This is a genomic window from Rhizobium sp. 007 (genome assembly GCF_015353075.1).
In the GTDB taxonomy this organism is placed as follows: Bacteria; Pseudomonadota; Alphaproteobacteria; order Rhizobiales; family Rhizobiaceae; genus Rhizobium.
In genome coordinates, this window is sequence record NZ_CP064187.1 from 2,933,262 (window position 1) to 2,990,932 (window position 57,671).

A 57,671-nucleotide genomic window follows, 5' to 3' on the forward strand; every position below is an offset into this window, starting at 1 on the left:
GTGCTCATGCCGTGCTGATCGTTGATCAGGCTGGATGGCACGTCACGCCGAAACTCAAAGTACCCCGACAACATCACGCTGCTGTTCCTGCCACCGCGGTCGCCCGAATTGAACCCTGTCGAGAACCTGTGGCAATTTATGAGGGAGAACTGGTTGTCCAACCGGATATTCAAAGACTACGAGGACATCGTTTCCCGTTGCTGTGACGCATGGAACAAGCTGGTCGCACAGCCGTCGAAGATCATGTCGATTGGAATGCGTGATTGGGCGCACCGGTTTTGATTAGCGCTCGTTGGTAATAACGCTAGAATGACGGCATTATTACCCTCTCTTGAAAATAATCTGGTTAACCAGGTCAAAAGTTTTGACGTTACCGAAGTACAGAAAGAAATAAAATTTGTGCCGCTTGAATTGACCCATATCGCTGGTTTCGAGCTTCAAAACGCACTTGTACTATTAATGCACTCAATGTGGTGCTTAGCCCTAACAATTGTTCGAAGGACTTGTTGTTTTGAGCTGCAGGATCTAAGCAAGCCATTAATTGGACTGGGAGGGCGGCAATGGAGCCACTGTCGACATGGGCCTGCGATGGATGCGGCGAAAAAAGAGTAGATGTATTAGCAGATCTATGGAAGATGCTGCGCGTCTCTATAACCAGACACAATGGGAAGTCTTTGTTTGACGGCACGGTAAACCTTTGCCCTACTTGCCAACGCCAGCTTCTTCATCAGATCAAATCGCATAAGTTGTTCAGCCGTTAATGATCTGGACTGTCGGGCGCACCATCTGCGAGCTCTTCGCCACGTCTCGCAGCCGGCTGGAATGTTCCATCGCGCTTTGCAAAGGAGGAGGCGAAGAACATAGGCGCTGTTGACGGTGTGAAAGACATCGGCGCCTCCAAACGAACATTCCGCCACCAGCAAAGAATATATGCCGATTACTCAAGTCCGGAACTATGGTGGCTTTTGCTACCGAAGAGCGGACAACCGCCATACGACCAGTCGCCTTGACGTCGACATCTCTTCAATATTGCGCGATGTCGCCCGTTTCAGATTGCGCGAGCGTCAGGGGATAGCGCTCCGGATGATGCACAAGGGCCGTGAGGTTCACCGGCCGGTTGCGGTTGTCGAAGGCAATCTGATCGACGGTCAAGACAGCGGCCGGCGAATGCAAGCCAAGCATGTCGGCCTCGTCAGCAGACGCCAGACGCGCGCTCAAGGTTGTTTGCCCGCGCGACGGATGGATGTGATGGTGCTGGCGCAGTTCCGCATAGAGCGAGCGGTTGCCCACCGTCCAATCCAGGTCCACAAGGCCAGGAACGCGCGCGGCCGGCAGCCAATCCGTCTGAATGACAACCGGGATCTCATCGAGCAAGCGCAATCGGGAGAGCACGACGACATCGGCGCCGGGCGGCAGGAAAAGCGGCCGGCTGATCTCCAGCGGTGCACGAAGGACACGTGCCTCGATCAGGCGATGTCCAGGAACGCGGCCGTTCGAAATGGCTGTGGCGGTGAAGCTCTTGAGAACCTGCAGCTCGAAGCCGCCGCTATGCTCTGCCACATAAAGCCCTTTGCCCGGCTGGCTCGTCACCACGCCTTGCTGGACCAACTCGCGTATTGCGTGCCGAATGGTGATCCGACTGACATCGAAAAGATCAACTAATTCGCGTTCCGAGGGCAATTTTCCCCGCAACGGCAGCTTGCCGTTCCGAATCGACGTCAAAAGCGCTTCATAGACTTGCTTGTGGAGCGGCCGGGGATCTTCGCGATCCACCAGACTCTGAGGCATAATGGAAAGCGGGCGCTCCTGACGCTTGTTCAAACCTTTTCCCCTTTCCTTTGCTGTCATTTTGCAACCACTCTCCACGTAATTCTCGACAAAGTCCATATTGACATGACTGGATATAACCAGTCCTAATGTGTGCCCAGGAGCCATAGAGTTCCATAGATACCGAAGCGCTATCACAAAAAGGGAACAGTTCATGTTGAAGAGAAGTCTTGCTGCTTTAGCCATCTCCGTCGGCATCTGGACCGGGAACGCCCATGCGGAAACCATTTCCGTATTCTGCTCGCCGACCGAGTTCGAGCTTTGTACGACGGTCGCCAATGCCTGGAAGGAAAAGACCGGCAACGAGGCGAAGATCAACAAGATGCCGGCTTTGCTGGATGATGCCATCCCGCTTTATCAGCAGCTGCTGGCGTCGAAATCCAAGGACATCGACGTCCTGTTCCTGGACGTCATTTGGCTCGGCATGTTCAAAAACAACCTGCTCGACCTGAAGACCCTGGTGCCGCAGGCAGACCAGGACAAGCATTTCGCCTCGACGCTCGGCGCAGCCAAGCTTGACGGCAAGCTGGTCGCCATGCCCGCCTATATGGATGTCGGGCTGATGTATTATCGCAAGGATCTTCTGGAGAAATACGGCAAGCAGCCGCCGAAGACCTGGGACGAGCTTGCAGCCAGTGCAAAGGAAATCCAGGACAAGGAACGCGCCGCCGGCAATGGCGAGATGTGGGGCTATGCCTGGCAGGCCAAGAGCTACGAAGGTCTTACCTGCGACGCTATCGAACTGATCGCCTCAAATGGCGGCGGCACGATCATCTCGGACGATGGCAAGGTGACGATCGACAATCCGCAGGCAGCCGAAGCGATAGAGAAGGCCAAAGGCTGGATCGGCAGCATCAGCCCGGAAGGCGTTCTGAACTACGATGAGGAAGCCTCCCGCGCGATCTTCGAGTCCGGGAACGCGGTTTTCCATCGCAACTGGCCTTATGTTTGGGGAACGACCCACCAGAAAGGCAGTGCTGTCATCGACAAGGTCGGCGTGATGCCGCTTCCCGTCGGCAAGGAGGGCCAAAAGTCGAGCGGCTGCCTCGGCCCGATGTATTACGGCGTTTCAAAGTTCAGTGCCAAGCCCGAGGTTGCGGCCGATTTCGTCAACTTCATCACCGCACCCGACATGCAGAAGATGCGGGCGATCGAGGCGGCCTACAACCCGTCGATCCAGGCGCTTTACAGCGATCCGGACGTGCTGGCAAAATTGCCCTTCCTCAAGGACAACCAGCAGGCATTCGCCGATAGCGCAAGCCGTCCCTCAGGCTATACCGGCACGAGCTATAACCGCGTTTCGCAAGCCTTCTATCGCTCGGTCCACGACATGCTTTCAGGCGGCGGCGATATCAAGGCAGGGCTGAGCGCCCTTGCAGCGCGACTTGAGAAGCTGAAGGAGAGCCGTTGAGGCTTTTCTGACAAGCCGGCGCGAGCAGGACCCCTTGCTGCTCGCGCGGCCGGCTTGCCTGCCGTGCAGCCGGCCACTGAAGTGGCCGTTGCTTTTCAGCATAATCAAGTTCGGGTGTAAGATGGCATCGGTTTCACTGGACTCCGTTTCAAAAAGCTATGGCACGCATTCCGTGATCGAAGATGTCGATCTCAGGATCAGGGACGGCGAGTTCATCGTCTTTGTCGGCCCGTCTGGTTGCGGCAAGTCTACCTTGCTGCGTATCGTCGCCGGTCTGGTGTCCCCGACAAAGGGCGCCGTCAGCATCGGCGGCGACGATGTCACCGACGTTCCGGCCTCCAAGAGGGGCGTTGCCTTTGTCTTCCAATCCTATGCGCTCTATCCGCATATGAGCGTTGCGCGCAATATCGGCTTTGCGCTGGAAACGCTCGGTCTTGCGCGGACCGCCATCAGCGACAAGGTGCTCGCCGTTGCAAGAATGCTCAAGGTCGATCATCTCCTGGATCGCCGTCCAAGAGAGTTGTCCGGCGGCCAACGCCAGCGTGTTGCGATCGGCCGGGCGCTGGTCCGTCAGCCGGAGATCTTTCTTTTCGACGAGCCGCTTTCGAACCTGGACTCCGATCTGCGCATGGAGATGCGCATGGAGATCGCCAAGCTTCACGACGAACTCAAGACGACGATGATCTATGTGACGCACGATCAGTCCGAAGCCATGACGCTCGCCGACAGGATCGTTGTTCTCAATCACGGGCGCATCGAGCAGGTGGGTACCCCGCAAACCCTTTACCACGCGCCGGACAACCGCTTCGTGGCAAGCTTCATCGGAAGCCCACGGATGAACTTCCTGTCCGTTTCCATGCGAGATGCCGCCGGCGGCAAGAAGATTGCAGGCCCTGGTGGACTTTCTGTTGACGCAGGATTTCTGGGCTCCGATGCAACGGCAGCGACCATCGGCGTGAGGCCCGAAGCCCTTACCATCGCAGCCGACGGCACCGGGCGCATATCAGGCGTCCTGGAGCGTGTCGAGGACCTCGGGCATGAGCATTTTGCCTATTGCCGCATTACGGAAGAGGTCGTGTGGGTGATCCGGGTGAATGTTCCGCCTGCCAAGGAAATGATCGGCCTGCGGATCGGACTGAAGTTTGCTGACGAGGCGGTATTCGTCTTCGACGCGGCGGACCGGCGGATCCCGCAAAAAAGGGCGACTGCCAGCAATGTGAGGGCAGCAGAGCAATGAGCGCGCGTCTGGCACGCCGCGACCACATGGCCGCATGGCTTTTCCTCATCCCCGTCATCATCGTGATGCTGCTCGTCGCCGTCTGGCCTCTCGCGCGGACCTTCTTCTTTTCCTTCACTGATGCCTATCTTGATGATCCTTCCATCTATTCCATGGTTGGGATCGATAATTTTCTCGACGTGATCAACGACAGAAGCTGGTGGGTGGCGGTCAGGAACACGATCGTCTTCACGGTCATTTCCGTTGCGATCGAAACCGTTCTCGGCCTTGCAATTGCGCTTTTGATCAATGAGGCCATCCCGGGACGGGGGCTGGTGCGTGCTGCCATCCTCGTCCCTTGGGCGATCCCTGTCGTCGTTTCCGCAAAAATCTGGGAATGGATGCTGAACGACCAGTTCGGGGTGCTCAACAAGATCCTGATCGGACTGGGCTTTATCGATCACGGAATAGCCTGGACGGCGAGCAGCTCGCTGATCATGGGCGTCATCATTTTTGCCGACGTGTGGATGACGACGCCTTTCATGGTCCTGTTGATCCTTGCCGGACTGCAGCTGATTTCGCCGGAAATATTCGAAGCTGCGGAGGTGGACGGCATTCCGGCGTGGAAGCGCTTCTGGTCGATCACCTTGCCGATGCTTCGACCGGCGATCGGCGTGGCCGTGCTCTTTCGCGTGCTCGATGCCCTTCGGATGTTCGACCTTGCCTATGTCATGGCTGCCAGCAATGAGAATGTCATGACTGTGTCGATCTATGCGCGTGACAGGCTCATCAGCTTTCAGGAGCTGGGTGTCGGCTCGGCCGCATCGACATGGGTGTTCCTCTTGGTGGCGCTCGCCGCCATCATCATCATCGGCGCGCTGCGTCTCGATCGCGCAAGCGGGGAGCTGACGAAATGACGGACGTTGCACTCTACAGAACGGTACGCAAACCTGCCGCCTACTACCGGGTGCGGCGACGCATCGTGAGGCTCTTTCAGTCCGCAGCACTCCTGCTCGTGCTGATCTACACGCTTTTCCCCTACTACTGGGCTTTCGTGTCTTCGACGAAGCAGGGCGCAGCGCTCTACCGGGCTGCACTCGTTCCCGCGCTCGATTTCACCTACTACCGGCAGCTGATCGACAATCCGGTCTTCATGGGCTCGCTTCTCAATTCCGCCTATGTCGCGGTGGCGACGACGTTCTTGTCGCTTTTCATCGGCCTCAGTGCCGCTTATGCGCTCGGGCGGATCGATTTTCCGCAGCGCCGGACACTGCTGATGATCATTCTGATGATCTCGATCTTTCCACAGGTCGTCGTTCTCTCCGGCATGTTCGAGCTGATCAACTGGATGGGGTTGTTCAATCGTCCAAGCGCGCTGGTTCTGACCTATCTTCTCTCGACAGTGCCGTTCACGACCTGGGTTCTCACGACCTTCATCCGGGAATTCCCGCGTGAGCTGGAAGAAGCGGCAATCATCGACGGATGCTCGCATTTTCGCATTCTGATGAAGATCCTGCTGCCGCTGATGGGCCCGTCGCTCGCCAGCACCGGCATTTTGGCCTTCATCCTGGCGTGGAACGAGTTCCTCTTCGCACTCACCTTCACTTTGACGGACGAGAACCGCACGGTGCCGGTTGCAATCGGCCTCATTGCCGGAAACAGCCGCTACGAATATCCCTTCGGCCAGATCATGGCGGCCTCGGTTACCGTCACCCTCCCCCTCATTTTGGTGGTGCTTTTCTTCCAGCGCCGCATCGTTGCGGGTCTGACGGCAGGCGCGGTCAAGGGATGAAAGACAAAGGACACAGTCATGGACATGCTGGTAAAACTCTACGAACTTAAACCCGATCGCGCGCTGGAGAAGCGTTTGGCAGATCAGGACATCCTGATCCGCCGGGTGCTTGCACCCGAGCTCAAAGCGCTCACCTCGTGGATCGAGCCGCGCTTTGGCGCCGGATGGGCGTCGGAGGCGACCGTTGCCACAATGCGCCAGCCGCCGTCGTGTTTTGTTGCTGTCAAAGACGGTGAGCTCATCGGCTTTGCTTGCCACGAGGCGACGGCCAAAGGCTTCTTTGGGCCGACAGGCGTGGATGTTTCAGCCCGCGGCCATGGCGTCGGTCAGGCCTTGCTGCTTGCCACCCTGCTCGACATGCACGCCCAGGGTTACGCCTATGGCATAATTGGCGGCGCCGGCCCGATGGAATTTTATCGCCGCAGCGTTGGCGCGATCCCGATCGAAGGTTCCGTTCCGGGAATTTATCGTGACATGCTTGCGATAGCCAATCCAAGCGAAGTCTCGGAATCTGAGAAACTGCCAACGGAAAAGCAGCGGTGATATCGCGGTCCCACTTTCGGCTCATGAAAATCAATTTCATGATTTCGGGAGAAGTCGCGTTAACAGTTGACGACTTGTAATTTTTGCCCCAACCTGAAGAAAATAAATTACGAAATGGGAACGACTTTAGCATGAAAGTGGGAATCGTAGGGCTGGGATTCCGGCTCGGCTATCTTGGCTATGTTTTCAAGGCTATCGACAGCAGCTTCGAAATCGCAGGCTACGTCGATCCGGAGCCTGCCGGTCTTCCCGGCTTGACGGAAAAGGGTATTTCGGTCGGCAAGGCCTACGCGTCGCCTCAGGAGCTTCTTGCCGGCGAAAAGCTGGACCTCCTGATGATCGGCTCGCCCAACCACATGCATCTGGAACACATCCGGCTGGGCCTTGAGGCCGGCTTGAAAGTGTTTTGCGAAAAGCCGATCGTCACCACGATCGCCGAAAGCATCGAACTCGCCAGGCTCATGGCAAAGTTCGGCCATGAACGGCTGATGGTCGGCCTGGTGCTGCGTTATTCGCCGCTCTACAAGGACCTTCGCGCCATCCAGGCAGCCGGCAAGCTCGGCCAGATCGTCTCGATCGAGGCATCCGAACATATCGAACCCTATCACGGCGCGTTCTTCATGCGCGACTGGAGACGTTACGAGCGGTATTCCGGCAGTTTCATGCTGGAAAAATGCTGCCATGACCTCGACCTCTATAACGGTGTGGTTGGCGCCAGGGCGGAACGCGTCGCAAGTTTCGGCGGACGCAAGAGCTTCATTCCTGCAAATGATCCAGCGCGTGAAGGGATCAACGACCTCGAACTCTTTCACCGCAAGCCCAGCGGCTGGATGGGATCGGACAGGGTCTTCGACAGCGATGCCGACATCATCGACTATCAGGTCGCGATCGTCGAATATGCAAATGGCGTCGGCATGAATTTCCATACCAATCTCAACGTTCCGGATCAGTTCCGCCGCTTTGCCATCATGGGTTCGCGCGGGATGGCGGAAGGCGATTTCGTCCGCGGCTATCTCGACGTGCACGAGCAGCTGACCGGCAAGAAGATCGTTGAGACCAGGTATGCCGCAACCGAACTTTCCCAGCATTACGGCGCAGACGAACAGATGGCCGCCGACCTGCTCGACAGCGTCCGCACCGGCACCGAACTCCCCGTCTCGACACTGAATGCGCTCGAGGCAGGCATCCTTGCGTTAGCGATGGACGAAGCACGGATGAAGAGGACAGTCGTCGATCTGCGGCCCGTGTGGGATCGCTTCGACGAGGCGCTCCACGCCAGAGCGGCTTGAGGAGGATGGCAGGATGAGTGTTCAAAAAAGCACCGTCATCTTCGCCTGGATCCTTCTCCTGCCAGCTGTCCTTTACGTCATGGCGATCGTCGCCTATCCGCTGGTCGATACGTTCATTCTTTCCTTCACCGACGCATCGCTCAGGAAGACGACGAACTGGGTCGGCTGGATCAATTACGAGAAGATCTTCAACGCCACATTTGCGGAAGTCATCCTCCGCACCTTCATATGGACGTTCTTTTCGGTATCGATCAAAATGATCATCGGCACCTTCGGCGCGACCATGCTCAACGCTGCCGTGCCCGGCCGCTCGCTTTTCCGCCTGCTCACCATGCCGCCATGGATCGTGCCGATGGCGATCGGCATCTTTATGTGGGGGTGGATGTACAACGGACAATTCGGGATGATCTCCGGCCTTCTGCAGCGCTTCGGCCTGACCGACGGACCGGTGGCATTCCTGGCTTACGGAAGCACTGCCTTCTGGGCAACGATCATCACCGACGTCTGGATCGGCGTTCCGCTGGTCACCATCTATTTTCTGGCCGCGATCCAATCCATTCCGAAGGACCTCTACGAGGCGGCCTGGACAGATGGCGCCGGCCGATTTTATCGTTTCCGCCGCATCACGCTGCCGCTGATGGTCCCGGCGATCATTACGATGTCGATGCTGTCTTTGATCGCCACGTTCAATTCCTTCGATATCATCTGGATTCTGACCCAGGGCGGTCCGAGCGGTCAAACGACCACAATGATCATCGATACCTATCAGACTGCCATCGGCTCCAAGAAATACGGTGAAGGCGCTGCACGTGCGGTGCTGATCTGCATCTTCCTGTCGCTCTTCTGCTTTGCCTATTTTCGTGTCACCCGCCGTCTCAACCCGGAGAAGCGCGCATGAGCAGCCCCGCTATGATCGATCGCTACAGCTGGTGGGAACTCGTGCTGATCTATTGCGGCATCGCGCTGTTTCTGGCCTTCGTTCTTTCGCCCTTCGTCGAAGGCTTTCTGGTTTCGCTGAAACCGTTGAGCCAGCTCTTTTCCTCGCCTTATCGGTTCTGGCCGGAGAACGGCTCCTTCGAGGCCTACCGAACGATGTGGGTCAGCGTTCCAGGTTTCGGGCGCTATATTTTCAATTCGTTCTTCATATCGATCATCGTCACGATAATCGTTCTGTGTCTCGTCATCCCGGCGTCCTACGCCTTTGCACGGTTCGAGTTCAGGGGCATGGGCATCCTTCTCGGCGCCTTCCTGACGGTCAACATGTTCTCCGGCGCGGTACTCCTGATCCCTCTCTTCCGGCTGATGCGCAGCATGGGCGTCCTCAACACCTATCTCGCCATGATCGTGCCGGGCGTGGCCTTCCTCATTCCATCGGCGATCTGGCTTCTCAGGACCTATATGATCCGCATTCCCCAGGAATTGAATGAAGCCGCGTATATGGATGGCGCCAGCCATTTCTACACGCTTCGCCGCGTGATCCTGCCGATCGCCATGCCCGGGATCATCGTCGTGGCGATCACCACTTTCATCGGCGCCTATGCGCAGCAATTCATCTTCGCGCTGACCTTCAACTCGAAGACCGAATACATGCCTCTGCCGGTGGGACTCTTTGCTTATTTCGGTAAGCAGGAGGTCATCTGGAACGAACTGATGGCGGCCTCCTTCGTCGGCATCCTGCCGGCGATGGTCGTCATCTTCTTCCTGCAACGATATCTCGTCGGCGGGCTGACCGCCGGTGCGGTGAAACAATAAGACCAAGAAAACGAGTGAACAGCTAACACAAGAATGGGAGTCACAACGTGAGTATTACCATCAGAACAGGCCTCATGGCGCTCGCCCTGCTCGGTTCGACGGCGTTGACCGCTGTCACGGCCCAAGCCGCCGACCAGGAGATCAGCTGGATTTATTGCGGCGACAAGCTCGACGATATCCATGCGAAGTACATCAAGCAGTGGGAAGAAAAAAACACCGGCTGGAAGATCGCGCCGGAAGTCGTTGGCTGGGCCCAGTGCCAGGACAAGGCAACGACGCTTGCTGCGGCTGGCACGCCAGTCGCAATGGCCTATGTCGGTTCGCGTACCCTCAAGGAATTTGCCCAAAACGACCTGATCGTCGAGGTCCCGATGACGGATGAGGAAAAGAAGGCCTACTATCCGCACATCGTCGACACCGTCACCTTCGACGGCACGCAATGGGGCGTTCCGATCGCTTTCTCGACAAAGGCGCTTTACTGGAACAAGGATCTCTTCAAGCAGGCTGGCCTTGATCCCGAGAAGCCGCCGAAGACCTGGGACGAGGAAATCGAATATGCCAAGATCATCAAGGAGAAAACCGGAATCCCCGGCTTCGGCCTTTCGGCCAAGACCTTCGACAACACAATGCATCAGTTCATGCACTGGGTTTACACCAACAACGGCACGGTGACGGACGCGGAAGGTAAAATTACCCTCGATAGCCCCGAAGTGCTGAAAGCGCTGGAGGCCTATAAGAGCATTGTGCCCTATTCCGAAGAAGGCCCGACGGCCTACGAGCAGAACGAAGTCCGCGCCATCTTCCTCGACGGCAAGGTCGCGATGATCCAGGCAGGCTCCGGTGCTGCCTACCGCCTGAAGGATACCAAGATCGACTGGGGCATCACGACCCTGCCGCTTGGCCCGCAGGCCAAGGGACCGGGCACTCTGCTCATCACCGACAGTCTTGCGATCTTCAAGGGTTCGGGCGTCGAAGATAAGGCAATCGAATTCGCCAAGTTCATCACCTCTCCCGGTCCCCAGGAGGAATATGAGCTCAACGGCGAATCCGGTCTGACGCCACTTCGTCCGTCGCCGAATATCGACAAGCTGGTGACTGAAAAGCCTTACTGGAAGCCGTTGATCGACGGCATCAGCTACGGTGGTCCGGAACCCCTGTTCACCGACTATAAGGGCTTCCAGAACTCGATGATTGCGATGGTGCAATCCGTCGTGACCGGTCAGGCTCAGCCGGCCGACGCACTCAAGAAGGCTGCTGGCGAAATCGAGGCGTTCAAGTAGCCTTCATGGGGATCGCGGGGAGCAACAACCCGCGATCCTTCCTGATTGTGCAGACAATTGCTGCTACAGCGGCGACCGGAGACAGGTTTTGGGACAGCTTTTTCTCAATAAGGTGCAGAAATTCTACGGCGACTACGAAGTTCTGAAGGGCGTGCAGCTCGATGTGAAGAACGGCGAATTCGTTGTCTTCGTCGGTCCCTCAGGCTGCGGCAAATCCACCCTCCTGCGCATGATCGCCGGTCTCGATGCGACAACTGCCGGCGACATCGTCATCGACGGTATCCGGGTCAACGACCTGCCGCCGGTCAAACGCGGCATTGCCATGGTGTTCCAGTCCTACGCGCTTTATCCGCATATGACTGTTTTCGAGAACATCGCCTTTCCGCTTCGCGTCGAGAAGATGGAGGAGTCAAAGCTTAAGGCAAAGGTCGAGAATGCGGCGCGTATTCTCCATCTCGATCAGCGCTTGCAGCAGAAGCCCGGCATGCTCTCCGGCGGCCAGCGCCAGCGTGTCGCAATCGGCCGCGCCATCGTTCGCGAGCCGAAGATATTCCTCTTCGACGAACCGCTGTCGAACCTCGATGCGGCCCTGCGCGCCGATATGCGCATCGAGCTTGCAAAACTGCATCGCCAGTTGAAGGCCACAATGATTTATGTGACGCACGACCAGGTGGAAGCCATGACCATGGCCGACCGCATCGTCGTGCTGGATGCCGGCGATATCTCGCAGACCGGTGCGCCTCTGGAACTCTATCACAAGCCGGCCAATCTCTTTGTTGCCGGTTTCATCGGAAATCCGAAAATGAACTTCCTGCCGGTTACCTGCAAAGGCCTCAGCGATGCCGGCGTGGAGGTGGACCATAGCGGGCAGACCGCCACCTTGCCGGTTGCTCCGCGCGATGGCATGATCGGCAAGACGCTTACGCTCGGCATTCGGCCGGAGCATGTGCAGCTTGGATCCGGCGACATCTCGCTGACCGTTACGCCGACCGTTATCGAGCGGCTTGGCGCCCATACGGTCGCCTATGCCGCGCTTAATGGCGAGGGCGAGAACTTCTGCGCGATGCTTCCCGGCAGTGTCGGGATTCGCGCCGATACGCCTGTCGTCACGGGGATCAACGCCACCGATTGCCACCTCTTCGACGAGGCCGGCATTGCCTTCGAGCGCCGCGTGGAACTCACGGAAATCGACATGACCGTGCTTGATCCGACAGCGGCCTAGTGACCGCATATATGGGCGAATCGACTATCTCGGAATGTGGCGACCATCGGATGCGCTTCGACTGACCCATGAGGCTGTCGCCGACTGCGCGGTTCGGGCAATTTGACGGGCGCCTGCTCCGCCTGGGCTTTGCCTGACGACATTTTTCCCCGCGGGTTGGCTTTTTGTTTTTTGGATATTGCGGGCCAAACGCAAATGGCGCCTGTTTAGCGGTCTGAGTTTCCTCGGAGCCTTTGATATTGCTCGTAAGCGTTGGTTGCGGGGGCCTGATTTTACCGAGCCTTTTATGGTGCACAGCGCGGGGTGCGATCTAGCCAGGTCGCGACTTGCCGCTTGGCTGTTAACCGGATCGCAACCGTGGGCAATCCGAAAGCCAGCCGTAACATACCCTATGCTACTCTGGTGCAGGCGTATTTTACTGCCTTAGCGCCTTCAATCGCCCTATCATCTCCTCAAACTTTGGAGGACATGGCGATGACTGCAAGTGAGACGACCCCTCAGTCGATGGCCAGCGCGGAGGAGCTGCGCAAACAGGCCCTTGAACTTCAGCTTCTGGAGATGGAGCGCGAAGACAAGATAAAGGCCCGCAAGGCGGAAAAACATACAACAACCTGCCCGGTTGGCAAAATACCCTGCAAGGCAAGGCAAAGGAGCTTTACGATCTCTTTCAAGAAAGAGCAAAGCCCCAGGGCTACGGCCACAAAGCCGCGATCATCAATTTCCCGGGAGGGATCCCCGGCGACGTCGGCTTCTTCCTGACCTGGGAGCCGCCCGTCACATAACCCGAGCAGGCGGCTGCTCCGTCCTCGATTGACGCTCACAGAGCGGGAGGATGGTCGTTACAGGCGCCCAGCAATACTCCAATCGCGCGATGGCCGCACGTCGCTGTGCGGCCGCGAGCGCTTCTGCCCCCGCACAAACGTACCTCGCAGAACTAGTCGCGGACGATCGTCCAGTTGGAACCAGGATTGAAGTCTTTGATCGCCGCGGCCCGCTCTTCCGTCTTCGGCCCAAGGTCGAGCTGGTAGATGTCGCTCAATCCATTGATGATAAATGTCTGCACGCCGGTCACCCGATATTTGACTGGCCAGGCGAGCAACGCAAAGCCCGCAGTCATGTGACCGTTGACGATATAGCTTTGTTTGCCGCCGAGCACGTTATCTCCCTGTCCCGTCAGGATGCGATAGCGATATCCAAAGTAACCTTCGCCGCGCTTGGCTTTATCGAAGGCGGCGCTTTCGACCAGAGCGCTTGCCGGACTTTCTTCACCATAGTCGCTCGGATCCCAGTACAGACCGTCCACCTTACCGGGACCGCTGATCAGACGCTGGGCATATTCGTAAATGCCATCCCCGTCGCGATCCTCAGACGCATATTCACGCTGGGCCGTGACATAGTCGTGCATGGTCTCGATCGTTGCGAGTTCATTCGCGCCGATGCGACGGTTGACGATTTCCTGTAGTCCGACCTCAGTATCGAATGCCCACTTGCCGTCCTTGTCCTGCGACAGAGGGAAGGGCAACGGCCACAAAACGTCTCCCACTTGAACGATCTGGCGATCTCCGAGAGCCTGAAGACGCAATTGCCGCGCAGCACCCTCGCGGATGAGACCATAGCTTATCATGGCCTCGTTGCTGGATCGCAGCTTGGCAGCGTCCAGGCCAAGGAGATTTGCCAAACCGTCGAGATCGTTAGCGCTTAGTACGGTCTTGAACCGCTCAAGAGCCGCCGATGGATCGTCGAACGATGGCGGGGTTCCAGTCGCGAACTCCGAAAGGTCCGTCTGCATCTGGGCCGTGGCCGGGGCTGCGAAAGCAAGGGAGAGAGCCGTTCCAAGCAGCAGCGGGATCAATCTCAGCTGTAGTCTCATGGTTTGTCTCCGGTGATCTGAAATGCAGCCAAGCTACCGTCTACCGCCGCGACCGCCACCGCCGCGACCGCCGCCGCGGCCGCCGCCGCCGTGCATCCTCGGGGGCGGACGATTTTGGACAACGCGAGGCGCACCGCGATGCCCCCCTCCCATGCTCTGTCCTCCTCTCCTGGAAGCAACCGCTTCGCGGCGGCCGGACTGCACGTTGCCGAGGGCGCTTTGCTGACGTGAACGATTGTCAGGCCGTGCTGCCATCTTCGGTGCGCTTGGCTTCTTCTTTGCTTTCGCAGTCGGCTTTGATGGACGGCTCGCCGCAGCACCCGCCCGATTGGTCGCATTGCCTGGACGGGCTTCCGCCCGGGAGGCGCCCGGTCGATTGGCGGCGACATTGCCCGGTTGCGATCTCGGATTTGCCTTCAAGCCTTCGACCGTGCCCTTGCGGATGTCGTCAGCCCGAGCGCCGATGTTTCTGGTGCCCAGCCCGATGTTACTTTGCCTGTTGTTGACCTTGTTCTTCAGCTGGTTGCGGCTGTCCGACTGCAGGCTGGACTTGATCGCCGAACGATCAAGGTTGGCGATCTGATCCTTTCCGATGCTTAGCTTGCTCCGGTCCACCTTGGTCCAGTCGATGTCGTTCCACTTGACCTTGCCGTTGAAGTCTCGATCGTTGAAGCATTTGTTGCAGTCGATGTCGATGTCGCCATCCCAATCGCCACCCCAGACACCCCAGTCGTCCCAGTTGACGATGGCCCCCCATGCGATCCCGGTGATCGCACCGGCGAAGAATGCGGCGCCCGGGTAGTAGTAGCTATCGTAGGAATCGGGATAGTAGGAGATCGGCTCGACTGCATAGCCTGGTTCATAGAACATTTCGGGTGGATATTGCGGGATGTAGACCTTCTCCGGATTGGTCGGCCGGATGACGATGTTTTCGTTCTCCGTCACCACAGTGATCTTGTCGTCGGTCTTAATAACGTTCTTCGACACCGCCTCGTCGCGAAGCTGCTGAATGGCGATCAGCACGTCCTTTTGCTGATTGGTAAGGGCTTCCGCCAGCGACTGCGTCCAATCGAGGTCGTCGCTCATCATCTTGACAACGTCCGGGTAGTTCAGCAACGAGATGACGCTTCCGTCCCAATCGTCCTTTGGCTTGAGATTGGCGTTCTTTTCTTTGGCCTCCAGGAAGCGAGCTGCCTCGACGATCTGTAGCGGAAACAGCGACGCCGCGGAGATCGCGCCGACAAGTTCATCCGGATAAAGCGCGATGCGAGCCACAAGGACCTCAAGCTCGTCCTCCGAAAGCAGGCCGGTTTCGGTCTCGGCCGCGGCAATCTGCGCGGACGCTGGTCTGGGCGTAGGTGTTGGTGTCTGGGAGTAGGCCAGCGGGCACGGTTGCAACGAAGTGAGTGCGAGGGCCGACAGTCCGCCGAGCAGCCTGCGGGAAATTGCTTTCATCGCGCGTCGATCTCCTCTGAATCAAACCAATTCCCGGCGACGAGATAATAACGCTCGAGTGCCCTTCGTATTCGCCCGGCTTCGATCCGGACGGCAGGATCATTCTGCGGATCGAATGAAACCTCCCGACCGAAGACCTCATTTGCAATCGTGAACGCCTTCAAGAACTCTGATCGCCCTGCCAGGGTCTCGCTTATAATGAATTGCAGGAACATTCGACCCCGTTTCGGCCGGTGGAATTCCTCGCTTGAAAGGATCCGTTCGAGTTGCCGGCAGACTTCTTCAGCTGTCGGTGCGGGGTTGGTGACGGGATTGACTTTTGCGCTGCTCATGATCGTCCCCAGGCAAAGTCACGTAAAAGCTTTTTTTCTAAGTCTTTTCCAACGCATCATATCTCAGAGCTACGAGCGGTTGCAACAGTTATGGCTAATATATGTCCGCAGGGGTTCGCGGCGAGACGGACATCGTTGTGAGCGGTTGCACAACCCGCCAACAGTTGTGGGACCATGCGCATGAGTTCTGCCAAGGTTGCGCGCTCCCATCTTGCCCATCACGGTCTCTGGCGCGGACAGCAACGCAAAAGTCGTCTGCCCTCAGCTTATCGACAAGCGCGTGGATCGCATCTGCAAAACTGATGACGACAAGCGCCAATGGCGCAATAATGAGAACGAGGCAGGCCACAATAATGACAGTGGCGACAATGACTGGCCGGTTTCCGAGAAGTCTTGAGGGCGCCTCGAACATCGGAAAGAGCGCTACCGCAAGGATGGTCGACCAGACGACGATGAGCGCGCGAAGGGAGCGATAAGAAGCAGGTCCAATAGGCGAAAAGCGCGATACTGCTCAATCTGACAAAATCGCTTACTTTTGGCTCTATGGAAATCTGACCGGCGTCGGATCTTTGCGCCGTCGTATCGCTTGCCTGCTCTATTGTCGCATTCCGTCCTCCGCATTCCCGGTTCGCGCCCGTTTATAGTGTCATGTCGGGCACGACGTGCCGGATACTGTGGTCCTCGATATAGTCCGACGGCCGCTTTTGCCGTTTGCCGAGATCCGGTGCCCCAAACTTCACGCGCTCGTAGGGGATCGACTGCAGGATATGTGAGATGCAGTTTATCCGGGCGCGCTCCTTGTCGTCGGAAGGTACGATCCACCACGGCGCGTGATTGCTGTCCGTCATTCGCAGCATCTCGTCATAGGCACGCGTGTAGTCCCACCAGCGCTGATAGGACTCGACATCCATGGGACTGAGCTTCCACTGCCTGACCGGGTCATCGATCCGGCTGACGAGGTAATAATCACGGTGCCCAAGGGCGGATACGTGCCGCACTTCGAATACGCTCATGGCTTGCGATTGCCGGCAACACCAGGACAAGGACCCGATGTTGCCGAAGGCGTCGAACCCACCAGCCATGAGCGCGTAGTTCCCGGCTCTCGTCGTTTGTTATTCCTGACGGCGCTAGTCCTCGGGACCGTTCTGGTGATCGTCGCAGCTTTTCTCTACATCGCTCTCGCGCCCGCTTCGCGAGCCCCCTTTCCGGGGCATCGCCAGCGGAAGCATCTCACCCTTGAGTTGTCGTAGGAGTTTTCGCGGACACTGGTGCATCGGTTGCGATCTCAGACATCGCGCACGGCTTGAGGGACGAAATTATCAGACAGCTCGCGAAGTTCGATGACATCGTCGTCGTCTCTGATCCATTGAGAACCGATCATGCCGCCGCGGCCAGCTACACGCTGCAGGGCAATGTCCAACTTGATGGAGACAGGCTGCGTTCCGTCGCCCGACTGGTGCGTCAATTCGATGGCGCCGTGATCTGGGCCAACAGCTATGATGCGAATCTTAAGGCTCAGAGCAAACTTGCGATTCAGGCCGACGTCGGACAGCAGATCGCCGGCGCCGTCGCTGAGAGCCATATGGCGCCATTTTCCAAACCGACGCCGATACGATCGCTCGCCAGCCCCAGGGCGGAGGTTGGGACGCCCATGCCTGTACCCTGGCCTACTACAGCTATCACCGGTCGATGAACGCTCAGAGTCACAACACGGCACGCGATTGCCTGGAACGAGCAACGCAGCGATTTCCCAAGAGCGCCACGTCTTGGGCGCTTCTGTCTCTGACCTATCTGGATGAGATGAGATTCCGCTATAAGCTGGGCGTATCGTCCACGGTTCAGCCGCTCGAACTTGCAGCCAGCGCCGCAGAGCGGGCGGCAGCCCTTGCCCCCAACAATGCACGCGTCCTCCAGGCCCTCATGCTGGTGAGCTTCTTCAAGGATGAGATCGATAAAGCCTTGCAAGCCGGCGCCGCCGCCTATGCCACGAACCCCAACGACACAGAAGTCGCAGGTGAGTACGGCTTGCGGCTAGCAATGTCCGGAAGGTGGCAATCGGGCTGCGAGCTGGTTTCCAGCGCCGTCAACAAGAACGCCGGCCCCAAGGGATATTACGAAGTCGGCATGGCATTGTGCGCCCTCATGAGGAACGATATTCAGGCCGCAGAACTGTGGTCCCGCATGTCTGATCTGCAAGATAATCCCATGCATCGCCTCGTGCTCCTGTCGATCCTTGGCGCGGTCGGGAAAACGGCCGAGGCCAAGCAGGAAAAGGTTTGGCTGGATGTCCACGCACCTGAAATGATGAACAATATCCGCCGGGAGGTCTCCCTACGCCTGCAACGGCCGGAAGACCAGGAGAGGTTCTTCAGCGGACTGCGAGCCTTGGGCCTCGCCATTGAGCCCACGCGAGGAAAGTAAAGGCCGTATACCGGGGCGGAATACTCCCTGGCGAAGGTGGCATACGATCAGGCACTTGCAGCGCAGCTATCGGCAGGCTCCGCGCCGCTGATTTCGCGATCCGTTGCCATGTCCTTGTCGATTTGAGTGGCGACCTCAAAGCGCATTGAAAAACGCGTTTGCAGCCTTCGTCCGGGAGATTGCAGAACGTCATGCCGGAGAACCTGAATTTGACATGGCGATGTCACGCAGTGACATCGCCCACTATCTTGGCCTCATAATCGAAACCGTCGCACGCTCCTTGACCAAGCTACGCGAAAGACGCATCATTCGCCTTAACGGCAAACTGCAGTGATCGGTTCGATTGCTGGACCCGAACACGCTCATGGCCCCAACGAACTAGCGGTCGAAGCAGGCGAGATCTCGAATCTGGACGGCTTCGGCCAAGGACAAATGGCCGTCGGCGCTTTTTTTGGAAATTCATCTGAATCGCACACAGGGGATTTGATTATGACATACGCATCCCGCCGCGGGTCAAATGGATCGCTGAAATTGATCGTCGCAGTGGTCGCCGGTGCCTGCGCATGGCTTCCACTTTCTAATGCCACCGAAGTTCGCGCCGAAGATAGTCCTTTCGCTCAGTTTCCGATGGTCATCCATTGCAAGTACAAGGACACCTATCACGCCTTCTATGTCTCGAGGGTCTCGCCAGATGGTGTGGCAACCTATGTGGCATCGGATCGAATCGCCGGTAATGTCACATTGGACGGCCAGGCAAAGGCGACTGGTGGCGAGGAGGCCGGCAGTTGCGTAGGCAAGACACTTGAAGAACTCCGCGCATCTGGCCAAGCGTGGGACCTGAAGCGGTAGTCGCAGCTCGGGACATCGAACACCCTGCTGCGAAGATGCTGTGCCCGTCGACAGCATCATACGGAAGCGTAGCCCTTCTGGGCAGCACAGAAGGCATCTTCTTTGAGGAATTCAAGTTTCGGTGGTTGGAGCAGTATCAGCCGTCCGGGCGTTAAAAACAGTTCGCTGGACCACAAAGGCCAGAAACCCATCTTCGGCGAGTTGATGCGAAGAGCTGGCTTGAGCAGGTTCTTAAGCTCTAAGCTCGAAGAGTTCCGTCTGGCCCGTTCGTCCTTTGACGCTGACAATTCCGACAGCAACGAGTTCAAACGTCTCGCCAACTGCATCGCGGACCGCGCCGCTGACGAGGATAGTGGTCCCATACTGTCGGTTGAGGCCCTCGAGACGTGAAGCGATGTTTACGGTATCTCCGATGGCGGTATATTGCCGGCGTGTTTCTGCACCAACACTGCCCACCACGGCTTGGCCGGTGTGAAGGCCGAAGCGTGTGATGAGGACAGGCCGCCCATCCGCATTGTTTGCGGCGTTCATGGCGTCGATCGCAGCCTTCATCGCAAGGGCACAGGAGCAAGCATTTTCGACATGATGGAGGTCGTGCAAGGGAGCGTTCCACATTGCAAGGACGCCATCCCCCAAATATTGCACGATGGTGCCGCCGTGACGCTCGACAATCTCGTTGAGGGCTTCAAAATAGCCCGAGAGCAGGGCCACGACCTCCTCAGGTGAGTTCTCTTCGGAAATGGTGGTGAAGTCGCGTATGTCTGTGAAAAGCACGGTAATGTCCTGCCGGACGGCAGCGCCAACGGCCGCTTGGCCCGCAATGACAATTCTCCGCACGAGTTCTCGGGGCACATAAACCGAAAACGTCCTGATGGCATGGCGCGCAGAACTCAATGCCTTCGCGAGGGCGTTGACCTCCGAAATCCAGGAATGGGAAACGCCGCTTTCGCCGAATTCAAGCTTACCCATATGCGCTGCTTCGTCGGCGAGCAGATATAGCGATCGACTGACCAGCCGGGAGATGACGATTGCCGTTAGGATGCCTAAGGCAAGACAGGCAGCGGCGATCGCCAGATTGCGCTTCAGTCTCTGTTCGACCGGCGCGACAAGCTCTTCAAGCGGCGCGGCTATGACGACCGTATATACGCTGCTAAGATCGGCGACTGCTTCGCGAAAAATCTGTGCCAGGTGGTCACGTCCCTTTACCTGAAAATGGACAACTGTACCTGACCCCATATTGCCGCCTGCCGTGAGCAGGTTCGTGACTGCCGGAAGTGCTGGATCTGCCTGCGCCAGCTCTGCCGTAGACACTTCTCGGCCGCGGCGAAGCCGACTCCTGACTTCACTCATGAGAGTCTTGTCGGAGTGGACGATCAAATCACCTTCTTGATCAAAGACATATCCACGGGCATGTTCCGAAAGCGCGCTCACGTCGATAAGCTCTCCGAGCGTCACCAACATTACGTCCGCGCCGATCACCACGCGATGGTTAGGTCCCGCGGGTGTCGCAATTGTCATGGTCAAGAAATGAGTCGATGCCGAGACGTAGGGTCCGACAGACACTGTCTCGCCCTCGCCAACCGCCGCAAGGTACCAGGGCCGAATGCGTGGGTCGAAGAGGTCATCACGATCGGCGCGGCGAACCAGCAGACGCATTTCCGTGTCATAGAAGGCCCAGGTAGTGCTGGAGGCACCGTAGACCGTGCTGACGACCCGCATGGCGTATGCGGCCTCTGGTGGTGCTCTCAAGCTGGCGCGCGTTTCGGGATTGGTCGCCACGTCGACCGCTTGAATGAAGCCACCATCGGCATATCCTGCATATACACCATCGACGCGAAAGGAAGACTGCAAGAGTTTTAATAAAAAGTTTTGCTTGGCTTGCACGTCATTGGGAGGTGCGGTCAGCATCTCGGAAACGGCCGATGCGGTAACAACCGCTGAGTATCCACCGTGGAAGACGTTGCGATAATCCTCGATCGCCCGAAGCCCAAGCTGACGCATTTGGGCTTCGCCGGTCGACAGGGCCGCAAATTTGCCCTGCGTGTAAGTAATCCATATGAGCGGAAGCGAGGTGCAAGCCAATAGCGCTAAGATTATCACGCTCAGATGCAATCGCAGCGGCACAGCCCAGGTGGCGGGGGTGCCTTTGATCATGCTCCATTGGGTCTGCATTGCATGCCCTCTCGTGCTCAGCCATACAATACCACTGCTATCGCGAATCGGAACCAGCATCGCTGCGAGCAAAGCTACGCGAGTTGGCCGATGAGCGGCGACGCTTCGGTGATAGACGGTTTCATATTGCTCGGCGGACGGAGAACCGTCCGGGTCAATCGCATCTACCGGCTGTATCGAGAGGAAGGGCTTTCCGATCGCACTCGGAAAGCCAGACGCCGTCCTGTCGGCACGCGTGCACCGATCGTGATCGAAGCGAGGCCCAATGCCGCTGATCGCTGGACTTCGTGCATGACCAGTTTGCCTGCGGCAGACGCTTTCGCGTCCTCAATGTCGGCGATGACGTGACGCGTGAATGCCTGGCAGCAATCCCCGACACCTCGATCTCCGGCCGTCGTGCTGCTCGCAAGCTGACAACGCTGATCGAGCCGCGTGGCAAGCCCGCCATGATCGTCTCCACCACGAGACGGGTTCACCTCGAACGAACTCGACATACATCTGATTTCACTCTTGGAGTGCGGTGAAGATGGCGAGTGGACGTGGACGGAGCCTGACGCGCTGGCGCTGCGACGCAGGTGAATCAGTTGTCGAAGGCTCGCAACAGGTTTATTTTGTCCGCTCTTCGGTGCCCACGGGGGAAGGTGGTGCAGAGATGCTGGTTAAAGACGTAATGATCACGAAGGTTGTCGGAGTATCGCCGGACAACAGTGTTCGGCGAGCCGCCGAGATCATGCTCGCCAATCACGTCAGTGGTGTTCCAGTTATTGACGATGCCGGTCAGCTCGTCGGGATCATCAGCGAGGGCGATCTGTTACGGAGAACCGAGTTGGGCCGGGGAGCCATTGCCGACCTTGGGGACGAGGTCATTTCCGCCGAGGAGAGAGCCAAGGCTTACGTTAAAAGCAATGCTTGGAGGGTGGCCGACGTAATGAGCCGCAACCCGGTCGTCGTGGAAGAGGACGCGTCTCTGGTGAGCGTCTCTGGGTTGATGCAAGAGCATGGCGTCAAGCGCATTCCGGTTATGAAAGGCGGCGCGTTGATCGGCATCGTCAGTCGTGCGGACCTTCTGAAAGCAATTGTTACGGCGCACCACGATGAAACCGCGCCGGGTGACGAGGCCATCCGTCGCAGCATTTCGATCCGCCTCAGCGAAAATACGGGCCTCGAAGGAAAAGACATGACCGTGACCGTCATCGACGGTGTCGCTCACCTATGGGGAAACGTTGATACAGCAGAGTGCAGGAAGGCAGCGCGTGTAGCGGCCGAGAGTGTCCGCGGCGTGAGAGGAGTGGTTGAGCATTTTCCCGAAGACGGTCCGTGACAGGCAGAATGGGATCTGCGCCACCAGTTCGCCGCCAATACCTTCCGTCTCGGATCACATCTCCGGTGCTTTCGAATTTAACTGTGCTTCGGATGCTTTTTGTGCGAATATTAGATCATTCGCATATTACTAGCTTGGCACGAAGAATGGACTTGACGGCAGGGCTATACATACCTGAGTCAGAGGTATGGATGACGGTCACCGGCCTTGAATGAGGGCCGGCCAGCGTCTCAACTGAAAATGAGCCGCATGCGGCAGACCATCAATACCGATCGCATTGCAGACTGTGCCCTGCCCCCAGCATCCCTCCGCTAAGCCATGCAACGCTCGCTCGAATCGCGGGCATGTAGCAAATTCGACGATTCTCAACTTGGGATCTTAGCGCAGCAATCTGGGCTCAGAGGAGGAGGCACCCATGGTTTCGCTTAAGACGGCAGGAAAAGCAAAGGTCGCCAGAAACGAGAAAATAGCAACGGGCGACCCCCTTTCGGCGAAAGAATTGCAGTCGATGGACGCCTATTGGCGCGCATCGAACTATCTGTCCGTGGGGCAGATCTATCTTCTCGACAATCCACTTCTGAAAGAACCGTTAAAGCGCGAGCACATAAAGCCAAGGCTGCTTGGTCACTGGGGCACGTCGCCAGGTTTGAACATGCTCTACGCCCACCTCAATCGCGTTATCAAACGCGACGATCTCAACATGATCTACGTCATCGGGCCGGGACATGGCGGACCATCGTTGGTCGCACACGCCTACCTAGAAGGCACCTACAGCGAAGTTTATCCCAATATTGGCCAAGACGCGGAGGGCATGAGGAGGCTGTTCAAACAGTTCAGCTTCCCTGGCGGCATCCCGAGCCACGTTGCTCCGGAAACACCCGGCAGCATCCACGAGGGCGGCGAACTGGGCTACGCCCTCAGCCACGCCTACGGGGCGGCGTTCGATAACCCGGATCTGATCGTCGCCTGCGTTGTCGGCGACGGAGAAGCCGAAACGGGGCCGCTTGCAACAGGCTGGCAAAGCAACAAGTTCCTAAATCCTGCTCGCGACGGCTGCGTGCTGCCTATCCTGCACTTAAACGGCTACAAGATCGCCAATCCGTGCTTCCTAGCCCGCATTCCCCGCGACGAGCTGCGGAAATTTTTCGAAGGCATGGGCTACACGCCGTATTTCGTCGAGGGTGAAGACCCCACGTACGTGCACCAACAATTAGCCGGCGCACTCGATACCGCAATGGCGGATATCCAGGAAATCTGGGCAGATGCCCGCGACAGGGGCAATGTGAAACGTCCCATGTGGCCGATGATCGTTTTCCGCACACCCAAGGGCTGGACCTGCCCGCCTAAGATAGACGGCAAGAAATCCGAGGGCTACTGGCGGTCGCACCAGGTGCCGATGGGCGACATGGACAAGCCGGAGCACATCCGTATTCTCGAAGGATGGATGAAGAGCTACCGCCCCGAAGAACTGTTTGACGACGGTGGCCGGTTCAAACCGGAGCTGGCAGCGCTTGCTCCTGCGGGGCATCGCCGAATGAGCGACAACCCGCATGCCAACGGCGGCTTGCTGCTGCGAGACCTGAAGATGCCCGACTTCCAGGATTACGCGGTCTCCGTGCCGCGCCCTGGGGCAACCATCGCCGAGTCTGCGCGGACGATGGGCGCGTTTCTTCGTGATATCATGAAGATGAACATGGAGAGCAAGAACTTCCGCCTGTTCAGTCCTGATGAAAACAACTCGAATCGCTGGCAGGATGTGCTGGAAGTCACCAACCGCTGCTACATGGCGGATATCTATCCGGATGATGATCATCTGGCGCCGGACGGTCGGGTGATGGAGGTGCTCAGCGAGCATCAATGCCAGGGCTGGCTGGAAGGCTACCTGGTAACCGGCCGGCATGGCTTCTTTTCCTGCTATGAAGCCTTCATCCACATCATCGATTCCATGTTCAACCAGCACGCCAAATGGCTGAAGGTGTGCAATCACATTCCATGGCGGCGACCGATCGCCTCGCTTAACTACTTCCTGAGCTCCCATGTCTGGCGGCAAGACCACAATGGCTTCAGCCATCAAGACCCGGGGTTCATCGATCACGTGGTCAACAAGAAGGCAGACGTCGTGCGGATATATCTGCCGCCGGATGCCAATACACTTCTCTCGGTAACCGATCACTGCCTGCGCAGCCGCAACTACATCAACGTCGTTGTCGCCGGCAAGCAGCCTGCCCCGCAGTGGCTCACAATGGATCAGGCCATCAAGCATTGCTATGAGGGCCTTGGTATCTGGGAATGGGCGAGCAACGACAAAGGTGCCGAACCTGACGTCGTGATGGCATGTTGCGGCGACGTTCCAACGCTCGAGACACTCGCGGCAGTCGAGCTGATCCGGGAGCATCTGCCCGAGCTGAAAGTCCGCGTCATCAATGTGGTGAACCTGATGAAGCTCCAGCCGCCATCCGAGCATCCGCACGGGCTGCCGGATCGCGATTTTGATGCCCTCTTCACCAAGAACAAGCCGATCATCTTCGCTTTCCATGGCTATCCATGGCTTATCCACCGGCTCACCTACCGCCGCACCAATCACGGCAATCTGCACGTCCGCGGCTACAAGGAAGAGGGAACGACGACGACGCCGTTCGACATGGTAGTCCTGAATGATATGGACCGCTTCCATCTGGTCGAGGACGTAATCGACCGGCTGCCGCAACTCGGCGCACGCGCGGCCTATTTCAAACAGGCAATTCACGAAAAGCTGGTCGAACATAGACAATATATCGAGAAGTACGGCGACGACATGCCCGCAATAAGCGGCTGGAAGTGGGGCGCGAAAGGTAAGTCAGGAGCCCGCACTAGAACCTCGACTGAAGGGGACAATGCTTGAGCGACGGCATCTAACCGAACGGAGGTTCCAGTGGCAGCGAGAGCGCCCGAGGCAGCACGACAAAATAGCGTCGCGGAGTTGGCGTATCCGGGCTCCGCGGTCGCGTTGTTTTCCAACGATCGGTACAGTGTCCTGGTCACAGCCGCCGGGGCGGGTTATGGAACGTGGCAAGGCCTCGACATTACACGGTGGCGCGAGGACAGCAGCCGTGATTGCTGGGGCCAATTTTGTTACGTTCGGGATCTAACCGGGAACGACCTCTGGTCCATCGGAAAGCAGCCATTATTTCGGCCTTCAATTGTCTACGAGCACGCCTTTCACGGAGACAGGGCCGAGTTCCGCTGTCATGCCGGTGACATCGAAATCGTCTGGAAAATCTGTGTCGCGCCCGATGTGGACGCGGAAGTGCGTATGCTCACGGTCACGAATAATGGGGCGCGGGAGCGAACCCTCGAACTGACAAGCTATGCCGAAGTCTGCCTGAACAATCGTCGTGCGGACATGGCGCATCCGGGTTTTGCCAAGCTTTTTGTCGAAACACGGTACGACGGGGCGACAGGCGCCCTATTTGCGCGCCGCAGGCCCCGTGCCGCTGCGGAAAAGGCCACTTGGGCAGTTCACGTTTCCTCATCGAACCTGCCGCCTTCCCAAGAGGTCCAATATGAAACTGATCGGCTGAGATTTCTTGGCCGGGGCCGAACGACAGCCAGCCCCGTGATATTCGACGCGGGTGGGTCGCTTTCCGGGACGACCGGCCCGGTCCTCGACCCGATTTTCTGTTTGCGACGGACGGTTCATCTGACCCCAGGCACCGAAGCGCGCGTCGCCTTCGTCACAGGCGCTGCGCACGACCAGCCAGCCGTGCAGCTCATCGCCGAAAGATACGCCAATATCGATGCGGCCGAACGAGCGTTCTCCGAAGCATCGGATAGGTATCAAAGCGAGCTTCAGACGTTGAGCCTTACGCCTGATGATGTCTCGCTGTTCAATCGGCTGGCCGGGAGTGTCGTATTTGCGAACCCGGCCACGCGGCAAGTGACTGCGCTGGAGAGCGATCGATTGGATCGGGCGGCTTTGTGGGCTCATGGTATCTCCGGCGACCTCCCGATCGTGCTGGTCCGCGCGAATGGCGACAGGGATCATACCCTCATTCGTCAGGTAATGATGGGCCACGACTTCGCTCGTCGGAAAGGCTTGGGATTTGACCTCGTCCTGCTTGACGAGGGCGGCGCAGCCAGCGCCAAGCGACTAGTCGAAGAGCTGCAATCTGGCCCGCAGGCCGAAGTGATTGGTACGCCCGGCGGGATCTTTGTCCTTTCCGAGCCCGATACCGAAAGCGATCACTTGAGGACCATCGCTGCGGCGGCGCGCATAGTCCTGCTGGGAAGCGGCGGCGAACTTGTCGATCAGCTCAACCGGCCCTTCCCCGTCCCGTTACCTCCTTCGCAGGCTTTAGCCGCACGGGTAAGCGAGCGACCCAAGGCCCGCCGTCCTTACTCGGTCGAGGATTTGCAGCACTGGAACGAATTCGGAGGCTTCACACCCGACGGACGCGAGTATGTCGTGCTCGTGGACGCGATCAGACCACAAGCCCCCGTGCTGCCGCCGGCGCCTTGGACCAACGTGATCGCAAACCCTGACTTTGGCTGTCTTACGACTGAAGCCGGTCTTGGCTACACTTGGTCGGAAAACAGCCAGATGAACCGGCTGACGCCGTGGTCGAACGATCCGGTTACGGATGCGCCGGGCGAGGTCGTTTATTTGCGCGACGAGGAAACCGGAGATGTCTGGACGCCGACGCCGCTGCCTCTCGGTCCCGGTGCGGTGGTGACTGTTCGTCACGGCCAAGGTTACAGCCGGTATGCAAGCCACAGCCGCCATCTCAATCAGGAGCTGACGGTATCGGTTCCGCCTAGTGATCCGGTCAAGATCATGCATCTCAGGCTTAGCAACGACGGCACCCGAGCTCGGCACGTGACCGCAACCTATTTCGCCGAGTGGGTGCTTGGGACCCACCGCGAAGAGACAGCAACACGGATCGTCTGCGAGCGGGATGCCAGATCGGGTGCAATCATGGCCAAGAACCCCTGGGCCGGAGATTTTGCCGGGAAGCTGGCTTTTGCAGCCGCCAGTCAGCCGACGAGGTCGGCAACGTCCGACCGCACGGAGTTTCTGGGCAAATACGGTTCGGTTTTTCAGCCCTTAGCGTTGGGGCGAACCAATCTGGCAGAACGTTTTGGCCCGTTGCTGGATCCCTGCGCCGCGTTGATGGTGGATATCTCCCTGCCCCCCGGCGAAAGCAGGGAGGTTGTCTTTGTACTTGGAGAGGCTGCCGGCCCCGATGAAGTCAGCAGGCTCGTTCATGAGTATACCGACCGCGAACGCGCGGCCGCAAGCCTGTCGGCGATCTCCCGCCAGTGGGATAACATTCTGAACTCGATCCAGGTCTCGACGCCGGACGCAGGCTTGAACTTGATGATGAATCGCTGGTTGCTGTACCAGGTCCTGGCATGCCGCGTCTGGGCGCGCACGTCCAATTATCAGTCCGGCGGTGCTTACGGTTTCAGGGATCAGCTTCAGGACGTGATGGCACTGGTCTATAGTACACCGAACGAGACCCGCTCCCACATCCTGCGATCGGCAGCACGCCAATTTGAGGAGGGGGACGTCCAGCACTGGTGGCATCCTCCATCCGGCATCGGCGTGCGCACCCGGATCACCGACGACTTGTATTTCCTGCCGCTTGTCGTTCACCACTACGTGTCCACGACAGGCGACCTTCAACTGCTTGACGAGATGGTGCCCTACATCACGTCACCGCTGCTGAAGGACGACCAGGAGGAAGACTTCAACCAGCCGGCGCCCAGCGAGCAGTCCGGCACCGTCTATGAGCACTGCGTCCGTGCGCTGGAGCGTGGTTACCGCTTGGGCAGTCACGGTCTTCCCCTGATGGGAACAGGCGACTGGAACGACGGCATGAACAAGGTCGGCGCGGAAGGCAGGGGAGAAAGCGTCTGGAACGGCTGGTTCTTTCTCACGGTCCTCAAATCATTTGCCACGATTTCAGCGTCACGGGGAGATCAAAGCCGTGCCGGCTGGTGCCGTGAACGGGCCGAAGCTTTGCGCACAGCTCTTGAAGCCAACGCCTGGGACGGTGGCTGGTATCGCCGCGCCTATTTTGACGATGGCACGCCGCTCGGGTCGTCCCTGAACGACGAATGCCAGATCGACGCCATCCCGCAGGCCTGGGCTGTCATTTCGGGCAAAGCCGATGCTGGACGAGCTTCAAAAGCGATGCGTGCGGTCTACGACCGGCTGGTACGCCAGGAGGACGGGCTGATCAAACTCTTCGACCCGCCTTTTGACGAAGGCTTGCTGCAGCCGGGCTACATCAAGGGCTATGTCCCCGGCATCCGTGAAAATGGCGGCCAATACACGCATGCGGCAACCTGGATTGTCTGGGCGACGGCTTTGCAGGGCGACGGCGATCTCGCCTTAAAGCTTTGGAACCTGATCAATCCGATTTGTCATAGCGCGACGAGAGGTCAAGTCGAACGCTACAAAGTGGAACCATATGCGGTCAGCGCCGATATCTATGGCGCGCCCCCACACACCGGGCGCGGTGGATGGACCTGGTACACCGGATCGGCCAGTTGGTTCTACCGCGTCGCGCTCGAGGCGATCCTCGGCTTTCGCCAGCAAGGGCCGTCTCTGCGGTTCGAGCCGTGCGTTCCGGCGGGCTGGCCGGCCTATGAAATCGCATACCAATATGGATCAGCGACCTACCGCATCCAATTCGACAACACGAAGGGCATCGGCCGAGGCGTGCACTCCGTCACGCTGGACGGTGAACCAGTCGCGAACGAAACCGTTCCGCTTGTGGAAGACGGACGTACGCATGACGTCCACATTATAGTTGGTTAGCGGCCATGCCCGTAACGCTCTCGACGGACGCTGCTCTCGACCGCATCCCAACGGACCAGGACCTCGCTCGGCTGCAATTTACGACACTGTTGTACTATCTCCAATGCACGAACCCGGACAACGGTCTGGTTCGCGACAAAACCGAACCGAATGCCCCGGCAAGCATCGCGGCAATTGGCATGGCCCTGGCGACAATCCCCGTTGTTGTCGAGCGCGGGGTAATCATCCGCGAATTCGCTGCAAAGATCACCCGCAAGCGAATGCGGTTTTTGATGGAATGCCCGCAGGGGCCAGAGCCCGATGCATCCGGGTACATGGGCTTTTTTTATCATTTTCTGGACATCGAAACGGGCCGCCGGGCCTGGCAATGCGAATTGTCCACCATCGATTCGGCTTTCCTGTTCGCCGGAGCCCTGACCGCAGCGACCTATTTTGATGGCGATACGGCCGATGAGGCAGAAATCCGCCAGCTTGCGACGGCGCTTTACGAGCGAGCCGACTGGATGTGGGCTTGCGATGGCGGCCCCACTTTGACGCATGGCTGGCACCCGGAAAGCGGGTTTATTCCCTATCGTTGGCGCGGTTACGATGAGGGTCTGCTGCTGTATATTCTCGGGTTGGGATCGCCAACCCATCCACTGCCTCCGGAGAGTTACGCCGCCTACACCGCGAGCTATGAATGGAGAAACATCTATGGTCGCGAATTGCTTTATTCGGGGCCGCTTTTTACCCACCAGTTGTCGCACATGTGGGTAGACTTTCGAGGCATTCGTGACGAGTTCATGCGCCAGCACCACAGCGACTACTTTGAAAACAGCCGGCAGGCATCATTCGTGCAGCAGGAATATGCAATTCGCAACCCAATGCGTTTTGCGGGCTACGGGGAATATTGTTGGGGGTTTACCGCCTGCGACGGACCAGGTTGGGGTAAGCGGGCGATCAATGGCGTCGACCGGGAGTTCTTCGACTACATCGCCCGTGGCGCGCCCTTCGGACCTGACGATGGCACCGTCGCGCCATGGGCCGTTGTCGCCTCGCTGCCGTTCGCGCCGGAGATCGTCGTGCCGACAGTCCTCAACTTTGCGCGAATGAAGCTCGGCATGACGCGCCTTTACGGTTTCAAACCGTCGTTCAACCAGACCTATGCCGTGGAAAACAGTCCGACCGGATGGTGGGTGAGTCCCTATCACTTTGGCATTGACCAAGGCCCGGTGGTGCTGATGATCGAAAACTACCGAACCGGTTTGCTCTGGAACATCATGCGTCGATGCAAGCCTCTGGTGATCGGATTGCGTCGCGCCGGATTTTCAGGGGGGTGGCTTTAGGTTGGATGCCGCTTGGCTTCTATCGTCTTACGCCCGCAGATGCCGACTCCCGCCTTTTTTGTCAATTGGTATCTTCCGGGATGCGAAGGAGGGGTGGGTACTTCAACTTGGCGGGATGGGTGCCGGCGGCTGCTTTGTTCGCCGCATGCTCAGACGACAATATGATAGCTGCCGTCCACATAGAGCACCTGCCCGGTGAACAGGCACGCCGTCGTGGGCGACGAAAAAAGGGGGTGGCAACGCTTCCGTGCCGTCATCAATGACGCAGCTTCTTGGGCCGAAAGGGTTGATCGTGTGCTCACATTGGGTTGCTTCTCCTGTGAGACAGGGGTTTCAGGATGCCATTATGAGTGCAAGCGTGTGGCGGGCGATCATCAGTTCCTCATCCGTCGGCAGGACGTAGAGCGCGACGCGGCTCGCAGGAGTGGAAATGAGCACCGCGCCCGCCTCGTTGGCCGCGGGATCGAGTTCGGCTCCCAGCCAGGCAAGCCGTTCGGCGATGCGGGCGCGGATTGGCGGCGAATTCTCCCCGACGCCCGCCGTAAAGACGAAAGCGTCGAGACCTCCAAGCGCGGCGGCAAGCGTGCCGGCGCTGAGCGCACAGCGATGGACGAAGTGATCGATCGCGAATGCCGCACGTGGGTCATCGCTGACAAGAAGATCGCGCATGTCGCCGGAAATGCCTGACAGTCCCTTCAGACCGGACGCCCTGTAGAGAAGGTCCGTAACCTCTCCCGTAGTCATGCCTCTGTGGTCGAGCAGATACAGCACGACGCCGGGATCCATCTGGCCCGGCCGGGTGCTCATCGGCAAGCCATCGAGTGCCGTGAATCCCATCGTTGTTTCGAGGCTGCGTCCGGCCTTCAGCGCGCACATAGACGCGCCGCTGCCTAGATGGGCAACGATGATGCGTCCACCGGCGATACCGGGCGCGACTTCGGCCAACTGCTCGGCAATGTATTCGTAGGACAGGCCATGAAAGCCGTATCGACGCACTCCATGCTCGTAGTAGTGCCAGGGCAAGGCGTAGCAATCCGTATGTGGGGCGTGGCCGCGATGGAAAGCGGTGTCGAAACAGGCGACCTGCGGCACATCCGGATTGATTTCCATCGCCAGGCGGATCGGCGCGAGGTTGTTCGGCTGGTGCAGCGGAGCAAGCTCCTGGAAAGTCGCAAGCTTGTCGAGCGTGTCGCGGTCAATGAGGATCGGTTTCGCATAGTCAGGGCCGCCATGGACGACGCGATGACCAGTAGCGCGGAGCGTGAAACCCTTAAGGGTCAGCAACCACGCACGGGTTTCAGCAATTGCCGCCGGCAGGTGGTCGACTACCTCTGGCGCATATCGGCGATCAACCAGGACCGTTCCGTCGGCGGCGCTCGCCGCTAGACGAGGCCGTACTCCGATGCCATCGATCTGACCGCGAATGCAGCGTTTGGGGCCAGTGTCGGCGATCTCGAGGATCTGGAATTTCAGGCTTGACGAGCCGGCGTTGACGACAAGGATCGCGTCCATGGTTCAGGCCGCCACTTGTGTCGCACGCGGCCGGGCGGCGGCGGAGAGCGTAGCGACCGCGCACGAAGCCAGACGGCTGCGCACCGAGTCGGCACGCGAGGTCAGCACGATGGGCACACGCGCGCCAAGCACGATTCCCGCGGCATCCGCATGGGCGAGGAATGTCAAGTTCTTGGCCAGCATGTTCCCCGCCTCAAGGTCGGGCACGACGAGGATCTGTGCCCGGCCAGCGACGGGCGACGTGAGCCCTTTGATGCGAGCGGCCTCCGGGCTGATCGCATTGTCGAATGCGAGCGGGCCATCGAGCACGCCGCCGGTGATCTGGCCGCGTTCAGCCATCTTGCATAGCGCTGCGGCTTCGATGGTCGACGGTATTTTTGTCGTCACGGTCTCGACGGCGGAAAGGATCGCCACACGAGGCAGACCGAGCCCGACCGTCGTCCAGAGGTCGATTGCGTTTTGCACGATGTCACGTTTGACATCAAGGTCGGGAGAGATGTTGATCGCCGCGTCGGTGATGAAGAGCGTGTCGGCGTGGCCAGGCACATCCATCACGAAGACATGGCTGACGCGGCGTTCTGTGCGCAGGCCGGTGGCGGAGGCCGTAACATCGCGCATCAGTTCGTCCGTATGCAGGCTGCCCTTCATGAGGAGCACGCCCTTTCCCTCTCGTAGCAGGACGACAGCCTTCGCCGCAGCGGCGTGGCTATGTGGAACGTCGACGATTTCGTAGTCTTTCAGATCAAGCCCGTTCTCCGCGGCCACCGCCTGAATTTTTGCGGCGGGGCCTACCAGGACAGGTACGATCAGTCTGTTCTCGGCGGCTTCAAGCGCGCCCCGCAAGGACGTCTCGTCGCAGGGATGCGCCACGATCGTGACGGCAGGCGCAACCTCCCGCGCAGCGGAAATCAGCCCGTCGTACTTTGACTGCTCAGGTTTGGATGTGGAAAGGTCGATCACTGGCGAGCTCCCTCTGCTTCGATCTTCGATCTGATCAACACCTCGAACCACTCCCACCCGATCCAATTGCACGGCTATTCCTTCAGGGCGCTGGATGTCGAGCGCCTGAACCTGCCGCAGCACCATCCAGATAAGGCGCCGACAATCCGGGCGACTGGATGCTCTATTGCCACCTCCTCAAGCCTCAGGAGGCATGATAGGCTATGTGAGGGCCGCCTTAGGGAAGCCTGCCGGTACTCTCAGCGGGACAAGCGCATCCGGCCGTCGCTACCGCGCGGAAGCGAGCGATGCACGCTTGCCTTGATGCGCTACTGCAGGGTCCCGTCGCCGCCCCGATCGGCGGCCTTGAAGTCCGTCATCACCCTGTTCAGGAACTCGTTCCGGCTGGCCTTGCCGTCGCCGTTAGCGTCGATGGCACCGAATTGCTGGACAGTCAGAACTCGGGAAACTTCGTCGGAATTCAGGCTTCCATCCCTGTTCTTGTCCATGCTCGCGAAGGCCTGCGTCATGAAGGCCTGATATTCGGATCGCTCGACCGCTCCGTTCTTGTCGCGGTCGAGGCGATCCATTTGGCCTTGGTTCATGGCCGTCGGTTGATTCTGCGCGACAGCCGCCATGGTGGTGAAAAAGACGAATCCTGTCAGTAGCGCTACTCTTTTCATCATCCCGGCCTTTCGCGTCATTAACAGGTCAAGGCACTGCCGCCCGCAGCGCCCAGCGTGGCGCCGCCGCCAACAGCCCAAAGTTGCCCGGTCCCCGAGCCAATGGTCGCGCCGACTAGACCGCCGACGACCGCGCCGCCGACCGTACCGGCGATGCAGCCGAACTCGCTACTACGTCCTCCTTGCGACGTTGCAGCAGATTGGCAGCCAGACAAGGCAAGGCAGCCTATAAGAGTAAGACTTATCGTGGACTTGGTCATTTTTTCCTCCAAGCATTTCCGTTCACGTTTAAGACAGACGGCGGAGGCGCCAATGAGTGGCGTCGGACGAAGATAAGCTTCTGAGTACGTCCCTCAACGTGAGAGATTCTTCTGCTGATCAGAAGGAACTCACAGATAAACATGCAGCGCGCGCGCTGAAGCTTCAACGTTGCTGGCGAATACTACCACTGCACATGGACGAAGACAACACTCGGGCACCTGTCTCGACCGCTTGATGTCTTGCCGAAGCGAGATCAGGTCGCTGGGTTCAGAGCTCCAAGAGGACATAGATGGGTCCCGCTCCTGCCTTGTTTAAAGCGATCGTGGATCCTTGCGCTCGCGAAGCGCTTCCTTGACGGCCCTCGATCGCCACCGACAGCCTGATCTGGTTGCGATATCGGAAGCAGTATTTGCCTGAGCGGTTGCAGGATAATGAGATCCCTCGTTGAGTTGACAGCGCTTTCGAAATGGTAAATGGCACAGGAGGCCCGAAACCATAGTGGCTTAGCACGATTTGGCGGGAATTATTCCGCGTTGCGGCCGCTCATTTTTGGCCGCATGACCGGATTGGGTGGTCTCTGGCTTTTGAAGTAGGCGCAGCTTCCGTCAGCCACGTCGCTTTTTTTGCGAACTCTCAAGCCTTGCAGCCGGTGTTCCTGCTCTACGCCGCCCCGGGACTTGCGTCGTTTCTGGTGTATCGGCGCGTGCCAAGGCCGACATCAAGACATCCCCCGCTCAGCCGCTTCACAAGTCGAGGACGCTCGTCCTGACGCTCGCCGCCCTCTTCAGCCTCGACGCCTTTGCCGGCGGCCTGATCGTGCAGTCGCTTCTGGCCCTATGACTTTATCATCGTTTCGGATTATCTCTTGCGGCGACAGGAGCGATCTTCTTCTGGTCCGGAGTTTTTTCGGCCGCCTCCTATCTGGTCGCGAGAACCGCTCCGAATGACGGCGCTGGAGACCTCCAGAAACCCGTCACGGGACCCGGTCCGCACTCTCACTCTAAAGGGGCTTTGCGGGTCTCCTCGCAGGGGTGCCGGCGACCGCAGCGCCGGCCAGGGGGAAGACCTTCCTTCTTTATCTGAAAATCGGCCTGTCCTTCGCACCGAGCACCGAGGCTCAAGAGATTGACGCGGCGATGTCGGCGATCGAGCGGAACAGGACCAACTGGTCATCCTTGGAGGGCGTGAAACCTCGCCGCCCCCAGAATCCAGCGGCCTCCTCGTCGACAGCATTGACCATCAAGGCACGCCCGCCGATCAGCGCGGCAGCCTGAACACAGCGCTGGAGGGCGTGTTTCACGAGACCTGTGCCAATGCCGCCGACGCTATCCAGGCTCATCACCTCAGCGTCGGCCCTCGACACCTCGCTTCGCGCCGCCTTCCGTGGTGAGCGCTGTCGCTCAGCCATCAATCGCAGACTGGATTTATCGCTTCTTGACGACGACTTCGAGATATTCGCTCGGCACGACCATCGTTCCGTCCCCGCTACGGTTGAAGCGCTCAATCAGGTCGAAGAGATCACGTTCGAGATTAGCCTGTTGCGCGTCCGGCAGGGCAGCAAAAGCCTTGTGCACAGGACCGTACCAGGTACGGAATACATCCAGCCAATGGGTGGGCGAGCGGTAGCGGAACACGAAGGATCTGGGAATCGCTTCAACTGTGCCGCCGGCCGAAAACATCTCCTCCAATCTCGCCTCGTTGCCCCAAAGAGATGGCGACCGGACGCCTGCTGGCGGCGGGGTATGTTTTCCGATGGTCTTGAACAACTGCCCGATGAAACCTTCAGGGGTCCAGTTGGCCATCCCGATGGTGCCGCCCGGCTTGCAGACCCGGAGCATTTCGCTTGCGGCGAGATCCTGGTTTGGCGTGAACATCACGCCGAAGGTGGAGAGAACCACATCGAACTGGTCGTCTTTAAAAGGCAGCGCTTCGGCATCGGCGGGCTGGAAGGTTATGGAAAGACCTTCCGCCTCGGCTCGTGCCTTGCCTTTTGCCAGTAGGGCCGGCACATAGTCGGTGGACGTCACCTCGCACCAGCGCCGGGCAGCGGCGAGCGTGGCGTTTCCATTGCCAGCGGCTACGTCCAGTACGCTCTGCCCGGCACGGAGATCGAGCGTCTCGCAGAGGGATTCGCCAACAATCTGCAGTGTCGTGCCGACGACGGCGTAGTCTCCTGACGCCCATGCCCCCTGCTGGCGCGCCTTGAGTGCGGCGAGATCTGTTTCGGCGGACGTGGTGAGGTGCAGTGAGCTCACAGAATCATTTTGCATTGTCTTTCCTTCTCTTGAGAACGGGCCGAAAGCAACTCGGCCTTTGGCGCCGGGCATCCGCAATGTCCGGTGAATGAAGCGTCTTCGTTTGCATGGGCTTGCGATATGCATTGACCGGATTTTGGTCGGAAGGGAGCGCTCGGTGCCAGTGTAGAAAGCGTAGTGGCCGTGGTACACTTAATGGAGCAAGTGAGCCGTAAGCGGCCGAGGGCTATACGGTCGCGTAGGAGCTGCGCACCATCCAACTGCCGATGGTGGCGGCAATCACCGTGTCGCCAACAAGGGATATTTTGTCACGAGAGATTTCGGTCTGGAGGCTGGACAGGCCGATCCACGCCGACGTCATCGCCTTTAAATCGGCGGTGACGAAAAGGTCGACGTCGTGTCCAGGATCGGTCAAACACAGGTCGACGGGCGTGCCGGGCCTTGAGATCAGCCAGTATTTCTGTTCGTCCCTCGGCAGTTCAGGATAGATAAACTCGATCACGCTGCGCCGGGCCGGAGGCAACGCGACGGGATCGATCTTGCGACGCATGTTCCACATCAAAAGCCTTGCATCGAGGTTCTCCAACGTCACGTCTGCGTCGATATTCCTGTGCGCCCATTTGCCCAGAGCCTTGACGATCGGTTCGAGTTCGTCGGCGATCTTCGTCGTTCTGTAATTTATGCCACTCTTCGATTTGTTCTCCGAACGGGTGATGAGGCCGCTTTCTTCCATCTGCCGGAGCCGCTTCGACATGAGGGTCGGCGACATGCCCGGTACGCCGCGGCGGATTTCATTGAACCGTGTTGACCCCGACCACATTTCACACAACAGAAGGAGCGTCCAACGCGGCTCCAGCACCTCGCATGCCTTCGCTACCGGGCAAAATTGGTTGTAGCCATCGTTTGCCATGGGTGACCTCCAAAAACGCCACCACTATGGTTTCAGACGGGATGCGTGTCCAGTACAGATAGTGTAGCAATGGGATCCGGCGTGGCACCGCTTCCAATGTAGCTTCCGGACGAACAAGTCGCTTCTCGGTCGCATAATTGACGTGCCACAATACAGCCGCTGCTGTCGGTGCTCATCAGCCATCTGAGGTTCCTCGGCATCGGAGCGCTTTCCCTTTGCGGTCCTCTGGATCACTTCGATGCGGGTCCGCTTTGCGCCGCCACATCCGGACCTTCGCTAATGAAGTCCAAGGTCCGCGTATCGATCCATTGCGGCCACTGGGGTTTGCTCGCGCTTTGGTGCAAATGGACTGCATTCCGGTCATTCCTGAGTTTGATCACAAAGCTGTCTGGGAATAAACTGGCTGAGGAAAGCCCGTGATCATGAAACCAATGAATGAAGAGCACCTCGCGGTCCTGCGCAGGCACATGGTCGAGTTGATTGCAATCCATATTGAGCTTGCGAGCGAAGAGCTTGGCAGGGCGGCGCTCGATGAGCGGGTGATGGCTGCGATGCAGCGGGTGCCGCGGCATCTCTTCGTGCCAGCCCCGCTTGCGCCGTATGCCTACCAGGACATGCCGCTGCCGATCGGCTTCGATAAAACCATCTCGCAGCCCTTCATCGTCGCTCTCATGACCGATCTCCTCGCTCCCCAACCGCACGAGGCAGTGCTCGAGATCGGCACCGGCTTGGGCTACCAATCCGCAATCCTCGCGGAGCTCGCCGGGCAGGTCTGGAGCGTCGAAATCATCGAGGAATTCGCAAGCCGTGCCGAGGCTCTGCTGCCGGGCCTGGGCTTTATTAATGTCGGCATTCGTGTCGGAGACGGGTCCCGCGGCTGGCCTGAGCACGCCCCGTTCGACAAGATACTGGTCACGGTGGCGGCCGAGCGGTCGCCGCCGGCATTGCTTGAGCAGCTCAAGCCCGACGGACGCCTGGTTATGCCGTTGGGATCTGAAAAAGAACAGTTCCTGACTGTCATTGACAAAGATGCGGCAGGGAAACTCAAGATTCGCAAACTTATCCCGGTTCAGTTTAGTCTGCTCGAAACGGTCTAACACGACGTGCGGACATCAGGCGCGACCGCACAGCGCTGGTGTTACGCGCCAAGCCGCTCCCTCAGACGCGGGATCGAAAAATCCAGGAAGGCCCGGAGTTTCAGTGGCACCTGCCGTTGGCTGGGATAAATCAAGCTGACCGGTATAGGCGAGGGCTCATACGCCTCCAGCAATGTCACCAGTTGGCCCGAGTTCACCAAATCGTCGATCTGGGATGACAACACGCGGGCAATTCCGGCCCCGGCGACTGCGGCGCTAACCGCCGCCTCGAGCGAGTTCACGACGAGCCGGTAGGGGATCGGGACAATCTCGAGAGTCCCTCCCGAACCGAATTCCCAATTTGTCCCGGTCAGGCCCTGCGGGATCACCACCCCTTCGTACGCCACACAGTCGTGCGAGGCTAGGTCAGTGGGTTTCTGCGGCAATTCCCGATCTTTCAGATAAGCAGGGCTGGCACAGAGCACCCGGCGTTGCCACCCAGCGCGCAAGGCAATCATGCTGCTGTCGGGCAGTTCGCGGGCGCGGAGCGCGAGATCGACATCCTCCTCGAGCAGGTTGACGTTCCGATCATTCAGCTGCACGCGGATGCGAATGTCCGGATAGGTGCGCAGAAATTCCGCGACCACCGGCACGAGATGGATGCGCCCCATGACCTGAGGCGCGCTGATGGTCAGTTCCCCCCGGGGCGTCAGATATTCGCCGGCGGCAGTGCGTTCAGCCTCCGCAATGTCTTCCATGATCCGTCGGCATGAGGCGACGTAGCTGCGCCCAGCGTCGGTGAGCGCCAGTTTGCGGTGGCCACGCAGCAGCAATCGGATTTTCAGGTGCTGCTCCAGCTCAGAGACCCGTCTGCTGACCGTCGTCAAGGGAAAGCGGAGCTGACGGCTGGCAGCGGAGAGGCTCCCCGTGTCAACCGCGGCAAGCAGAATGGTCATGGCTTCGAGACGGTCCATAGCCTTTCACCAGTGAAAGGATGCCTGCCAAGTTTACCGTCTAATCGCCGAAACTGGAACAGTCTATGTTCTTCGCGTCGGCTCCGAAAGCTCGGCAAATCCCAACGCTGCTCGAAAGGAGACAATGCAATGACCATGCTCATGCAGACGCTTGCCGCCGTCGGCATCGTGCTCGCCACCAGCGCCTTCGCCCACGCCGCTGTCTACAGCGTGAGGGAGATCCGCGGCGCACCATCCTGCCTCGCGATCGTGGGCGGGTCCGCACACATGCTGAACTGGGATCCTCCGCCCCCTCGATTCCCTAGGCGCTGGCCGAGACCGCCCTCTGAAACCAGCACCGAGTAGAGAACGCGCCGATCGCACCCGTGTTAGTGGCGGCACCCTCCAGGAACCTAAAGTGTTGGAACCTGCCCATAACTGGCGACGACCTTCCCTGGCGGTGGGTCACGGACATGGGAGAGGGTCTGCAACTAGTCCAGCAACGCTCGCAATAACCGACATGCAGCACCCGGTCTTCGTGGATCGAAGTCCGGGGCAAGGATCCCATGAAAAAAGGAACCAACTCCATGCGTAAGGAAATCATTGCCGCCGCTTTTGCGGCTCTGTCGTCTAGTGCCGTCTTTGCCCATGCCGAACACTTGTCTGCCGGGTCGCCGGATAACGGGACCGTCAACACCGCGCCGACCAGCAAAGCCGACGCAGTCATCCCCTTCCGCGTCCACGTGCCGGACGCGGACCTTGCCGACCTGAAGCGGCGCCTCGCGGCGACCCGCTGGCCTGACAAGGAGACGGTCGCCGATCAGTCGCAGGGCGCACAGCTCGCAAAGCTCCAGGAACTCGTCCGCTATTGGGGCAGCGATTACGATTGGCGAAAGGCGGAGGCGAAATTGAACGCCTTCGCGCAGTTCAAGACGACCATCGACGGTGTGGACATCCACTTCATCCACGTCCGCTCGCGCCACCCGAACGCGATGCCGCTGATCGTCACCCACGGTTGGCCCGGCTCGATCTTCGAGCAGATCAAGATCATCGGTCCGCTCACCGACCCAACCGCGTTCGGCAGCCGGGCCGAGGACGCCTTCGACGTGATAATTCCATCCCTGCCGGGCTACGGCTTCTCGTCTCGACCGACCGAGACCGGATGGAGCGTGGAGCGCATCGGTCGTGCTTGGGACGTGCTGATGAACCGGCTGGGGTATACGCGCTATGTCGCCCAGGGCGGCGATTGGGGAGCGGGCGTCGTCGAGGCGATGGCGCGGCAGGCGCCGACGGGACTGCTCGGGATCCATACCAACCTGCCGGCGGTGTTCCCGCCCGACGCTGCCGAGGCGATCGCTACCGGCGGGCCCGCGCCTGCGGGATTGGCCGCGAAGGAGCGCGCAGAATTCGATGCAATGCAGGGGTTTATCAAGAACGGGGGCTGGGGTTACCTGACGATGATGAGCGCGCGACCGCAGGCCGTCGGCTACGGCTTGACGGACTCCCCCGCCGGCCTGGCGGGATGGATGCTCGTGCACGGCGGGTTCGGAAAGTGGACGTACGGCAAGGATCCCGAACAGCGGCCAACACGGGACGAGGTGCTGGACAACTTCTCGATGCACTGGCTGACCAACACCGTATCCTCCGGGGCGAGGCTCTACTGGGAGAACCGCGACCAAAACCTCATCAGCGCGGCCGCGCAAGAGACCGATAAAATCACGATCCCGGTGGCGATTACGACCTTCCCGGACGACGATCTCTTTCGAGCACCGGAGACGTGGGCGCGCCGCGCCTTCCCGAGCTTGACCTACTTCCACGACGCCGAAAGGGGCGGCCACTTCCCCGCCTGGGAGGAGCCGATGATTTTCACCCGCGAGCTCAGGGCAGCGTTCAAGCCGCTGCGTGAACTGAATTGAGACGAGTGCGGGGCGGATTGCTTGCCGCCCCGCACTCTCCCGAGAGGCAGTCCGAACATAAAACCAGAGGAGAATTCAATGACAACGCACACTGAGACGCCTGTCACTGTCGCGGCTGGCACGTCGCCCGCCACAAGCGGCGCAGCCCAGAGCGCGAGCCAGATCATCGGCGCCCCACCAGGAGGAGGATCCATGTCAGCGCAGACTACTAATCTGTTCCTCCTCGAGGATCTCGAGGTCGTCAGTAGGACGAGAAAGCTCGCGGAAAAAGATCTAAATGCGCTTCATGCCGTCGCGGACTGGATCACGACTTTCGTGGGCAGGCCTCACAAGGATCTCGGCCGCGCTGGGCCCGTATGTCCCTTCGTGCCTCCGGCCTGGGAACGAAAGACACTATGGCTCGCTCCTGAGCGGATCGCCGACCTGAGCGTGCTCGACGTTGTTCAGCGCATAAACGTCTACAAGAAACTGTTCCTGGACGCTCAGCCCGTTGACGGCGACGACGCGAACCACAAATCGATCGTCGTCGTTTTCACCGATTTGTCGGCGGATCGTTCAAGGGACCTCTTTGACGACGTCCTACGGCATCTTGGAGTTCCATCTTATGTGGAGGATGGACTGGTGCTGGGAGGGTTCCACGAAACCAACGAGGGATCTGCGCTCTACAACCCCGACTTTCGGCCATTCAAAGCGCCCGTGCCTTTTTCTGCTGATGAGACACACGGTCATCAGCGACTGGAAGTTCTTCTTGGACCAGGAGGACTGGCTCAACTTTTGGGCGCGTCGTTATGGTGAGTCCGCAGTCACGGCTCTTGCCGAGGAACTACGCCGCTTGCCGTGGCGAGCTAGGCTCGACTAGTTCGAAAGACGCGTTCCCGACGGTGGTCTGGAAACCGGCCACCAACCACGTCCCCGACGCAAACGTTGCCGACCAAAGCGGCGCCTCGCGGAGACCCGCTGGCCCGATAAGGTCCTGCACTCATCAACGAAAGACAATGCCATGACTTTCATCAAGACGCTTTCCGCAGCCGCGGCTGTCACCTTGCTCGCCACCAGCGCCCTCGCCCAGAGCGCGAGGGAGATCCGCGGCGCTTCACCCTATGTTGCCATCGAGAACGAGCCCGAGCCCAGGCTGATCGTGGATCCGCCGCTTGCCGAAGGCCTGGCCCAGGGCGTCTTCTGGGCTCAATACCGGGTCGAGAATCTGCACATCGCTCCGGTGTTCGGGGCAGGCGCCCTCCACGTATCTCCGCGCCTCGGGCATCTGCACATCATTGTCGACGACCTGCCCTGGTGGTGGGCGGATGCGAGTGACAACAACACAGTCGACATAGCCGGGCTGCCGCCTGGTTCTCACAAGGTGACCATCTCATTGGTCGACGCTAATCACAACGTTATCCCCGGACAGGTTGTGACGGTGCCGTTCACCGTGCCCGAGTCGGCGAACCTGACTCATAAGCATCAGAGGTGACGTGCAGCATCTCGAGGCGGAAACAGGACGCTGCATGGCAGCGGATTGCCTCCCGGGCCGCCATGGACTGGTTCCGGTTTCCGCGTGATTGCCGTCGGCTGATTGTCGCGGCGACAGAAATCTTCGGGAGGCAAGCCCATGGCTGAAAACTGGATGGAATGAGCGTCTCTGGCTTCAAGGGGATCCCGAATGGATCCCCGCTGGAAATCATCAGCAACCAACTTCTCAGATCTGCAGCACGAAAGCTTTTAAGCCAGGACACCAACTGCAATCAGAGGACGAAAGGAGATTAAATTGCTCGACTGGAAGAAGAAAATCCATGATGTGAATGAGCGACTCAAGGAGCTATCCGCGCCTACGCCCGATACACTGCGGGGCGCGGCGCTGATGGCCGGGGCCGGAGCGAAAACCAATCATCCCGATGCCAAGACGCGTGAACTGATTGCTTTAGCAGTTGCGGTGACGACGCGCTGCGACGGTTGCATCGCCTTTCATTCGGCCGAAGCCGTGAAACTCGGCGTAAGCGACGAAGAGATCGCAAAAGCACTGGGCGTAGCGATCAACCTCAATGCCGGCGCGGCCATGGTCTACAGCAGCCATGTGCTGGACGCCGTCAGCAGCCTCAAAGCCTAACCCCAAGAAAGGAACGTAGAATGCTTAACGGCAAGACAGCACTTATCACCGGTGGGACCTCGGGCATTGGTCTCGCGACCGCCAAGCTCCTGCACCAAAACGGCGCGCGCGTTGCGATTAGCGGCCGCGATCGGGCCGCCCTTGAGCGGGCGCGGGAGACCATCGGGGAGAATGTCCTACTACTGCAGGCAGATGTGCTTTCCCGAGGCGCCTTGCAGAAGATGGCCACTGACGTTCAACAGGCCTTCGGCGCACTCGACGTCTTCTTTGCAAACGCGGGCGTCGCTTATGTAACGCCTCTGTCAACTACCGACGAAGCTCAATACGACCGTCTCATGGATACGAACGTCAAGTCCGTGTTCTTTTCCATCCAGGCGGTGGAGCCTATCATGAAGGAGGGGGGCTCGATCATCCTGAATACAGCCTGGCTCAACCATGTCGGCGTGCCTGGTCGAGCGATGCTTTCAGCATCGAAGGCGGCTGTGCGATCCCTCGCCCGCACGCTGTCGGCGGAATTGCTCAACCGGCGCATCCGCGTGAACGCCGTCAGTCCGGGCCTCATAGAGACGCCCATTCTTCGCGGCGTAGGCCAATCGGAGCATCCTGGGCAGACCGATGAGGAGTTTCGTGACTACCTCGCTGACGCAAGTAAATTGATTCCGATCGGGCGGCTTGGACAGCCCGAAGAAGTCGCTGCCGCCGTGTTGTTCCTTGCCAGCGACGCATCCAGCTACATGCTCGGATCCGAATTGGTCGTCGACGGTGGGTTCGGCGAACTTTGAATGCAACTGCAGCCGGGGGCTTCGCCCTCGGTTTTTTCGCAGGTCAAATTCCTTCGAAGTTGCAGGTACTCACTAGGGAATTCTTTGACTTGCAGCTCAAATGGCTTACAAAAATTCTCGACGATGCAGTGGCGGCCGGTGAAGTGCCACCTAGCAGTGATACCCCGCAAAAAGCCTACCTCCTTTTGAGTTTAATGGAAGGCTTCAGCTTCATCGATTGGGCGATGCAGGACGGGCGTCGCCTCGATACGCCCGCCCTTTCGCAACTTGCCCGGCTGCCTCTGCTGTCCCAATAGAGTGACAACTCGTTGCTTGATCCGCCGACCGTTCCGAAGGACGTCGCAACGGCGCTCCGACGCGGTGATCCGGCTCCGGCTGTCGCACGGCGACGGAAGGCCGCTTAGATTCGCTTAGGAACTTCTATACAAGGAGCACGGGCTGCTCCCGCCATGATGGTTACACGCCACCAGATCGCGATAAAAGCGTGCTCGCTGCAACAATAAGATATCTTCGGAGGAAGTCGGACGAATGCTGAATAGAAGCCAGTTATCGGACCTCTCGATTTTCCTACTGATTGTCCAGCATCGCAGCTTTCGAAAGGCCGCCGATCATCTGGACGTGACGGTGTCGGCACTCAGCCATCGCATGAAGTCCCTCGAGGAACGACTGGGCGTCCGCCTTCTCAACCGCACAAGCCGCAGTGTCGCCCCGACCGCTGCGGGGGAGGCGCTCGCCGAAAAAATAGCCGCGGGTCTTGACCTCATCAATTCAGGCCTGGAAGAGCTGCAGGCGCAATCCGAGGGAGTAGTCGGAAGTGTCCGCGTCAATGTTCTGCGCGATGCGGTGCCTCTGCTTTTGAGCCCGGCACTGCCAATTTTCGCACAAAGATATCCGAACATCGAACTAGAAATCGCCGTCGACGACCATTTCGTCGACGTTACGGGGGAAGGCTTTGATGCCGGGCTTCGCTACAGCGGCACGATCCCGGAGGACATGATCGCGATGCCGTTGACTTCGCCCTTGCAATGGATTGCCGTCGGATCACCGGACTATTTCGCTCGTCATGGCCGACCTGTGGTTCCGGAGGATCTGAACAGGCACAGATGCATTCGCATCCGAACCGGACGTGGCCAGATCTATCACTGGGAATTCGAGCGCGGCGAGGATCGTCGCCAAATCGAGGTACCAGGGTCGATCATTTCCGGCGCAACCGACCTCGCCGTCGGTGCGGCGATCAACGGCGCTGGCCTCGCCTATTGCCTGGAAAGGCTGGTTCGTCCTCACCTTCAGGCAGGACGCCTCGAAATCGCGCTGCCGGAATGGTCATCGGTCGGCCCTCCCCTTTCGATCTATTACTCCAGCCGGCGCCAGCTCCCCTTCGGCATCAGCGCACTCATCCAGACAATTCGGGAAAGCGAGCGGCTAGCATAGCTGCATCACCATCATTGAACTAGGCTCAACGATCCGTTGATGCCGGCGGCATTGATTCAACGTTCGTTGCGCAATAGGTCCGTCTCGACAATCCGGCAGCTCCGAAGAGCCCAGCGATTCTACGTCGAGGTTATGAAAATGTATGCTCCAGCTCCGAACAGAAACGAGAACGTCAATTATCGCCCGTGCGGGCGCTTTGGCCTCAAGCTTCCGCCGATTTCGCTTGGCCTATGGCAGAACTTCGGCGGCACGGACTGCTTCGAAACCGGCCGCGCCATTATCCAGCGCGCATTTGACCGCGGCATCACCCACTTCGACCTCGCCAATAACTATGGCCCGCCATTTGGATCCGCCGAGGAGAATTTCGGCTCGATCCTAAAGAAGGACTTCGGGCATCACCGCGACGAGATGGTGGTCTCCTCCAAGGCCGGCTGGGATATGTGGCCAGGCCCTTATGGATCGGGAGGCTCCCGCAAGCATCTTCTCGCCTCACTGGACCAAAGCCTGCGGCGGATGCGTCTGGACTATGTCGATATCTTCTACTCACACAGGCCGACCACGGATGTACCGCTCGAAGAGACTATGGGTGCGCTCGTGCAGATGGTCCGGCAAGGCAAGGCGCTCTATGTGGGCATCTCGTCCTACGGTCCGGAAAGGACGCGCGAGGCAGAGCGCATTCTTCGCGCCGAGGGCGTGCCGCTGCTGATCCACCAACCTTCCTATTCCATGCTCAACCGCTGGATCGAGGACGAACTCCTCGACGCGTTGGGCACCCTCGGGGTGGGCTGCATCGCCTTCTCGCCGCTGGCTCAGGGACTGCTGACCTCAAAATATCTCAACGGAATTCCGGAAGACGCCCGTGCAGCGAAAGGCGGTTCCTTTGATACGCGCCTGTTGACCGTGGATAACCTAAGACGAGTCAAGGCACTCGACACGATTGCAAAACGGCGGGGTCAATCACTGGCGCAGATGGCGATTGCCTGGACTTTGCGCAATCCTCGGGTCACCTCGGCGCTGATCGGGGCACGCACCATCGCCCAGCTCGATGACGCCCTCGATTCTCTCAACAATCTGGAGTTCTCCCCGGAGGATCTGCGGGAGATCGACCATTACGCCACCGAAGGTGGCATCGATCTTTGGCGTGGCGTCAGCAAGCAAGTGTGAGCCGTACGGCCGAAAGGGATTAACTATGCTCGACCTGCTCGCATTGGCCAGGCTGCTCGAGTTGAGCGGCCGGAAGAACAGGGAAGGCTGCCGCCGCGACGAGGACGCATTTTACGAGGAGTTCGGCACCGATCCGCCCGTCCTCATCGTTGCATTCGGCCGCGCACTGAGCTTCATCGCCCGTCGCCGGGCAACGGGACACGCGCAGAAAGTGGCTTATTGTCAGGCGGAAGGGAACTGTCGACCTGCTGTTCAGAATGGGGCGCTTACACGCGTGTAGTGCCCCAGGTAGGCGGATCGCCGGCGCAATAGCCGCGAGGAATTTTCGACTACGGAAGAATCGGAGGTCAAAATGAACAAGCGAATCGTATTTACCGGTGGGAGCGGCAAAGCAGGCCGCCATGCCGTCTCCTATCTGGTGAACAAGGGATACAAGGTTCGCAACCTTGATCTCGTCCCGCTGAACTGTCCGGGCGTCCAAACACTGATCACAGATCTCACCGATGGTGGCCAGACGTTCAACGCTTTGTCGATGCATTTTAGCGGCGAGGATCTCCAGCCTGGAGGCGGGCCGGCTCCGGTTGATGCCGTGGTGCATTTCGCGGCAATTCCGAGCCTTCTGCTCAAACCGGATAATCGGACCTTCGAGGTCAATGTGATCTCGACCTACAATGTCATAGAAGCCGCCGTGAAACTTGGCATCCGAAAGGTAATCATCGCTTCCAGCGAGACAACCTATGGGGTGTGCTTTGCCGAGGGAGACAAGAATTTCCAGCAATTCCCGCTAGAAGAGGACTATGACACCGACCCGATGGACAGCTACGGCTTGTCCAAGGTCGTCAATGAGAAGACGGCGCGAGCGTTCGCGATGCGCAGCGGCGCGGACATTTACGCCTTGCGGATCGCCAATGTCATCGAACCTCAGGAGTACGACCGTTTTCCCGGTTTCCTGGCCGAGCCAGCGTCGCGCAAACGGAACGCCTGGAGTTACATCGACGCCCGCGACCTGGGGCAAATCGTCGACCTTTGCCTGCAGGTCGACGGTCTTGGCTTTCAGGTCTTTAACGCGGTCAATGACACGATCACGGCGACTATGCCAACGCGCGACTTTCTGAGGCGCTGGGCCCCGGACACACCCATCGTTCGAGAACTCGGCGAGTTGGAAGCACCTCTCTCGAACCGCAAGATCCGTGAAGTTCTCGGATTCAAGGAAGAACACAATTGGCGGAAATACGTGTCTGGCCAGTGATCCCTGGCGGCACGTCGAAATTTCTTCGATACGGCAAATGCGTCCGCACAGGGAAGAGCGAAGTCATGTCCGGCGTTTTGCTAGGGGAACGAGCGCTAGCCAGGACATCATGCCTCGCCATCAAGGTGTCCGGCCGGATTGGGCCATGTGTGCCGCTTTACGTGGACGGATTCCGAGCAAAGGAAGAAGGAAGACGATATGACAATAGAAGCAACGGTCGCCGGTATCCCGCAGATCGGTTACGGTACGTGGAACCGCTCCGCGGAAGAAGCTTATCAGGGTGTCATCTGGGCGCTGGAAGCGGGCTATCGGCACATCGATACCGCCCAGGGCTATAATAACGAGCAGGACGTCGCCCGCGGCATCAAGGACGCCGGTGTGCCCCACAGCGAAATCTTCATCACGACAAAGGTGAAGCCCGAAAATTACGGACCCGGCGCCGTCATGCCCTCCGTCAAGGAGAGTCTCGAAAAGCTGCAGACGGACCAGGTTGATCTGCTCCTCCTACATTGGCCGTCGCCCCACAAAAAATATGCACTGACCGACTACATTGGCCAGCTTGCAGAAGTTTTCGACGCTGGTCTCGCCAAGCGAATCGGCGTTTCGAACTTCACGAAAGCGTTGATAGATGAAAGCATCCGCCTGCTCGGAGACCGCACGATCACCACCAATCAGGTGGAATGCCACGTCTACATGCAGAACCGGCCGATCATCGATCATTGCGAAACCCTCGGCATTGCCATCACCGCCTATTCGCCGCTGGCGCGCGGTGCCGTCGTCGGTGATCCGGTTCTCGAAGAAATCGCCAAAGCGCACGACGTCACTGGCGAGCAGATCGCTCTCGCTTTCCTGATGGCCAAAGGGCACATCGTCATCCCCTCTTCCGGCAAGAAGGATCGCATTGTCTCGAATTTTGCGGCCCGCAAGATCATTTTGACGCCGGATGAAGTCAGACGGATCGCAGGTTTCGAAAAGGGGATGCGACTGGTGAACGGCGACTGGTGCCCTGTTTGGGATCTATGAAGCCCCAAAAAGCGCGTGCGAGGAGTGTCGCTCGTACGGCTGATCGAAGCCAAGGCGGAATGCTGACCCGAGACGCACGGAACTGACTTATCGAAATTCAATGCTGTTATTGGCGGTCGAAGCGGACGACGCGGCGTTCTACGCCGCCTGCGATTACGACCATGAAGGCGTCGTCGCGAAGCATCGCGAAATGTTGTCACGCGAATGCAGGCAGATGCAGAAACAGGAGAGACACATGACTGCGCCAAGGCGTTGTTGCAGGACGACTGGCGGTCCCGCAACGCTGAATTTTCCGGGGAGCATCTTACCCGCAATCTGGCGCTCGCCGATTCCTGAAGCCACTTGCCGAGTGTCACTAGGTGAGCGTTGCCGCAGCCCCGGTCGCCTGGACGCTGGCTTGGCCCGGGCGTCGTGATACCGCGGAGAAAGACCGATCTTGTCGACGAACAGCAAGACCAGCCTGCCGATGATCAGAACGACGCGACCGCACCCAAGATCAACGCGCTTTATCCGGCATGCATCAAGCCTCAGAGGACCGTCAAACATTGTTCTGTGTGAGTATCGCCGGTCATCTGGCGGAAGTCAGAATGCGCTGTTCGAGTGCGATCAGGCCAGAGAAAACGACGATCGGCATCAAAAAACCGAGGATGGCATCGGACATATAATGGGCGCCGACCACCACGCGCAGGACTGCGGTCGCGACTGAAGCAATGGCAACCGGCCGGCCGAACCAGAGCCTTGCCTTCGGCGGCAGAAGAATGATCAGGCACAGCAACCAGCCGGCTCCCGACGCCTCACCAGACACGAAGGAGCAGTTGCTCGTACATTGACCGAGAAACGATCCGGCCGCCATAAAGTCCATGTGACCGCCGAAAAAGTTGGTCTGAATCGGGCGGGGACGCCCCGAATGGCTCTTCAGCAGCAGGTTGACGATCAATCCCGTGCTGAGGCCCAAAGTAGCAAGCGAGAGCCACAGGCGCCGCATCGGCATTTTCGCTGCAATCGATTTGGACAGGCTTCCCGCGGTGACGGCGATCACGATCGCGACGGCCGCGATGTACGGCAAAACATAGAGAGCCCAGCGCAGCAATTTGATGAATTCATAGCGGCCGAGGGCAAAGCTGCCGCATCCCGCACCTCCCCCGCAAAGCGCTCCCCGAAAGAAGAATGACGAGACTGCAATATCCATCGCCGGGAATACATGAAAAATGGAAAGCAGCAACAGCCAGGTCGAGGCCACGAGGAAGAAGGTCCAGCTGGCGCTGGCGCGGCCGAGCGGCACGGCTTGATAGGCCATGTTTATAGTTCCTGTGTTTCGACCACCGGCTTCGACGACATGGCTTCTGGAACGTCGCCATGCGTCCTTGTCTGCCTCTTGCCTGACAATTGCCTGAACGGGATTTGATACCGGAACTGATGATAAGATTTCCGAAGAGCCGGCTGTGGATACCGGCAAAACGCACGCCGGTATCCACGGATGCATTTATTGGCGCGGAACCCTCTGCCTGCCTTCACCGTCGGCTGTCGAGCGTCAGGGTCATCGGACCTCCGCCATTCGCCGCCCTCCGTCACCTTCACCGTGGTCGCGGAAAGAGAGGACACGGACGGCCAGAGCCGCAAACATGTAAAGCTAAATCGCATATATTTCACCTCATTGGAGCAGCCTGGCGATCTGCGTAAGAGGCAGACCTGACAGCTGTCTGAACAAGAGTGAAATTTGAGCAACCTAGGACCAAGGCCTTACGCCCAGAACAATGGCTCGGCTCCTTCGCTCCTTGTGCCCGAACGCAAAAAGCTCCTCGACGCTTACGCGGAGGAGCTTCTATAAGGTATCTCAATATATCTGTGTTTTGTAAGCGTTGGTTGCGGGCTGCACGCAAACCATCGTTCGGAACACGCAGGCTTCGCCGGCGGGGTCTAGCCCCTCACCTCGCGAACGAGCTGGAGCGTCGACAGCCGATCCATGATTAGCTTCGCCCGTTCCTCGCCTAAAAACTCGGTGGCGCGGTCTGGCCATAGTTCGAGGGCGCGCGTGACGGTGGATCTGACTTCATCAACGATCCATTTCGGATCGACGCGCAAGAAGCTCGCGACCCGTTCGAAGCGACGCAGATTCACATTCTCGAAATTATGGGTCCCGACAAAGCGTAGCGCCATTGTATCACCCGACATGAACAGGACTGTCGGGACGATATAAGACCGATCTTGTCTCCGCGATAGGCAAGCCGGGCACGCGTGCTTTTATCGCTGTCCGGATCATACCAGCCGAGGCTGAGGTTAGGGCGCTGGGTGTCTCTGAGATACGGTTCTGCAACCGAGAACACGACGCCTCCATCCCCGTCTCGTGTCAATGTGCCGACCCGGACCGGCCCGCGCGCATGATCGAGAAGATGGACGCCAAGGATAGCCGGCTCTTTTTTTGGCATCAGCGTTCGCCCTCATCCTCGGCACCGAGATCGACGAACAATTCGTCGAAAGCCGTGCGGCCGGGTTGCGCGCGTCGCTCCTCTTTGTCGGTCTCACTGACCAAGGCACGGACTTCCAGGGCGCGAGAACGGGGCACGAGTACGGGAACAAGGTCAAGCGCATCGCATATCTCGGCGAATAGAGTGAGCCGATCGCGGCCCGATCGATCACCGCTCAGGTCGCGCTCGAGTTCGGAGATCCGCGCTCGATCTCGCCCCACCCGCATGGCCAGTTGTGGTTGACTCAGGCCGCGTCGCACCCGGGCTTCGTGCAGTTGCGTGCCGATACCAAGGCCGCCAGGCGACTGCTGTGCAGACTACTGAAGAAGCAAGGCCTACCACCCGAGCGGATCATCACCGACAAACTCCGCTCTTATGGAGCGGCAAAGCGGGAAGTCATGCCAGCGATCGAGCACCGGTCCCACAAAGGCCTTAACAATCGAGCAGAATATTCTCATCTGCCACTGCGAAAACGCGAACGGGAGATGCAAGGGTTCCGATCAGTCGGCGGTTTGCAGCGTTTCATATCCGTTTTTTCCGAAATCTCTTCGTCGCACCGCATCAGAAACGCTCAGCCCTTGCCAACCACATCCATCGTGTCCGCGCCCTGGCCCACTGGAAAGCCGTGACCGGCGCGCTTGCCTGATTTCACAAAACCACGCCCACTTCGGTCATTAATGAAATAACGTGACATCGCCCTACACGCAAGTGCAAGGATGCGCTTCAGCCAAGCCGCGTTCGGCGTGCCGTCGAAGCCGTGTCCATCGGACCGCGCAAAGGCGACCGCGCGCTGGTCTCGTGCCGTAAGCGATCCGTAAGCGCGCGCATTCAATGGTCCCACCGTAAGTCATAAGCGCCACCATACGCGCGGGACTGGACGCACTCGCTTCCTCGCCATTCAGTGATTGCGTGGTCGTCTGGTCCACGCGCAGACGCGTGACATCTGTGGACGCCGGAGACGTCGCCATGCGAAAAAAAGCCCCTGCAATGGTCCCTGCGGATCTCGTCGGAGCTTGCCAGCCGCGGCGATGGTCCGTGCTGCCGGATCCTACTGCCCGCCGGAACATGTCGAGGGCAGCGGCGGTATTTTTCAGCCTCCTGCCGACCTTGGGATTCGCTGGAGATCAGCCCCCCGACTGGAGCCTGAGCGCCCGTGTCGTCGCGGTCGGGCTGTTCGACGTGGCCGGCGTGCGTGAAGTGGGGCGCTTTCATGTCGGTGGACCGATACCGGGAAATCCGGAATTCCTCATGACGACGCGCGAAGGGCGGGTGCTCGATCCGCTGAGGGTTCTGGTGGCGGTGAGCAGCAATTTCGGCGCTCGCCCGAGCGACCCCAGAATCAGGACCGGCGCAATCCTGTCCATCGATCCCCGCGGGGGCAAGTCGGGCGGCACCATAGTCGTTTCGGAAGACATCACCGGCGACATTGGAGAGACCCGGGTCCAGCTCTACACTGCACAGAGCGACCAGTTCCTCAACCGCCACTACAATGCCGGGGCGCGAACAGCGCACCTCACAGCTGCATCCGGACCGCGATACATTTCCATCAACAACGCCTTCGGAAGGCCTTGGATCGCGAACGCGCCAAATGGGATGGGTCGCGAGGGCAGCGTTAGCGTTGTCGACCCCGACGGAGCGCCGCTCGCCAACGCGCCGAGCCACAAGGCCGGCGGCGTATTTGTCGGCCGGCTAACCGATCGCGAGCGTACGCCGAAAGGACAGCCCAGCGGATGGCTCGCTAGGCTGCTGAACTATCAGGCGAGTGGCCAGTTGACGCCCGGCGGGCTGCAGACGGGCGCGCTCGGAACGGCGTTTCTCGGTCCGTCGCCGGACGGCAGCGGTTTTGCCGTGTTCGCCGCAGTCACGGCGGATGGCGGCGTGGTTCAGATCCATGTCCAGGATGGCGTGGACGGCCTGGCCGCTCCCGGCACGGTGAGCGCCGGCCGCAGTATTGACGACGATCCCGGCGTCATCGGCATCGCCTTCAAGTGGAACCCGGATCGTGTCCTCTACATCGCCGATCCCGGCCGTGACCGGCTGGTGCTGCTCGAACTAGAGGACGACCGGCGGCATTTCACGGTCGCTCGGACCCGTACGATCTCGTTGCCGGAATTCGACCGCCCGGTCGACATCGTCGCCGCCATACCCGAAATCGCCAATCCGCATTTCTCGAGCCACACGACGCTTGCCGGCGGATCCGATCTCCTCGTCGCTAACCGCGGCGACGGCTCGCTGCTTCGCGTTAGCCAGGACGGCCGGCTTCTCGCCCGAGCGACGATCGATGTTCCAGGCGTCGGACCCCTCGGCCCAGATCGTCTTCGCGCGATCGCGACGTCGGCGGACGCGCAGCGGATCTGGATAACGATAGGCGGCGAGGTTCCTGGATTCCCGGGCCGCGAAGGGGCGCTCCTCGAGGTCGCTGCCTTCGACGAACACGGCGCGGCGGCGACGAAGACGACTCAGGAGATGCAAAGCGCGGCTGCCGACACCAATCTCGCGGCACGCGGAAGGCAGTTGTTTCAAGCCGACTTCACGCCGCAGACGGGCCTCGGCCCATTATTCAATGCACCATCTTGCGTGGCCTGCCATCCCGGCCCCGGCGGCGCCAGCACCGATGAAAGCCATTTTGCGCGCAGGATAGCCTCTATGGATCCGGAGTCGGGCCGAATGGTCGCAATCGATCATCCCAACAGTCCGGTCGCCAGACGCTATGCGCTGGGCGATGGCATCGGCACCACGACTGTCTCGGCGGCAATGCCGCGCGAGGCCAATGTGATCTCGCTGCGCATGCCGCTTGCTCTCTACGGCATCGCCAAGATCGACGAGATACCTGACAGTGTCATCGAAGCACAGGCTGTCAGCAAGGGCGACGGAATCAAGGGCCGGGCACATCATGTCGTCGACGCCAACGGCGCGTCGCGGGTTGGCCGATACGGCTGGAAGGCCGACATTGCTCGCCTCGAGGAGATGGTGGCGGACGCCTTCGCAAAGGAACTCGGCGTCACCAGCGCAATCGTCGACCGCCGCGACACGGTCACGCAGCCGGTCGAGCAGGATACCGGCCAGATCCACGCGGTGAGTTCCTATCTGCGAACACTCAGCCTATCCGAGGAGGCCAAGCCATGAGCCTCGCGCTGGCGCTCTCCCATGCACCGGAACGAGCGCGCTCGGTCTTGCCTGGCGTCATTGTGGCCGCTGCGCTAGCCCTTGCGGCCGGCTGGATCGCCGGCGGACTGGGCGAGCCCCTCTCGCGCAACCCCATCCTCGTCGCCATGCTCTTCGGCCTCCTGATCGGCAACAGTTTCGCCTGTCCAGACGCATTGCGTCCGGGGCTCGACTTCACCAAGCGCTACCTGTTGCGGCTGGCCGTGGTGCTGGTCGGCTTCCGCATCACGATGCGGCTGTTTCTGGATCTGGGGTTGATGCCGCTCGGGGTGGCAGCCATCGAGTTGGTCCTAGTCGTGACCTTGCTCTACGCCATCGCGCGCAAGCTGTTCAGGCTCGACCCCGAGATCGCGCTGCTCGTCGCAGTCGGCAGCGCCGTGTGCGGCGCCGCGGCTATTCTTTCCATGGCGGCGCTGATGCGTGCCCGCGACCAGAACGCCGGTGTCGCCATCGCCTTGATAACGCTGAGCGGCACCATGGCGCTGCTTGCCTATCCCGTCATATTCCTGAATGGATGGCTGCCGCATCTCGACGACCGCCTCTACGGCGTGTTTGTCGGGGCGAGCATCTTCGAACTGGCGCAGGTCTACGGCGCCTCCTTCGCCGTCTCCGAAGGGGCACTCAACACCGCGACGCTCGTCAAGCTCAGCAAGGTGCTGATGCTCGTCCCGCTTCTGCTTGCCGTCGGCCTGCACTTTCGCGGCCGCAACAAGGCGCAAGAGGCAGCACCGATACCGTTCCCCTGGTTCATCGTTGCATTCATTGGCGTGGTGATCGTCAATTCGGAGATCACCCTCAATCCGCAGCTGCGCCGCATCATCCTCGATGTCGACCAGTTCCTGTTCCTGATGGTGATGGTGGCGCTCGGCATCACCACCCACATCGCTCGCCTAGGAGAGGCTGGCGGCGCGTGGCGACTGATCGGGGTGGGTTTCGTCGGGGTGGTCCTGTCGGCCGCCATAGCCTATGGCGCTCTGATACCCTTCTCGGCGGCCTTCCGGGCCGCATCGCCGTCGTCGAGCGCAAGCGCGATGCTTGGCAGCCAGGGCGGAAGGCTCTTTGCCTCGGTCGGTTGCGCCAAATGCCATGTGCCGGCGCTCGAGGGCGTCAGCGGCGAGGTCCGGCTCTACTCGGATCTGCTGCTGCACGACATGGGACCGGCGCTAGACGACAAGATTGTCCAGGGCGACGCCATCGGTGCCGAATGGCGGACCGCTCCACTCGTCGGCATCCGCCTGCGCGAACGCTACCTGCATGACGGCCGCGCGATCACGTTGCGCGATGCGGTCCTCGCCCATGGCGGGACGGCACGGATCGTGCGCGACCGCTTCTTCGATCTTGGCGATGCCGACCGCCAGGCGATCCTCGATTTTGTGGCCAAGCTATGAACCGGCTGCATCACGCCACCGCTATGGTTCACCGGTCGAATCGCCATGTATGAAGCTGCCATCGCAGAGCTGAGCCATCTCGACGGACCCGACCTGCTGGCGCGGCTCGTCACCGACCTGTTCGATGGAAACATAGCGCTCGTATCCTCGTTTGGCGCGGAATCCGCGGTTCTGCTGCATATGGCGGCCTCGATCGACCGTTCGCTCCGGTCATTACGCTCGACACCGGAAAGCTGTTTGCAGAAACGATCGCTTGTCGTACGCAAATGACAGCTCGGCCTGACCGATCTGCGCGTCGTGGCGCCCGACGTCGATGTCTTGCGGGTGCTCGACGGTGCCGGATCACTGCACCGCCGCGATCCGAACCAGTGCTGCCATGTCCGCAAGGTTCTGCAGCTCGAAGAAGCCCTAACCGGTTTCAAGGCCTGGATTTCCGGTCGCAAGCGATATCACAGCGGGGTTCGCGCGGATGTTTCGACGCTCGAGGAACACGACGGACGCCTGAAGATCGACGCGCTTGCTCGCTTCACACGCCAACAGATCGAGGCCTATCTCGATCGCTATCACCTGCCCCGGCATCCGCTCCTCGAAAAAGGCTATCTTTCGATTGGCTGCGTCCCCTGCACGGTCGAATGTGGCCGCGAGGACAACCCTCGCGCGCGGGCCGCTGGAGCGGATTGTCGAAAATGGAGTGCGGGATCCATCGGTCGCCCTTTTCCTCTCGCAATTCGGCCGCCTCCGCCTCCTGATTTCCGGTTGCGCAGCACCCCGGTCGGCCAATGCCGCTTCCACTGCAAAGGCACTACTAGGAATTGTCGCATTATTGGGCTACGCTGAGGCTAATCTGGGCGGCGGGACGGGTCACGGTGACATGACCGGCGTTCGAGGATCAGTGGAGCGGAGCCCCATGCCCCCCCTAGACGCCGTCGAAGCCGACGCGAGGCGCCCGCTCTCGGCCCCCAACCGGATCGCCAAACTGGCGGCGCCGCGGAGCGCCAGGATACTGAGGCGAAACCGCGTTCTCGAAGCGATCGACCGGACGCCGCGATCTGGCGTCTGCTGGCTGGCCGCGCCAGCCGGATACGGCAAGACGACCGCGGTCATCGACTATCTCGAAAGCACCAATGCTCCGCATGTGTGGTTCCGGATCGACGAGGGCGATCAGGACATTGCGCGATTCTTCCAGTATCTGACGCACTCACTCAACCCGGCCGCTACGATTGGAGACATGCCGGTTTTCGGCGTGGAGTACGCCGAGCAGCCAAAGGAGTTCGCCAGACGCTTCTTCAGAGATTATTTCGCACGGCTGAAGCCCGGGACAATTCTGGTCCTCGATGATCTGCACGACGTCGACACACCTGAGTTCCGGACGATTCTTTCCGTGATGTTCCGGGAACTGCCGGACACGGTTCGGTGCATCTGTGCCTCACGAACGCTGCCGTGCGAAGAACTGGGCGAGCTCACCATCAAGGGCCAGATGCAGGTCGTCGATAGGTCGGCGCTCGAATTCTCG

Annotated in this window: 52 protein-coding genes and 8 pseudogenes (2 of these 60 cut by a window edge); 40 read left to right on the forward strand and 20 right to left on the reverse strand. The window is 59.4% G+C overall.

Annotated elements, in window-relative coordinates; all coding sequences use genetic code 11:
• Positions 1–282, forward strand: a pseudogene (locus tag ISN39_RS14515) (IS630 family transposase) (its annotated part extends 212 nt beyond the left edge of the window); the annotation flags it as partial.
• Between the two features lie 741 nt (positions 283–1,023).
• On the opposite strand, the gene ISN39_RS14520 reads toward ISN39_RS14515, so the two are convergent.
• A complete protein-coding gene (locus ISN39_RS14520; protein ID WP_246763341.1) occupies positions 1,024–1,788 on the reverse strand; it encodes a GntR family transcriptional regulator in 765 nt (254 codons plus the stop codon).
• Positions 1,789–1,981: 193 nt separating this feature from the next.
• On the opposite strand from ISN39_RS14520, the gene ISN39_RS14525 reads away from it, so the two are divergent.
• The 11 genes and pseudogenes from ISN39_RS14525 to ISN39_RS14575 all read left to right on the forward strand — a co-directional run bounded on the left by ISN39_RS14525 (position 1,982) and on the right by ISN39_RS14575 (position 13,114).
• A complete protein-coding gene (locus ISN39_RS14525; RefSeq protein WP_194727992.1) occupies positions 1,982–3,238 on the forward strand; it encodes an ABC transporter substrate-binding protein in 1,257 nt (418 codons plus the stop codon).
• A 121-nt stretch (positions 3,239–3,359) separates the two neighbouring features.
• Positions 3,360–4,475, forward strand: a complete 1,116-nt coding sequence (locus ISN39_RS14530) for an ABC transporter ATP-binding protein (RefSeq protein ID WP_194727993.1) — start codon at positions 3,360–3,362, stop codon at positions 4,473–4,475.
• Complete coding sequence (locus ISN39_RS14535) at positions 4,472–5,371, forward strand: sugar ABC transporter permease (protein WP_194727994.1); 900 nt, start codon at positions 4,472–4,474, stop codon at positions 5,369–5,371. Before ISN39_RS14530 ends, ISN39_RS14535 begins: the two co-directional genes overlap by 4 nt.
• Complete coding sequence (locus ISN39_RS14540) at positions 5,368–6,246, forward strand: carbohydrate ABC transporter permease (RefSeq protein ID WP_022718735.1); 879 nt, start codon at positions 5,368–5,370, stop codon at positions 6,244–6,246. Before ISN39_RS14535 ends, ISN39_RS14540 begins: the two co-directional genes overlap by 4 nt.
• Before the next feature lie 18 nt (positions 6,247–6,264).
• Positions 6,265–6,789: a GNAT family N-acetyltransferase gene (locus tag ISN39_RS14545; protein ID WP_194727995.1), complete on the forward strand. Its 525-nt coding sequence runs from the start codon at positions 6,265–6,267 to the stop codon at positions 6,787–6,789.
• A gap of 131 nt (positions 6,790–6,920) precedes the next feature.
• On the forward strand, positions 6,921–8,078 hold the full coding sequence (locus ISN39_RS14550) for a Gfo/Idh/MocA family oxidoreductase (protein ID WP_194727996.1): 1,158 nt from the start codon (positions 6,921–6,923) through the stop codon (positions 8,076–8,078).
• A gap of 13 nt (positions 8,079–8,091) precedes the next feature.
• Positions 8,092–8,976, forward strand: coding sequence for a sugar ABC transporter permease (locus ISN39_RS14555; protein ID WP_022718732.1), 885 nt, complete (start codon positions 8,092–8,094; stop codon positions 8,974–8,976).
• Positions 8,973–9,830 carry a carbohydrate ABC transporter permease gene (locus ISN39_RS14560; protein WP_022718731.1) on the forward strand — a complete coding sequence of 286 codons (858 nt, stop codon included), beginning with the start codon at positions 8,973–8,975 and terminating at the stop codon, positions 9,828–9,830. Before ISN39_RS14555 ends, ISN39_RS14560 begins: the two co-directional genes overlap by 4 nt.
• A gap of 74 nt (positions 9,831–9,904) precedes the next feature.
• A complete protein-coding gene (locus tag ISN39_RS14565; RefSeq protein ID WP_074062246.1) occupies positions 9,905–11,110 on the forward strand; it encodes an extracellular solute-binding protein in 1,206 nt (401 codons plus the stop codon).
• 88 nt (positions 11,111–11,198) lie between these two features.
• The gene (gene ugpC, locus ISN39_RS14570; RefSeq protein ID WP_194727997.1) at positions 11,199–12,332 is read left to right on the forward strand and encodes a sn-glycerol-3-phosphate ABC transporter ATP-binding protein UgpC; all 1,134 of its coding nucleotides are present in this window, start codon (positions 11,199–11,201) and stop codon (positions 12,330–12,332) included.
• 474 nt (positions 12,333–12,806) lie between these two features.
• A pseudogene (locus ISN39_RS14575) lies at positions 12,807–13,114 on the forward strand (hypothetical protein).
• A gap of 152 nt (positions 13,115–13,266) precedes the next feature.
• Here the strand turns inward: ISN39_RS14575 and ISN39_RS14580 are convergent.
• From ISN39_RS14580 to ISN39_RS14605, 6 genes and pseudogenes are all read right to left on the reverse strand, one after another.
• On the reverse strand, positions 13,267–14,202 hold the full coding sequence (locus ISN39_RS14580) for a DUF2950 family protein (protein WP_194727998.1): 936 nt from the start codon (positions 14,200–14,202) through the stop codon (positions 13,267–13,269).
• Positions 14,203–14,235: 33 nt separating this feature from the next.
• Positions 14,236–15,657, reverse strand: coding sequence for a DUF3300 domain-containing protein (locus tag ISN39_RS14585; RefSeq protein ID WP_194727999.1), 1,422 nt, complete (start codon positions 15,655–15,657; stop codon positions 14,236–14,238).
• A 32-nt stretch (positions 15,658–15,689) separates the two neighbouring features.
• Positions 15,690–15,989: pseudogene (locus ISN39_RS14590) on the reverse strand (hypothetical protein); the annotation flags it as partial.
• A 241-nt stretch (positions 15,990–16,230) separates the two neighbouring features.
• Positions 16,231–16,588, reverse strand: a pseudogene (locus ISN39_RS36375) (AI-2E family transporter); the annotation flags it as partial.
• 39 nt (positions 16,589–16,627) lie between these two features.
• Positions 16,628–16,939 (reverse strand): annotated as a pseudogene (locus ISN39_RS14600) (polyphosphate kinase 2); the annotation flags it as partial.
• Between the two features lie 335 nt (positions 16,940–17,274).
• On the reverse strand, positions 17,275–17,571 hold the full coding sequence (locus tag ISN39_RS14605) for a hypothetical protein (RefSeq protein WP_194728001.1): 297 nt from the start codon (positions 17,569–17,571) through the stop codon (positions 17,275–17,277).
• Positions 17,572–17,909: 338 nt separating this feature from the next.
• On the opposite strand from ISN39_RS14605, the gene ISN39_RS14610 reads away from it, so the two are divergent.
• From ISN39_RS14610 to ISN39_RS14620, 3 genes are all read left to right on the forward strand, one after another.
• Positions 17,910–18,410, forward strand: a complete 501-nt coding sequence (locus tag ISN39_RS14610; protein ID WP_194728002.1) for a hypothetical protein — start codon at positions 17,910–17,912, stop codon at positions 18,408–18,410.
• 145 nt (positions 18,411–18,555) lie between these two features.
• Entirely contained in the window at positions 18,556–18,744 is a 189-nt protein-coding gene (locus tag ISN39_RS37645; protein WP_281438289.1) for a helix-turn-helix domain-containing protein, read from the forward strand.
• A gap of 155 nt (positions 18,745–18,899) precedes the next feature.
• Positions 18,900–19,259 (forward strand): hypothetical protein, encoded by a 360-nt coding sequence (locus ISN39_RS14620; RefSeq protein ID WP_194730216.1) that lies wholly within the window; start codon positions 18,900–18,902, stop codon positions 19,257–19,259.
• 231 nt (positions 19,260–19,490) lie between these two features.
• On the opposite strand, the gene ISN39_RS14625 is transcribed toward ISN39_RS14620, so the two are convergent.
• The gene (locus ISN39_RS14625; protein ID WP_281438290.1) at positions 19,491–21,503 is read right to left on the reverse strand and encodes an adenylate/guanylate cyclase domain-containing protein; all 2,013 of its coding nucleotides are present in this window, start codon (positions 21,501–21,503) and stop codon (positions 19,491–19,493) included.
• Between ISN39_RS14625 and ISN39_RS14630 the strand changes: the two are divergent.
• The 5 genes and pseudogenes from ISN39_RS14630 to ISN39_RS14650 form a co-directional block, all read left to right on the forward strand.
• Positions 21,494–21,889: pseudogene (locus ISN39_RS14630) on the forward strand (IS3 family transposase); the annotation flags it as partial. The gene ISN39_RS14625 and the pseudogene ISN39_RS14630 sit on opposite strands and share 10 nt — an antisense overlap.
• Positions 21,890–22,083: 194 nt before the next feature.
• Positions 22,084–22,752, forward strand: a complete 669-nt coding sequence (locus ISN39_RS14635; RefSeq protein ID WP_194730218.1) for a CBS domain-containing protein — start codon at positions 22,084–22,086, stop codon at positions 22,750–22,752.
• Positions 22,753–23,167: 415 nt separating this feature from the next.
• Positions 23,168–25,633, forward strand: a complete 2,466-nt coding sequence (locus tag ISN39_RS14640; protein ID WP_194728004.1) for a phosphoketolase family protein — start codon at positions 23,168–23,170, stop codon at positions 25,631–25,633.
• 30 nt (positions 25,634–25,663) lie between these two features.
• Positions 25,664–29,557, forward strand: coding sequence for a glycosyl transferase (locus ISN39_RS14645; RefSeq protein WP_194728005.1), 3,894 nt, complete (start codon positions 25,664–25,666; stop codon positions 29,555–29,557).
• Between the two features lie 5 nt (positions 29,558–29,562).
• Positions 29,563–30,882, forward strand: coding sequence for a glucoamylase family protein (locus ISN39_RS14650; protein WP_194728006.1), 1,320 nt, complete (start codon positions 29,563–29,565; stop codon positions 30,880–30,882).
• 333 nt (positions 30,883–31,215) lie between these two features.
• On the opposite strand, the gene ISN39_RS14655 is transcribed toward ISN39_RS14650, so the two are convergent.
• The 7 genes from ISN39_RS14655 to ISN39_RS14685 all read right to left on the reverse strand — a co-directional run bounded on the left by ISN39_RS14655 (position 31,216) and on the right by ISN39_RS14685 (position 37,442).
• On the reverse strand, positions 31,216–32,394 hold the full coding sequence (locus ISN39_RS14655) for an acetate/propionate family kinase (protein ID WP_194728007.1): 1,179 nt from the start codon (positions 32,392–32,394) through the stop codon (positions 31,216–31,218).
• 3 nt (positions 32,395–32,397) lie between these two features.
• Positions 32,398–33,354 (reverse strand): phosphate acetyltransferase, encoded by a 957-nt coding sequence (locus tag ISN39_RS14660; protein WP_194728008.1) that lies wholly within the window; start codon positions 33,352–33,354, stop codon positions 32,398–32,400.
• Positions 33,355–33,662: 308 nt separating this feature from the next.
• Complete coding sequence (locus ISN39_RS14665; protein ID WP_194730219.1) at positions 33,663–34,016, reverse strand: EF-hand domain-containing protein; 354 nt, start codon at positions 34,014–34,016, stop codon at positions 33,663–33,665.
• 20 nt (positions 34,017–34,036) lie between these two features.
• On the reverse strand, positions 34,037–34,276 hold the full coding sequence (locus ISN39_RS14670; protein ID WP_194728009.1) for a hypothetical protein: 240 nt from the start codon (positions 34,274–34,276) through the stop codon (positions 34,037–34,039).
• A 1,118-nt stretch (positions 34,277–35,394) separates the two neighbouring features.
• On the reverse strand, positions 35,395–35,616 hold the full coding sequence (locus ISN39_RS36385; protein ID WP_246763225.1) for a hypothetical protein: 222 nt from the start codon (positions 35,614–35,616) through the stop codon (positions 35,395–35,397).
• Between the two features lie 85 nt (positions 35,617–35,701).
• Positions 35,702–36,547, reverse strand: a complete 846-nt coding sequence (locus tag ISN39_RS14680) for a class I SAM-dependent methyltransferase (RefSeq protein WP_194730220.1) — start codon at positions 36,545–36,547, stop codon at positions 35,702–35,704.
• 211 nt (positions 36,548–36,758) lie between these two features.
• Positions 36,759–37,442: a helix-turn-helix domain-containing protein gene (locus ISN39_RS14685; RefSeq protein WP_194728010.1), complete on the reverse strand. Its 684-nt coding sequence runs from the start codon at positions 37,440–37,442 to the stop codon at positions 36,759–36,761.
• Positions 37,443–37,864: 422 nt separating this feature from the next.
• On the opposite strand from ISN39_RS14685, the gene ISN39_RS14690 reads away from it, so the two are divergent.
• The gene (locus ISN39_RS14690; RefSeq protein ID WP_194728011.1) at positions 37,865–38,539 is read left to right on the forward strand and encodes a protein-L-isoaspartate(D-aspartate) O-methyltransferase; all 675 of its coding nucleotides are present in this window, start codon (positions 37,865–37,867) and stop codon (positions 38,537–38,539) included.
• 41 nt (positions 38,540–38,580) lie between these two features.
• On the opposite strand, the gene ISN39_RS14695 is transcribed toward ISN39_RS14690, so the two are convergent.
• Complete coding sequence (locus tag ISN39_RS14695) at positions 38,581–39,492, reverse strand: LysR substrate-binding domain-containing protein (protein ID WP_194728012.1); 912 nt, start codon at positions 39,490–39,492, stop codon at positions 38,581–38,583.
• 129 nt (positions 39,493–39,621) lie between these two features.
• Here ISN39_RS14695 and ISN39_RS14700 point away from each other — a divergent pair, with 129 nt between their 5' ends.
• The 12 genes from ISN39_RS14700 (at position 39,622) to ISN39_RS14755 (ending at position 49,140) form a co-directional block, all read left to right on the forward strand.
• On the forward strand, positions 39,622–39,837 hold the full coding sequence (locus ISN39_RS14700; protein WP_194728013.1) for a hypothetical protein: 216 nt from the start codon (positions 39,622–39,624) through the stop codon (positions 39,835–39,837).
• A 221-nt stretch (positions 39,838–40,058) separates the two neighbouring features.
• The gene (locus ISN39_RS14705; protein WP_246763226.1) at positions 40,059–41,387 is read left to right on the forward strand and encodes an epoxide hydrolase family protein; all 1,329 of its coding nucleotides are present in this window, start codon (positions 40,059–40,061) and stop codon (positions 41,385–41,387) included.
• A 78-nt stretch (positions 41,388–41,465) separates the two neighbouring features.
• Complete coding sequence (locus ISN39_RS14710) at positions 41,466–42,182, forward strand: DUF6875 domain-containing protein (RefSeq protein ID WP_194728015.1); 717 nt, start codon at positions 41,466–41,468, stop codon at positions 42,180–42,182.
• 205 nt (positions 42,183–42,387) lie between these two features.
• Complete coding sequence (locus tag ISN39_RS14715; RefSeq protein ID WP_194728016.1) at positions 42,388–42,858, forward strand: DUF6130 family protein; 471 nt, start codon at positions 42,388–42,390, stop codon at positions 42,856–42,858.
• A 294-nt stretch (positions 42,859–43,152) separates the two neighbouring features.
• Positions 43,153–43,491, forward strand: a complete 339-nt coding sequence (locus tag ISN39_RS14720; RefSeq protein ID WP_194728017.1) for a carboxymuconolactone decarboxylase family protein — start codon at positions 43,153–43,155, stop codon at positions 43,489–43,491.
• Positions 43,492–43,511: 20 nt separating this feature from the next.
• Positions 43,512–44,273 carry an SDR family oxidoreductase gene (locus tag ISN39_RS14725; protein WP_194728018.1) on the forward strand — a complete coding sequence of 254 codons (762 nt, stop codon included), beginning with the start codon at positions 43,512–43,514 and terminating at the stop codon, positions 44,271–44,273.
• Positions 44,274–44,362: 89 nt separating this feature from the next.
• Complete coding sequence (locus tag ISN39_RS14730; protein ID WP_194728019.1) at positions 44,363–44,569, forward strand: hypothetical protein; 207 nt, start codon at positions 44,363–44,365, stop codon at positions 44,567–44,569.
• 232 nt (positions 44,570–44,801) lie between these two features.
• Positions 44,802–45,704, forward strand: a complete 903-nt coding sequence (locus ISN39_RS14735) for a LysR family transcriptional regulator (RefSeq protein WP_194728020.1) — start codon at positions 44,802–44,804, stop codon at positions 45,702–45,704.
• A gap of 132 nt (positions 45,705–45,836) precedes the next feature.
• Positions 45,837–46,868: an L-glyceraldehyde 3-phosphate reductase gene (gene mgrA / locus ISN39_RS14740; RefSeq protein ID WP_210388699.1), complete on the forward strand. Its 1,032-nt coding sequence runs from the start codon at positions 45,837–45,839 to the stop codon at positions 46,866–46,868.
• Between the two features lie 25 nt (positions 46,869–46,893).
• Positions 46,894–47,148 (forward strand): hypothetical protein, encoded by a 255-nt coding sequence (locus tag ISN39_RS14745; RefSeq protein ID WP_194728022.1) that lies wholly within the window; start codon positions 46,894–46,896, stop codon positions 47,146–47,148.
• Between the two features lie 72 nt (positions 47,149–47,220).
• Positions 47,221–48,117: an NAD(P)-dependent oxidoreductase gene (locus tag ISN39_RS14750; protein ID WP_194728023.1), complete on the forward strand. Its 897-nt coding sequence runs from the start codon at positions 47,221–47,223 to the stop codon at positions 48,115–48,117.
• A 198-nt stretch (positions 48,118–48,315) separates the two neighbouring features.
• Complete coding sequence (locus ISN39_RS14755; RefSeq protein ID WP_194728024.1) at positions 48,316–49,140, forward strand: aldo/keto reductase; 825 nt, start codon at positions 48,316–48,318, stop codon at positions 49,138–49,140.
• Positions 49,141–49,708: 568 nt separating this feature from the next.
• Here the strand turns inward: ISN39_RS14755 and ISN39_RS14760 are convergent.
• Together ISN39_RS14760 and ISN39_RS36390 are read right to left on the reverse strand one after the other, a co-directional pair.
• Complete coding sequence (locus ISN39_RS14760; RefSeq protein ID WP_194728025.1) at positions 49,709–50,437, reverse strand: phosphatase PAP2 family protein; 729 nt, start codon at positions 50,435–50,437, stop codon at positions 49,709–49,711.
• A 620-nt stretch (positions 50,438–51,057) separates the two neighbouring features.
• On the reverse strand, positions 51,058–51,297 hold the full coding sequence (locus ISN39_RS36390) for a hypothetical protein (protein ID WP_246763227.1): 240 nt from the start codon (positions 51,295–51,297) through the stop codon (positions 51,058–51,060).
• Between the two features lie 262 nt (positions 51,298–51,559).
• Here ISN39_RS36390 and ISN39_RS36395 point away from each other — a divergent pair, with 262 nt between their 5' ends.
• The gene (locus ISN39_RS36395) at positions 51,560–51,748 is read left to right on the forward strand and encodes a hypothetical protein (protein ID WP_246763360.1); all 189 of its coding nucleotides are present in this window, start codon (positions 51,560–51,562) and stop codon (positions 51,746–51,748) included.
• Between the two features lie 12 nt (positions 51,749–51,760).
• On the opposite strand, the pseudogene ISN39_RS36400 reads toward ISN39_RS36395, so the two are convergent.
• Positions 51,761–51,832 (reverse strand): annotated as a pseudogene (locus ISN39_RS36400) (XRE family transcriptional regulator); the annotation flags it as partial.
• Between the two features lie 42 nt (positions 51,833–51,874).
• On the opposite strand from ISN39_RS36400, the pseudogene ISN39_RS14775 reads away from it, so the two are divergent.
• Positions 51,875–52,251, forward strand: a pseudogene (locus ISN39_RS14775) (DDE-type integrase/transposase/recombinase); the annotation flags it as partial.
• On the opposite strand, the gene ISN39_RS14780 reads toward ISN39_RS14775, so the two are convergent.
• A complete protein-coding gene (locus ISN39_RS14780) occupies positions 52,177–52,437 on the reverse strand; it encodes a hypothetical protein (RefSeq protein ID WP_194730278.1) in 261 nt (86 codons plus the stop codon). The pseudogene ISN39_RS14775 and the gene ISN39_RS14780 overlap by 75 nt on opposite strands.
• A 134-nt stretch (positions 52,438–52,571) precedes the next feature.
• Between ISN39_RS14780 and ISN39_RS14785 the strand changes: the two genes are divergently transcribed.
• The 5 genes from ISN39_RS14785 to ISN39_RS14800 form a co-directional block, all read left to right on the forward strand.
• Complete coding sequence (locus tag ISN39_RS14785) at positions 52,572–54,731, forward strand: di-heme oxidoredictase family protein (protein ID WP_246763228.1); 2,160 nt, start codon at positions 52,572–52,574, stop codon at positions 54,729–54,731.
• On the forward strand, positions 54,728–56,158 hold the full coding sequence (locus ISN39_RS14790) for a putative sulfate exporter family transporter (RefSeq protein ID WP_194728026.1): 1,431 nt from the start codon (positions 54,728–54,730) through the stop codon (positions 56,156–56,158). Before ISN39_RS14785 ends, ISN39_RS14790 begins: the two co-directional genes overlap by 4 nt.
• A 45-nt stretch (positions 56,159–56,203) precedes the next feature.
• A complete protein-coding gene (locus ISN39_RS36405; protein WP_246763229.1) occupies positions 56,204–56,428 on the forward strand; it encodes a hypothetical protein in 225 nt (74 codons plus the stop codon).
• A 27-nt stretch (positions 56,429–56,455) separates the two neighbouring features.
• Positions 56,456–56,995: a phosphoadenosine phosphosulfate reductase family protein gene (locus ISN39_RS36410; RefSeq protein WP_246763230.1), complete on the forward strand. Its 540-nt coding sequence runs from the start codon at positions 56,456–56,458 to the stop codon at positions 56,993–56,995.
• 70 nt (positions 56,996–57,065) lie between these two features.
• Positions 57,066–57,671: the beginning of a hypothetical protein gene (locus tag ISN39_RS14800; protein WP_194728027.1), read on the forward strand. Its footprint extends 2,640 nt past the window's final position; 606 of the gene's 3,246 nt are visible here — the first part of the coding sequence; the start codon lies at positions 57,066–57,068; its stop codon lies off the right edge, out of view.

Bases quoted from the DNA above. Each gene is read 5' to 3' on its own strand.
- ISN39_RS14520 (WP_246763341.1), bottom strand. From the start codon at position 1,788: ATGCCTCAGAGTCTGGTGGATCGCGAAGATCCCCGGCCGCTCCACAAG.
- ISN39_RS14525 (WP_194727992.1), top strand. From the start codon at position 1,982: ATGTTGAAGAGAAGTCTTGCTGCTTTAGCCATCTCCGTCGGCATCTGG.
- ISN39_RS14530 (WP_194727993.1), top strand. From the start codon at position 3,360: ATGGCATCGGTTTCACTGGACTCCGTTTCAAAAAGCTATGGCACGCAT.
- ISN39_RS14535 (WP_194727994.1), top strand. From the start codon at position 4,472: ATGAGCGCGCGTCTGGCACGCCGCGACCACATGGCCGCATGGCTTTTC.
- ISN39_RS14540 (WP_022718735.1), top strand. From the start codon at position 5,368: ATGACGGACGTTGCACTCTACAGAACGGTACGCAAACCTGCCGCCTAC.
- ISN39_RS14545 (WP_194727995.1), top strand. From the start codon at position 6,265: ATGGACATGCTGGTAAAACTCTACGAACTTAAACCCGATCGCGCGCTG.
- ISN39_RS14550 (WP_194727996.1), top strand. From the start codon at position 6,921: ATGAAAGTGGGAATCGTAGGGCTGGGATTCCGGCTCGGCTATCTTGGC.
- ISN39_RS14555 (WP_022718732.1), top strand. From the start codon at position 8,092: ATGAGTGTTCAAAAAAGCACCGTCATCTTCGCCTGGATCCTTCTCCTG.
- ISN39_RS14560 (WP_022718731.1), top strand. From the start codon at position 8,973: ATGAGCAGCCCCGCTATGATCGATCGCTACAGCTGGTGGGAACTCGTG.
- ISN39_RS14565 (WP_074062246.1), top strand. From the start codon at position 9,905: ATGGCGCTCGCCCTGCTCGGTTCGACGGCGTTGACCGCTGTCACGGCC.
- ISN39_RS14580 (WP_194727998.1), bottom strand. From the start codon at position 14,202: ATGAGACTACAGCTGAGATTGATCCCGCTGCTGCTTGGAACGGCTCTC.
- ISN39_RS14585 (WP_194727999.1), bottom strand. From the start codon at position 15,657: ATGAAAGCAATTTCCCGCAGGCTGCTCGGCGGACTGTCGGCCCTCGCA.
- ISN39_RS14605 (WP_194728001.1), bottom strand. From the start codon at position 17,571: ATGGCTCTCAGCGACGGCGCCGGCGATCTGCTGTCCGACGTCGGCCTG.
- ISN39_RS14610 (WP_194728002.1), top strand. From the start codon at position 17,910: ATGCTGGTGAGCTTCTTCAAGGATGAGATCGATAAAGCCTTGCAAGCC.
- ISN39_RS14620 (WP_194730216.1), top strand. From the start codon at position 18,900: ATGACATACGCATCCCGCCGCGGGTCAAATGGATCGCTGAAATTGATC.
- ISN39_RS14635 (WP_194730218.1), top strand. From the start codon at position 22,084: ATGCTGGTTAAAGACGTAATGATCACGAAGGTTGTCGGAGTATCGCCG.
- ISN39_RS14640 (WP_194728004.1), top strand. From the start codon at position 23,168: ATGGTTTCGCTTAAGACGGCAGGAAAAGCAAAGGTCGCCAGAAACGAG.
- ISN39_RS14650 (WP_194728006.1), top strand. From the start codon at position 29,563: ATGCCCGTAACGCTCTCGACGGACGCTGCTCTCGACCGCATCCCAACG.
- ISN39_RS14655 (WP_194728007.1), bottom strand. From the start codon at position 32,394: ATGGACGCGATCCTTGTCGTCAACGCCGGCTCGTCAAGCCTGAAATTC.
- ISN39_RS14665 (WP_194730219.1), bottom strand. From the start codon at position 34,016: ATGAAAAGAGTAGCGCTACTGACAGGATTCGTCTTTTTCACCACCATG.
- ISN39_RS14670 (WP_194728009.1), bottom strand. From the start codon at position 34,276: ATGACCAAGTCCACGATAAGTCTTACTCTTATAGGCTGCCTTGCCTTG.
- ISN39_RS36385 (WP_246763225.1), bottom strand. From the start codon at position 35,616: ATGAGCCTGGATAGCGTCGGCGGCATTGGCACAGGTCTCGTGAAACAC.
- ISN39_RS14680 (WP_194730220.1), bottom strand. From the start codon at position 36,547: ATGCAAAATGATTCTGTGAGCTCACTGCACCTCACCACGTCCGCCGAA.
- ISN39_RS14685 (WP_194728010.1), bottom strand. From the start codon at position 37,442: ATGGCAAACGATGGCTACAACCAATTTTGCCCGGTAGCGAAGGCATGC.
- ISN39_RS14690 (WP_194728011.1), top strand. From the start codon at position 37,865: ATGAAACCAATGAATGAAGAGCACCTCGCGGTCCTGCGCAGGCACATG.
- ISN39_RS14695 (WP_194728012.1), bottom strand. From the start codon at position 39,492: ATGGACCGTCTCGAAGCCATGACCATTCTGCTTGCCGCGGTTGACACG.
- ISN39_RS14700 (WP_194728013.1), top strand. From the start codon at position 39,622: ATGACCATGCTCATGCAGACGCTTGCCGCCGTCGGCATCGTGCTCGCC.
- ISN39_RS14705 (WP_246763226.1), top strand. From the start codon at position 40,059: ATGCGTAAGGAAATCATTGCCGCCGCTTTTGCGGCTCTGTCGTCTAGT.
- ISN39_RS14710 (WP_194728015.1), top strand. From the start codon at position 41,466: ATGACAACGCACACTGAGACGCCTGTCACTGTCGCGGCTGGCACGTCG.
- ISN39_RS14715 (WP_194728016.1), top strand. From the start codon at position 42,388: ATGACTTTCATCAAGACGCTTTCCGCAGCCGCGGCTGTCACCTTGCTC.
- ISN39_RS14725 (WP_194728018.1), top strand. From the start codon at position 43,512: ATGCTTAACGGCAAGACAGCACTTATCACCGGTGGGACCTCGGGCATT.
- ISN39_RS14735 (WP_194728020.1), top strand. From the start codon at position 44,802: ATGCTGAATAGAAGCCAGTTATCGGACCTCTCGATTTTCCTACTGATT.
- mgrA (WP_210388699.1), top strand. From the start codon at position 45,837: ATGAAAATGTATGCTCCAGCTCCGAACAGAAACGAGAACGTCAATTAT.
- ISN39_RS14745 (WP_194728022.1), top strand. From the start codon at position 46,894: ATGCTCGACCTGCTCGCATTGGCCAGGCTGCTCGAGTTGAGCGGCCGG.
- ISN39_RS14750 (WP_194728023.1), top strand. From the start codon at position 47,221: ATGAACAAGCGAATCGTATTTACCGGTGGGAGCGGCAAAGCAGGCCGC.
- ISN39_RS14755 (WP_194728024.1), top strand. From the start codon at position 48,316: ATGACAATAGAAGCAACGGTCGCCGGTATCCCGCAGATCGGTTACGGT.
- ISN39_RS14760 (WP_194728025.1), bottom strand. From the start codon at position 50,437: ATGGCCTATCAAGCCGTGCCGCTCGGCCGCGCCAGCGCCAGCTGGACC.
- ISN39_RS36390 (WP_246763227.1), bottom strand. From the start codon at position 51,297: ATGGCGCTACGCTTTGTCGGGACCCATAATTTCGAGAATGTGAATCTG.
- ISN39_RS14785 (WP_246763228.1), top strand. From the start codon at position 52,572: ATGCGAAAAAAAGCCCCTGCAATGGTCCCTGCGGATCTCGTCGGAGCT.
- ISN39_RS14790 (WP_194728026.1), top strand. From the start codon at position 54,728: ATGAGCCTCGCGCTGGCGCTCTCCCATGCACCGGAACGAGCGCGCTCG.
- ISN39_RS36405 (WP_246763229.1), top strand. From the start codon at position 56,204: ATGTATGAAGCTGCCATCGCAGAGCTGAGCCATCTCGACGGACCCGAC.